Genomic DNA, 57,119 nt, shown 5'->3' with positions numbered 1-57,119 from the left:
GGTTCATGAACCAGTCGTCGTCACGATAAACGTTGGTGACGATAGCCGGATTATTGTGCACCACGCCAAACAGATCGGCGGCAATATCGCGATCCAGGTTGTGGGTGAAGATCAGGTTGCCGTCGGTATCATGCACGCGCGCACCGTTGGAGGTGATCATGTACGATTTGATCTCAAGATTATCGCGGATCTGCCCCACGTCGACGTGGTGGCGGCCGGTGGCAAACACAAAGTTCACGCCCCGTGCCGTCAGCAGCTTTAGGGTCTCTTTCGCGTAAGGCGACAGGGTGTGGTCAGGGGAAAGCAGCGTGCCATCTAAATCAGATGCAACAACCTGGTACATAGGGATTTCAACCTCTGGTGGAAAACAATAATCAATTATGCCTGTTGAAAAATTCAACAATGGCGTTGAGCGCGACTGAGCGCATAGCGTCCTTTTCAAAAAGGATCTCATGGTACGCGCCGTTAATGACCAGCGGTTTTCCCCCTTCACAAGGGTGACCGGCGGCCGCGCGCAGTTCACAATAGCGGTCATGCATGCGGTTATCCACCACACGCTCTTCTTCCGCCTGAATCAGGAGTGTTGGTGTATCGTCATTGCCGACACCTGCCAGAACCTGCTCACCGGCAAGGATACCTTCCCGCACCCAGTGGTAGGTCGGTCCACCCACGCGCAGGCGCGGCTCATCGGCATAAAAACGCAGGTTACGACGATACCGCTGGCGACTGTGGGTCAGCACGTTCATCGCAAACGGCAGTGCCCGCCAGCGTCCCGTCCCGATGGCATAGCCTTCCCGAATGCGCTGATGGCCCTCAGCCCAGTCAAGAATATGACGTACCATCCAGTCAGGAAAACGCATGACGATGCCATACATCGGCGCGGTGAGCGCAATGGCATCGCACTGGTGAGCGTGGCGCTGTAAAAACAGCGTTGAAATCGCACCGCCCATCGAGTGCGCCAGAATATAGCGCTTCCGCCAGGGGCCGGGCTCGACCTCCTGCTGCCAGAACGCGGCGAGATCGTCGACGTAATCGCTGAAGTTATCCACGTGGCCGCGATGCGTATCAGATAGCAGGCGGCCAGAAAGCCCCTGCCCGCGGTGATCGATAATCAACACATCGAAGCCCAGATGGAACAGGTCATAGGCCAGTTCGGCGTATTTGATGTAGCTCTCGATACGCCCGGGGCAGACCACAATGACCCGGTCATTTTTCTTATCGTGAAAACGCACAAAGCGTACCGGTATATCACCGACGCCCGTAAACTCATCTTCCTCACGCTGGCGCCAGAAATCGGTCAGCGGCCCCATGGAGAAAGCAGCAAATGCGTTTTCTCGTGTTTCCCAGTCCTTTTTCTGCTGAAACATCGGGTTTCTACTCACCTAAGCCAAGGAATATCGTTTTTTCGTAACCGGTCACAAAATGACTCAACAATAGCGTATTGTGGCATAAAAACAGACGATTCGGGAGTTTCAAATGACCTTCGAGTGGTGGTTCGCTTACCTGCTGACATCCATCATCCTTAGCCTTTCACCGGGCTCGGGTGCCATTAACACCATGACCACCTCCATCAACCACGGCTATCGCGGTGCGGCAGCGTCAATTGCCGGTTTGCAAACCGGGCTGGGCATTCATATCGTGCTGGTTGGGATTGGTCTGGGGACCCTGTTCTCCCGCTCGGTACTGGCCTTTGAGGTGCTGAAATGGGCCGGGGCGGCGTATCTGATATGGCTCGGCATCCAGCAGTGGCGCGCGGCAGGCTCCATCAACCTGAATACGCTCGCGCAGACGCAAAACCGCGGCCATCTGTTTAAGCGCGCGGTGTTCGTCAACCTGACCAACCCGAAGAGCATCGTATTCCTCGCCGCGCTGTTCCCGCAGTTTATCGTGCCGCATCAACCCCAGGTGATGCAGTACGTGGTGCTGGGCGCGACCACCATTATCGTCGATATCATCGTGATGATTGGTTACGCGACGCTGGCGCAGCGGATTGCGGCGTGGATTAAAGGGCCCAAGCAGATGAAGGCCCTGAATAAAGTCTTTGGCTCGCTGTTTATGCTGGTTGGCGCGCTGCTTGCGTCAGCGCGTCATGCTTAGCGAGAAATGATGAGATGAATGCCGAAGCCGGCGAACAGCGCGCCGGCGAAGCCATCAATCCACTTCGCGATACGCTGGTAGCCGCGGCGCATCGCCGGTAAGGCGAACAGGCTGGCCACGATGGTAAACCAGGCAAAGGTTTCAACAACGATCAGCAGGAAGATGCCCCAGCGTGCGCCCGCACCGACGCTATCGCCGACAAACAGCGAGAACACCGAGCCGAAATAGATAATCGCTTTTGGGTTCGCCAGATTGGTCAGCAGCCCTTTTACAAAGCTGCGGCCGCCCGTTGCCAGCTCCACCTTGGGCTCTTCCGGTTTTTTCTGCTCTTTCTTCAGCGCCCCGCGCAGCATCTGGTAGCCCATCCAGCACAGGTACAGCCCGCCGCCGACCATAATGATGTTATGCAGCCAGGCCATTTTCGCCAGAATCAGGTTCAGACCGAGCAGCGCAACGGCCGCCCAGACCATAACGCCCATGGTGATACCGAGCACGCCCATCATCGCCTCTTTGCGGGAGCGACTGACGGCCGTTTGCGACACGAAGAAAAAGTCCGGTCCCGGGCTCATCAGCGCAACGATGTGCACTAACGCCACGGTGAGAAATAGCATCAACATAATTAACTCGCGGGGAAATAATTCAGTGAGTCATCATCCTGGCACTTTTTCGCCCGGCTGACTACTCCTCATCATCACCATCGGCGTGAGAGCGGATGAGCGCCATAAACTCTTTACCGAAGCGCTCCAGCTTGCGCGTCCCCACGCCGTTGACGCTGAGCATCTCGCTGGCGCTGAGCGGCATCTGCTCGGCCATCTCGATCAGGGTCGCGTCGTTGAACACCACGTAAGGCGGGATGTTCTCTTCATCGGCGATGGCTTTACGCAGCTTGCGCAGTTTGGCAAACAGCTTGCGGTCGTAGTTGCCGCCGTAGGATTTCTGCATCACGCGTGGCTTCAGGGCGATGACGCGCGGCACGGCGAGCTTGAGCTCAACGTCACCGCGCAATACCGGACGCGCCGCTTCGGTCAGCTGAAGCGCGGAGTGCTGGGCAATGTTTTGCGTGGCAAAGCCGAGATGGATCAGCTGACGAATGATGCTCACCCAGTGCTCGTGGCTCTGGTCTTTACCGATCCCGTAGACCGGCAGCTTGTCGTGGCCCATGTCGCGGATACGCTGATTGTTGGCACCGCGCAGCACTTCCACCACGTAGCCCATCCCGAAGCGCTGGTTCACGCGGTAAATGGTCGAGAGCGCCTTACGCGCGTCCATCAGGCCATCGTACTGTTTTGGGGGATCCAGGCAGATATCGCAGTTACCGCACGGCTCCTGCCGCCCTTCACCAAAGTAGTTGAGCAGCACCAGACGACGGCAGGTTTGCGCTTCGGCAAACGCGCCCATCGCGTTGAGCTTGTGGCGCTCGATATCCTGCAGCTGCCCCTGCGGCTTCTCTTCCAGACAGCGACGCAGCCACGCCATATCGGCCGGATCGTAAAACAGCATCGCTTCTGCAGGCAGACCGTCACGCCCGGCGCGACCGGTTTCCTGATAGTAGGATTCGATATTGCGCGGAATGTCGAAGTGCACCACAAAGCGCACGTTGGGCTTGTTGATCCCCATCCCGAACGCCACCGTCGCGACGACGATTTGCAGGTCGTCGCGCTGGAATTTTTCCTGGACGTCGGCGCGGATGTGGTTCTCCAGTCCGGCGTGATACGCGGCGGCGCTAAAGCCGCGGTTTTGCAGACGCGCGGCGGTGTCTTCGACCTTCGCACGGCTGTTGCAGTAGATGATGCCGGACTTGCCGCGCTGCTCCTGGACGTAGCGCAGGAGCTGATCCAGCGGCTTGAATTTTTCCATCAGCATGTAGCGGATGTTCGGGCGGTCAAAGCTGCTGACCTGAATATACGGGTCGTTCAGCCCCAGCAGGCGAACGATATCCAGGCGCGTGGTGTCATCCGCCGTGGCGGTAAGCGCCATAAACGGCAGCTCGGGGAAGCGCTGACGCAGCTGGCCGAGGGCGGCGTATTCCGGGCGGAAATCGTGTCCCCACTGGGAGATACAGTGCGCTTCATCCACCGCCAGCAGAACCGGATTCCAGTGCGCGAGATGGTCGAGGAAGTTATCCAGCATCAGGCGTTCCGGCGCGATATACAGCAGGCGGATCTGCCCGGTGCGGCACCCGGCCATCACCTCTTGCTGCTGCTCCCGGGTTTGCGTCGAGTTCAGACAGGCCGCCGCGACGCCGTTGGCGAGCAGCTGGTCAACCTGGTCTTTCATTAGCGAAATGAGCGGGGATACCACGACCGTCAGGCCGTTCAGCACCAGCGCGGGCACCTGATAACAGAGGGACTTACCGCCGCCGGTCGGCATCACCACCAGGCAGTCACGGCCTTGCAGCACCGTTTCAATGATGGTTTCCTGGCCAGGGCGGAACTGCTGGTAGCCAAAGGTTTCATGCAAAACCTGTTTAGCCAGCGACTCCTGATTCAATACTTCCGCCTGCGCCACATTAACCCCATATGCGAAAAATAAAACAGGCGCTATTTTCAGCGCCTGAGAGAGAAACTTCAACGTTTAACGCAAAAACATTCGAGCAACCTAGAGAATATCGTTCAGCATCACGCCCACGCCGACGCGGGTCTGGTTGAAGTTGTAATCGATAAGCGACTCGCCGTAACCGCTGTAGACCTGCGTATAGATGCGAACGTGCTTCGTCATAGGATAGCTTAAGCCCACTTCCGCGCCGCCGTAACCGGTATTCCAGTTATACTGCCCCTTCGCGCTCAGTACGGCATCGCCCAGCTGATAGCCGACTTTGAGCTGGTAGTAGCCCATGTATTTGGTGATGTCCGGGTTGTCATCAGTGCTGCCGACCACATACCACGGCTTCACCTCCACCATCCAGTTACCGTTCTGCGCCATCAGGCGCGTATAGGCGCGGTTCCAGCTACGGGATGTCGGATCGGAACGTCCGTTAGAATCATGGTTAAAGCCCACTTCGACGTCACGCAGCGTCCAGCCGGCGAATTCATAATCCGTTGCGAAGCCGAGGAACAGCTGCGGCTCGTAGTTGGTTTCGCGGAACGGCGAGGATTCCCCGCTGTTAGAGAGCTGCCACCAGGACTTCTGCGTGTAAGACGCACCGAGCACCGAGTTCGGCCCCAGAATGCCGCGCCAGAACGGGAACGCGAGGCTGAGCTGGAACTTCACCTCATCTTTACGCGCATTATCAGACCAGTTATAGGAGCTTATCGCCTCTTTGTTGAGGTCGCTGGTCTGGGTGTAAATCACGTAGTTGGTGTCGTACGGATAGAGCGTGAACGGATTGTCATGCTCCTGAAGAAGGTTCGCGATAATGCTACCGTGCACGGCAGGCTTATCATGCACCTCTTTAATTGTCGCTTCCTGCGCATAGGCTGTGAGGGGCAGCGAAATCGCCGCCAGTAACCAGGCCAGATACGTCCGCATCGGTGGTGTTCTCCTGCAAAAGAGTAAAATTACCTGAATAGTTATGTGGCGAACATTCTACAGACTTCTGAGACAACTGCTGCATCCTCGTTTCTGAAAGTAGCATTCCTTGTTGCTGAGGCATAAAATCAACATTTCGTTAACAATAAGGATGTGATGCCTCATGTCAGCCATGCTTACCGCCGAAGAAGTGTTAAAACTCGTGGGCGAGATATTTGTTTACCATATGCCGTTTAACCGTGCGCTGGGACTGGAGCTGGAGCGTTACGAGAAAGACTTTGCCCAGTTGAGCTTCAACAACCAGCCGATGATGGTGGGTAACTGGGCGCAAAGTATTTTGCACGGCGGTGTGATTGCCTCCGCGCTGGACGTGGCGGCAGGTCTGGTCTGCGTGGGAAGTACGCTGACCCGCCATGACACCATCAACGAAGACGAACTTCGCCAGCGTCTGGCGCGCATGGGCACCATTGATTTGCGCGTCGACTATCTTCGCCCGGGGCGCGGAAACCGCTTCACCTGTACCAGCAGCCTGCTGCGCGCCGGGAATAAAGTTGCCGTGGCGCGCGTGGAATTACACAACGAAGAACAGGTTTATATCGCCAGCGCAACCGCCACTTATATGGTGGGTTGAGGCGGCAAAATCGGGTAAAATTGATTCACTTTTTTGTAACGGATTTTCCCGATGGATGCTAAACAGACGCGGCAGGGCGTTTTACTCGCCCTTGCCGCTTATTTTATTTGGGGTATCGCCCCGGCGTACTTCAAGCTAATCGCCTACGTTCCGGCTGATGAGATCCTCACTCACCGCGTCATCTGGTCGTTTTTCTTTATGATTGCGCTGATGAGCCTCAGCCGTCAGTGGTCGGGCGTCAAAACGCTGCTGCAGACCCCGAAGAAGATCTTCCTGCTGGCGCTCTCTGCCGTGCTGATTGGCGGTAACTGGCTGCTGTTTATCTGGGCAGTGAATAACCATCACATGCTCGAAGCGAGCCTGGGGTACTTCATTAACCCGCTGGTGAACATCGTGCTGGGGATGATTTTCCTCGGTGAGCGCTTCCGCCGGATGCAGTGGGTGGCGGTGATTCTGGCCTTCTGCGGCGTGCTGGTGCAGCTGTGGACGTTCGGCTCGCTGCCAATTATCGCCCTCGGTCTGGCGTTCAGCTTTGCCTTCTACGGCCTGGTGCGTAAGAAGATTGCGGTGGAAGCGCAGACGGGGATGCTGTTTGAAACCCTGTGGCTGCTGCCGGTGGCGGCGATTTATCTCTTCGGCATCGCCGACAGCCCAACCAGCCACATGGGCAGCAATCCGTGGTCGCTGAACCTGATGCTGATGGCGGCGGGCGTGGTAACCACCATTCCACTGCTGTGCTTCACCGGTGCAGCGACGCGCCTGCGTCTCTCCACGCTGGGCTTCTTCCAGTACATTGGCCCGACGCTGATGTTCCTGCTGGCAGTGGTGTTTTACGGCGAAGTGCCGGGTGCGGATAAGATGGTGACGTTCGCCTTTATCTGGGTGGCATTGGCGATCTTTGTTGCGGATGCGATTTATACCCAGCGCAGGGGGCGCAAAGGGCTGTGATGTTGCCCTCACCCTAACCCTCTCCCACAGGGAGAGGGAATTCGATCGTAGGGCGGGTAAGCGCAGCGCCACCCGCCAGTTTTTTACAGCCAGTTCCGGCGTTTGAAATAGAGATACGGCGCCAGCCCCGCGAGGATCATAAAGATAATCGCCCCCGGGTAACCAAAGCTCCACTTCAGCTCCGGCATAAACTCGAAGTTCATCCCGTAGCTGGATGCCACCAGCGTCGGCGGCAGGAACACCACGGAAACCACCGAGAAGATCTTGATGATGCGGTTCTGCTCGATGTTGATAAAGCCCATTGCCGCCTGCATCAGGAAGTTGACCTTCTGGAACAGGGATTCGTTGTGCGGCAGCAGGGATTCGATATCTCGTAAGATCTCACGCGCCTGCTCCAGCTGACCGCCCGGCAGACGCGCCTTGCGCACCAGGAAGTTCAGCGCGCGCTGGGTATCCATCAGACACAAGCGCACCTTCCAGCCGATATCTTCCAGCTCTGCCAGCGTGGACAACGCTTCGTCATATTCGTCGCCCTGATGGCCTTCCATGATCACGCGGCTCAGCTTTTCCAGATCGCTGTAGATGTTTTCAATTTCGTCCGCCAGCTGTTCAATTTTGGTCTCGAACAGATCGAGCAGCAGTTCGTACGCGTTGCCGTCTACCATCGCCTGGCTGCGGGCGCGCATGCGGTAGAGACGGAATGCCGGTAGCTCACGCTCGCGCAGGGTAAACAGACGGCCGTCGCGAATGGTAAACGCCACGGTGGAGTTACCCGCGTGGTCTTCCGCATCTTCAAAGAAGAAGAAGGAGTGAATGTGCAGACCGTCTTCATCTTCAAAAAAACGGGCGGATGCTTCGATGTCTTCCAGTTCCGGGCGGGTTGCCAGGCTTTGCCCCAGCTCAGATTGTACGCGAAGGCGCTCATCGTCGTCCGGCTCGACCAGATCCACCCATACGGCATCAATGAGGGGCTGTGACTCTTCGGCTTCAAGCCGAGTCAGTCGGTTATTTTCGAGTTGAAATGCGCTCAACATGACCGGGACTCCCAATGCAAAAAATATCGGACAGTTCGGTGGGCACACAGAAACAAATTGGGTTTCAGACCATTAAACAGCCTGACTCAGCGCGACGGGAATAGAGCAGTCGCTGACAACCACTAAGGCCATCAGCAAGAGGAGATAGCCTTAGGAGTTGTTCCTGGATGACAGGGAATTGAGCCAGTATCTACTGGGTGTGTCCAAGGCGAATGTCCTCTTAGCGTAATCGTGCGCGCATGTTACGCCAGCTATAACTGCGGCGTCAACACGCAACGGAACGCTGAAGGGCATTAATTGACCTTCACTGTATAAGGCTAGCAGATTATTGCAAAATAATGATATTTTTCTGAATGTTAGACTGTTTCCAGCTTCGCGTAGGCCGCCACCAGCCATTTGATCCCCTGCCCCTGGAACGCCACCTGCAGGCGGCTATGCTCGCCGCTGCCTTCCAGATTCACAATGGTACCTTCGCCAAACTTCGAATGGCGCACGCGCTGGCCCAGCTTGTAGCCGGTATCGGTTTCCGCAATCGGCGAGCCCATGCGCTGATGGCTGACCGGACGGCTGATGCTTGCCCGCAGACGCACCTCCTCCACGCACTCTTCCGGCAGTTCACCGATAAAGCGCGACGGACGGTGGTAGACCTCTTTACCGTACAGACGGCGGGTTTCGGCGTAGGTCAGCGTTAGCTTTTGCATCGCGCGCGTCACACCCACGTAGGCCAGACGACGCTCCTCTTCCAGACGCCCGCCCTCATCCAGCGACATCTGGCTCGGGAACATCCCCTCTTCCATGCCAACGATGAACACCTGCGGGAACTCCAGACCTTTGGCGGAGTGCAGGGTCATCAGCTGAACCGCATCCTGCCAGGTGTCCGCCTGCCCTTCGCCCGCTTCCAGCGCGGCGTGTGAGAGGAACGCCTGCAGCGGCATCAGGTCTTCGTCTTCTTCGTTGTAGCTGAACTGGCGCGTTGCCGTGACCAGTTCCTCTAAGTTCTCAATACGGGTCTGGCCCTTCTCGCCTTTTTCCTGCTCGTACATGGTGCGCAGGCCGGAGTCTTTAATCACCCGGTCGGTCTGCACGTGCAGCGGCATGTCGGCGGTTTCCTGCGCCAGGGCGTCAATCAGCTCAAGGAAGCGCTGTAGAGCGCTGGCCGCGCGTCCGGCAAGGGCCTTTTCCTGCAGCAGCTCGCGGCACGCCTGCCACAGCGTCAGCTGGCGGTCGCGCGAGGCCTGACGCACCACGTCCAGCGTACGGTCGCCAATCCCGCGGGTTGGTGTGTTCACCACGCGTTCAAACGCCGCGTCGTCGTTACGGTTGGCAATCAGACGCAGATACGAGAGCGCATCTTTAATTTCCTGACGTTCGAAGAAGCGCATGCCGCCGTAAATGCGGTACGGCATGCTCACCTGCAGCAGCGCCTCTTCCAGCACGCGCGACTGGGCGTTGCTGCGGTAAAGAATGGCGCACTGCTCCAGCGCGCCGCCGTTGTCCTGCCAGGTTTTGATGCGGTTGACCACGAAGCGCGCTTCGTCGAGTTCGTTAAACGCGCAGTAAATCGAAATCGGTTCGCCGTCGACGCCGTCGGTCCACAGCTTTTTACCCAGACGCCCGTTGTTGTTCTCAATCAGGGCGTTGGCCGCGCTCAGAATGTTGCTGGTTGAGCGGTAGTTCTGCTCCAGACGGATAGTTTCCGCGCCGGGGAAATCGTTGAGGAAGCGCTGGATGTTCTCCACCTGCGCCCCGCGCCAGCCGTAGATCGACTGGTCATCATCGCCCACGATCATCACCTTGCCAGTATCACCGGCCAGCAGGCGGATCCACGCGTACTGGATGTTGTTGGTATCCTGGAATTCATCCACCAGGATATTGGTGAAGCGTTCACGGTAGTGCTGCAGGATGTGCGGCTTGTTGAGCCACAGCTCGTGGGCGCGCAGCAGCAGCTCGGCAAAATCCACCAGGCCGGCGCGATCGCACGCTTCCTGATAGGCCTTGTAGACGTTCTGCCAGGTCTGCTCGACCGGGTTGCCGAAGCTCTGAATGTGGTGCGGGCGCAGCCCCTCGTCTTTCTGACCGTTGATGTACCACATCGCCTGACGCGGCGGCCACTGCTTCTCGTCGAGGTTCATCGCCTTGATCAGGCGCTTCAGCAGACGGAGCTGGTCTTCGCTGTCGAGGATCTGAAAATCCTGCGGCAGGTTGGCGTCCATGTGGTGCGCACGCAGCAGGCGGTGCGCCAGGCCGTGGAAGGTACCGACCCACATGCCGCCCTGGCTGGTGCCCATCAGCTGGGCGATACGGTGGCGCATCTCCGCCGCCGCCTTGTTGGTGAACGTCACCGCCATGATGGAGTACGGCGAGCAGTTCTCCACGCTCTGCAGCCAGGCGATACGGTGAACCAGCACGCGCGTCTTACCACTGCCCGCCCCAGCCAGCACCAGCAGGTTGGTGCGCGAGGCGGCAACCGCGTCACGCTGTTTGTCATTAAGGCTGTCGAGCAGGTAAGAAACGTCCATTGGCACCGTCACGTCATGTCGGGCAGGCGAATAGCATTCGCCAAAACCCTGTTAATTTATACAGAACAATTGATGATTATATCAGCGTCGTGAGGGATGCCAACCGCGAAATTTCCACGTGCGGCAGAAGACGGCTATCGGAGGCGATCATCAGGTCAGCGTTTTCCGGCTTGATCCAGCAGGCCTGCATGCCGCAGCGGATAGCGCCAGCCACGTCTGTGGTCAGGTCATCCCCCACGTGCAGGATCTCACCCAGCGGCAGCTTAAGCTTATCTGCCGCCAGATGGTACATGTCACTGAACGGCTTCGCGCGCCCGTGAGGACCCGCACGCAGCACGAACTCAAAATAATCACTCAGGCCAAACAGCTCCGGCTGGGCATTGCCGTTGGTGATGGCCACCAGCGGCCACTTTTCGGCAAGCTTCGCCAGCGTGTCGTGGGTTTCCTGCGGCACGTCGATACGGCTGCGCCATTTGGCGAAGTTTTCCATGGCCGCTTCCGCCCCAATGGCGGCGTCCTGCGCGCTCAGACCCACGTTAAGCATCGCCTGCTCAACCGCGCGACGACGCCATTCGGTCACGTCGTGGTAAATGTCCGGCTCGGTCTCCCGCAGGGACTGGCGCAGCTTCTGGAAATCCTTGTTCTGTATCGCCTTCAGCGCGGGATGGTAGTTCTGCACGAACGCCAGCGACTCCTGCTCGGTACGCAGGATCACCTCGCGGTTGTCATAAAGGGTGTCATCAAGGTCAAACGTCAGAGCTGAGATCTGACCGAGTGGGCGGTAAAAACGCATTATTTCCCCCGTTTGGCGCGTGGATGCGCCGCGTCATACACCGAGGCAAGGTGCTGGAAGTCTAAGTGGGTATAGATTTGAGTGGTAGACAGATTTGCGTGCCCGAGGAGCTCCTGCACGCCGCGCAGATCGCCGCTCGACTCAAGCATATGTGTTGCAAAGGAGTGGCGCAGCTTGTGCGGATGCACGTGGCTGTTTAGACCCTGCTTAATGCCCCACTCCGCAAAGCGCTTCTGCACGTTACGCGCCGAGATCCGCTTGCCGAGTTTCGACAGGAACAGCGCATCTTCGTCGGAGCCAAACAGCCCGCGCAGGTCAAGCCAGTGCTCAATCCAGGAGACCGCATTGCGGCCAATCGGCAGGCGGCGCTCTTTGCTGCCCTTACCCATTACCCACACTTCACCCGATTCCAGATCGAGATGCTTGAGATCAAGGTTGACGAGTTCAGACAGACGCAGCCCGGCACCGTACATCACCTCCAGCATCGCGCGGTCGCGCACGGCCAGCGGATCGTTCAGATCGATATCCAGCAGGCGGTTTACGTCGTCAACGTCAATATTTTTAGGCAGATGGCGCGGCGCCTTCGGCGTGGCGATCCCTTTTGCCGGGTTGGCTTTTAAGCCCCCCTGGCTGACCAGCCAGTCGAAGAAGCTGCGCAGCGCTGAGAGCCTGAGCGCCAGGCTCGCCGGGCTGAGGTTTTTTTTACGGCTACGCACAACAAACCCGCGTACCGTCGCAGCATCACATTGTTGCCAGCTTTTCAGGCCGATTTCGTCGGCGATCTGCATGATGGCATCAAGCTGACGCTGATAGTTAAGCAGCGTAATGGGGCTAAGCTGACGCTCCACGCCGAGATAGCGCAGAAAGCGCGAGACGTCAGTGGCGAGCAGTCCGTCCGTCATACGCGCTCAATCCAGCGCTCCAGCAGCTCAGGCAGCATCAGGGCGATCTCCTGCAGCAGGTGCGTGGCTTGCCCCTGCTCATAGTGATGCGCGTCGCGGCTGGTAAATAACATGACCCCCAGATCGCCGTCGCGCCCCATCAGCGACATCGCCACCGAGCCAATCGCTTTGGCCTCCGGCAACACCACCAGCAGCTCAGGTCCATTAAGCGGCCCCAGATAGTGGTGCTCATGGCCCAGACGCTGAATGCGCAGCGGTTCAAACGCCTGACGGCTCAGTGCCAGATGAGTAAACCCCGACGGCGCGCCAATGCGCCAGCGGTCAGGGAACAGGCGAATCGTTGCGCCTGCTAGCCCCAGCTCCCGAGCCCAGCGGTGGAAGCGGCTGAGGAACTCGTCAAGACTGTGCGCCGACGCCAGACGCGCCTGCAGATGCAGCAGACGATAGAACAGGCTTTCGTTGGTGCTGGCCTGCTCCATCAGCAGCGTCATGTTCTCTTCAAGCTGGTTGATATGGTTGCGCGCGCGCGCCATATGCCATTCCACCAGCGACACGGTCCCGCGAACCGGATGCGGCACGCGCATCTCTTCGACAACGCGTGCATTGCGAATAAAAAACTCAGGATTGCGCAGCAGATAATCAACAACAGCTCTGTCGTCCAGTTCCGTCACTGTTTCCTGCAGTTCTTCCCCTGGTTGTTTCATAGATGGATAAACCCGTCATAGACATGTGCCGCCGGGCCAGTCATATACAGTGGATGACCCGGTCCTTTCCAGGCGATATCAAGCCGACCGCCCGGTAATTCCACGCGAACCTCTTCTGCCAGTAACCCCTGGGAGATGCCCACGGCCACCGCCGCACAGGCACCGCTTCCGCAGGCCTGAGTCTCACCCGCGCCGCGCTCGTAAACCCGCAGGCGAATGTGCTCGCGCTTCACCACCTGCATAAAACCGATGTTCGCGCGCTCCGGGAAACGTTCGTGGCTTTCCAGCACCGGGCCGAGCGTTTCGACCGCGGCGGTTTGCACATCATCAACCTGAATCACGCAGTGTGGGTTACCCATTGAGACGACGCCGCACAATACTGTCTGCTCGGCCGCACGCATAATATAGGTCTTTTCCGCTTTGTTTGCGCGAAACGGCACGACGGAGGGCTCGAAGTTAGGCTCGCCCATGTTCACGCGCACCAGTTCATCATCGGTGACGCTGAGCACCATGCGACCATTGGCCGTGCTGACGCGAATATCACGCTTGTTGGTCAGCCCTTTCAGACGGACAAAGCGGGCAAAACAGCGCGCGCCGTTGCCGCACTGGTTAACTTCGCTGCCGTCCGCGTTAAAAATACGGTAGTGGAAATCGAGGTCGGGGTCGTACGGCGGCTCAACCACCAGCAGCTGATCGAACCCCACGCCCAGATGCCGATCCGCCAGGCGACGGATCAGTTCCGGGGAGAAAAACACATTCTGCGTTACCGCGTCGACGACCATAAAATCGTTGCCAAGGCCATGCATTTTAGAGAACTGCATCATTTGCTCCATTGCGCGGGTACAGAACGTTGTCGTCAGAGATTAACCTGAGTCGGGCCACCGTTGTCGCCACGGTCGTTAGTATTTGGCGTGGTAGACTCAATGCCGCTGTTAACCGGTTTCGTCGGCGGCGGTGCGGTTTTATCCGCAGGTGGGAAGTACAGTGGTCCCTTCAGTCCGCAGCCAGTCAGGCTAAACAGCGTGATGAGAACGGCAAGCGTTCGGAAAGCGTTTTTCATTATAAAGTTGCCCGTAAGTTCAAATCTGTTTCTATCATCGCAGGAGAAGACACAAAAGCAAGAGTTTGCCGCTTTCCTGCAACGGGAATTATTTAGGGTTATACTGCCGGCATCACGAAAAACAGGAACAAAACCATGAACGACAGTGAATTCCATCGCCTTGCCGACAACCTGTGGATGACCATCGAAGAGCGTATTGACGACTGGGACGGCGACAGCGATATCGATTGTGAAATTAACGGCGGTATTCTGACCCTGAGCTTCGAAAATGGCAGCAAAATTATTATTAACCGCCAGGAGCCGCTTCACCAGGTCTGGCTGGCCGCGAAACAGGGCGGCTATCATTTCGATCTGAAAGACGGGGAATGGGTTTGCGACCGTAGCGGTGTAACGTTCTGGGATCTGCTGGAACAGGCGGCGACCGCGCAGGCGGGTGAGGCAGTGAGTTTCAGGTAGTTTCTGTGCCGGGTGGCGCTAACGCTTACCCGGCGAAAAGACTCAGGAGAAATACTGCTGCAACAGCGGCGCGGTGTCCTGATTGGCAGGCGCGGCAGGCGTTACGGCCTGGGTACGGAACGGGATCACCTGCGTACGACCGTCTACGTTCACAATCTGGTAGAACTGCGGCAGGTTAAAGTTGATAAAGCTTGAGCCGTAGGTGAAACGGTCATGCGAAGAGGAGTAGAAGCGGCTGACGTCGCGCACCAGCTCCTCTTTACTGCCTTCACAATGGTGATACACCTCGGCGCGGTTGGTCTCATCCAGAATGTAGATGTTGAACCCGGCATCGTCGCCCGACTCTTCAAAGAAGAACTGAATAATCCCTTCGCTGGCAAAGCCGTCCACCACCTGCGGCAGCTTAACGTGGTTGGTTTCCACCTGCACCGACAGACCGTGCAGCTTGTTATGCGAAATCGCGCCGTAGAATTCGATGGCGTTTTCCAGCTTCTGTACCGACACGTTCAGGCGCTCGAAGAACAGACCCCAGGTCTGACCGGAGACGCGCAGCGCTTTAAAGCGCCCGGTTTCCTGACGGGTACTGGAGAGACGCAGTTCGATACACTCAGAAACCAGCTGCTGCACGCGGGTACGAATCAACCCACGCAGGTGCTGGCTGTAGCAGAACACTTCCACGCTGTCCGGCGGCGCGGCATCCTGGTGCATCTTGCCGAGGATGGTTTTCAGCGCCTCGATCATCGCCTGCTCGCCGTTGAAGTGCAGAGTACGCACTTCGTTCCACGAGTTGCGATAGAGCAGGTCCACGCTGCCGACCAGGCAGTTTTGCTGCTCGCCAAAGCTAAAGACGTCCAGCTTGCGGAAGTCAAAATGGACCACCTGATTGCGGAAGGCCGCCGTCGGGTCATATTCCAGGTTGACGATGATCGCCAGATGGCGAATCTCGCACGGGCTGTAGAGTGCTTTCGGCGTTGGGGCAGGCAGACGCAGCGGGAAGTGGTGCGACACATCCGCGACCATCTCCTGCAGTTTAGCGAGATCGACCACCTCGTTGCCTTTGATAAACAGGCGCGTACGCGAGGTCAGCAGGCCGTTAAACCAGGCCCAGGCCACCAGCTTGTTCAGATAGCGGTTATATTCCAGCGGCTGATGGCTGATGATTGAATCCATGCTTGGCGCACGGTTGTACAGATACCACCCGGTGCGGTTCGCGCGGCCCGGCGGTACATAGATAAAGGTCAGGTTCGGTTCTGACAGGTCAGGCGAAATTTGCGGGTTAACCAGGGTGACTTTGCCCGGCAGCGCTTCAAACGCGGCGTACAGCTTACGGGTCAATACCCCGATGTCCTGCGGGCTGGCGGAAACGCTGAGGTTGTTACGGCGCGCAAAGCGGATCAGATTACGGTAGCTTTGCATCATCGCATCGAGCAGTTCGTTGTGCGCTTCACGCACCTGATCGATTTTCCAGTTGGCCCGGTTGTCGAGCATGGACAGACGCGCTTCGTCCCATCCCCACTCTTTCACTAACTGACTGACCACTTCACGACGCCAGCCCACGCAGGCGCGCTCGCGGCTCAGTTTCTCACAGACTTTGAGATAGAAACATCGACGCACCAGGTCAAGACGCGTGGTGTCATCAATGGCTTTCAGGTATTCGGTCACGCGCTCCAGCATCATGCAGTAGGCGTCCAGCCCGAAGGAGACGATTTCCCCGTCGTGCAGACGCTGCTTGATATCTTTCGCCAGCAGGCGCGGCGTAGGGTATTCCCAGGAATAGGCTTCAAGCAGCAGCGTTTTCAGCACCGCTTTGTACGGTGAGTCGATACTCTTATAGAGCTGCCAGAGGCTTGCGCCGAAATACTCTTCTGCTGACAGGGAACTCAGGCCGCCGAGATCCAGCCATTCGTTTGGCGTCAGTACGCCCTGCGCGTAAAGCGACATGACGTAATCATCGTAATGCTCTTCTTCTTCGCACGGGACCATATTCCACAGAATACGCTTCCCGGCCAGGCGCACAGCAGTACGGTAAAATTCATCCAGCAATAAGATGTGCTGAGTCGAGCCGCAGTCTTCACCACCCAGACTGCCGCTTTCGTTATGGCGGAAACGGTTTTCATCAATCAGGAAGAAGCTCACTTCCACACCGAGCGATGCCGCCCAGCTCTCCAGCAGGCTGCATTTACGCTGCAGCAGCTGACGCTCGTCGTTATCGAGCCAGGACTGATGGCAGACCCAGATATCCAGGTCCGAAGAACAGCTTTGCCCTACCGATGAGGTGCTCCCCATTGAGTAAACGCCGGTAATCGGCAGTTCACCTTTCGGGGACTCCTGTGGCGGCATGCCGCGGTAGAGTTCCAGCTCGTTCAAATAATGCTGTTGGGTTTCATCAGGCGTGAAAAGGCAAATGCCCTGGGGAACGTTACCATCAAGGTAGCCAGGCATCAGCGGGTGGTGATAGTGCAATAATGTCGGCAGCAGACTGTATACCTGCTGGAAAGCAGGGCCCATAGCAGCAAGCGCGCGATCCACACGCAGTTGATTTATGGCATCCAGTCTCTGTTTCAGAGTCTCAATATAGAGGTACAAGACGTATCGCCTGATGTTTCCGGGTGTCGCAGCTATTCAAAACACGAGTAACAGCGGACCCGCAGTATTTCAAAAAGATAACCGTTACCCTTTTTCGCCCTTATCATTTTTGGTGGTACCGACGAAAAAATGGTCTAAAACGTGATCAATTTAACACCTTGCCGGTTGACCGTAAAGAAAGATGCACTACATACAAGTGTAGCACCGTTCTGTACGTGTAAATTCCTGAATACGGCTATGGCTGGCGAATACGCCGCCTTGTCCCTCTCACGCTTCATCAACCGTAAAACTGCCATCCCAGAGTCAACAATGTTAGGATGGTTAGCGATTGATAATGACGGTAACAAGCATGTTAGACAATGTTTTGAGAATTGCCACACGCCAAAGCCCTCTCGCGCTCTGGCAGGCACATTATGTGAAGCAGCGCCTTGAGGCCTGCCACAGTGGATTGCGCGTCGAGCTGGTACCGATGGTCACGCGCGGTGACGTGATCCTCGATACGCCCCTGGCGAAAGTGGGCGGCAAAGGCCTGTTTGTCAAAGAACTGGAACTGGCATTGCTTGAGAACCGCGCCGATATCGCCGTACATTCGATGAAAGACGTACCCGTCGAGTTCCCGGAAGGGCTGGGGCTGGTGACTATCTGCGAGCGCGAAGATCCGCGCGATGCGTTTGTCTCTAACCACTATGACTCCCTCGACGCGCTGCCAGAAGGTAGCGTGGTTGGCACGTCCAGTTTACGCCGTCAGTGTCAGCTGGCGAAACGTCGTCCCGATCTGATCATTCGCTCGCTGCGCGGTAACGTCGGCACGCGTCTGGGCAAGCTGGATAACGGCGATTACGATGCCATTATCCTCGCCGTTGCCGGCCTGAAGCGTCTGGGGCTGGAGTCGCGCATTCGCGTGGCGTTGCCGCCAGAGCTGTCGCTGCCGGCCGTGGGCCAGGGTGCCGTCGGAATCGAGTGCCGTCTGGACGATGCGCGTACCCGCGAACTGCTCGCACCGCTGAACCATGACGATACCGCTACCCGCGTAAAAGCCGAGCGTGCGATGAATACCCGCCTCGAAGGGGGGTGCCAGGTTCCAATTGGCAGCTATGCTGAATTGACGAATGGCGAACTGTGGCTGCGCGCGCTGGTGGGCGCCCCTGACGGTTCGCAGATGGTGCGCGGCGAACGTCGCGGTAAAGCGCAAGATGCCGAGCAGCTTGGCGTTTCGCTGGCCGAAGAGCTACTGGATAACGGCGCCCGCGAGATTTTGGCTGACGTTTACAATGGAGAACCCCCTGCATGAGTATTCTCGTCACCCGCCCTTCTCCCGCAGGAGAGCAGTTAGTGAGCCGTCTGCGCGCACTGGGGCAGGTGGCCTGGAGTTTTCCGCTCATTGAATTCTCCCCCGGTCGCGAGCTCTCTGCGCTCGCCGACCAGATGAATACCCTTCAGGACGGCGACCTGCTGTTTGCGCTGTCGCAACATGCCGTGGAATTTGCCCACGCGCAGCTGCAACAGCAGGGTTTGACCTGGCCAACCGCCCCCCGCTATTTCGCGATTGGCCGCACAACGGCCCTGGCGCTGCATACCGTAAGCAGCGCGGACGTTCGTTACCCGTTAGATCGGGAAATCAGTGAAGTCTTGCTACAATTACCTGAATTACAAACTGTTGCCGGAAAGCGTGCGCTCATTTTGCGCGGTAATGGTGGCCGCGAACTGCTGGGCGAAACGCTGCGTGAACGTGGTGCAGACGTGACGTTCATTGAGTGCTATCAGCGCTGTGCAAAACACTACGATGGCGCGGAAGAGGCGATGCGCTGGCACGCGCGCGGCATTAATACGCTGGTGGTCACCAGCGGTGAAATGTTACAACAGCTTTGGTCGCTGATACCGCTTTGGTATCGCGAAAACTGGTTACTCCGCTGTCGGCTTCTGGTCGTCAGTGAGCGTCTGGCGAACCAGGCCCGGGAACTGGGCTGGCAGGATATTCGGATCGCTGATAACGCCGACAACGATGCGCTGCTGCGCGCATTACAATAACTCTCAAATGGGAAGCCATAATGACGGAACACGACAAATCCTCCGCCGTGGTTGAAGAGACCAGGGAGACTGTGGAGACGACGCCACAGCCAGAGACGACAGAGAAAACCGCTGAGAAGAAAAACGGCAGCAATAAAACGAGCCTCACGCTGAGCGCGATTGCCATCGCCATTGCGCTGGCAGCGGGGGTTGGCCTGTACGGTCTGGTGAAGCAACAGGGTGCTAATCAAACGTCCACCAGCGATGCGCTGGTGAATCAGCTCACCGCCCTGCAAAAAGCGCAGGAGACGCAGAAAACCGAGCTGGAAGCGGTGATTAAGCAGCAGGCCGCCGCGCTTGCCGAAGCGAACAGCAAACAGGAAGAGCTGACCAAACAGCTGGGCGACGTACAGCAGAAAGTCGCCACGATTTCCGGCACCGATGCCAAAACCTGGCTGCTCTCGCAGGCCGACTTCCTGGTGAAGCTCGCCGGACGTAAGCTCTGGAGCGATCAGGACGTCACCACTGCCGCGGCGCTGCTGAAAAGCGCCGATGCGAGCCTGGCAGACATGAACGATCCAAGCCTTATCACCGCCCGTCGCGCGATCACCGAAGACATCGCCAGCCTCTCCGCCGTCACACAGGTGGACTACGACGGCATTATCCTCAAGGTGAATCAGCTTTCGAATCAGATTGATAACCTGCAGCTGGCGGATAACAACGACGACGACTCCCCGATGGATTCCGACGGTACCGAACTTTCCAGCTCGCTGAGCGAATGGCGCATAAACCTGCAGAAAAGCTGGCAGAACTTTATGGACAGCTTTATCACTATCCGCCGTCGCGACGAAACCGCCGTGCCGCTGCTGGCACCGAACCAGGACATCTATCTGCGCGAGAACATTCGTTCCCGTCTGCTGGTGGCGGCGCAGGCCGTACCGCGTCATCAGGAAGAGACCTACAAGCAGGCGCTGGATAACGTCTCAACGTGGGTCCGCGCCTACTACAACACCGATGATGCGACGACCACCGCCTTCCTCGAAGACATTGATAAGCTGAGCCAGCAGAACATCACCATGAACGTGCCGGATAAGCTGGCCAGCCAGCCGATTCTCGAGAAGCTGATGCAAACGCGCGTGCGTAATCTGCTGGCACAGCCGGGCGTACCGGCAGAGCAGACGAGCGGAGCAGCACCTGCTCCGGCTCCTGCGCCTGAAAGCGCACCGCAAGGAGAGTAATGATGCTAAAAGTCCTCTTACTCTTCATCCTGCTGATCGCCGGGATCGTCCTCGGGCCTATGCTTGCGGGGCATCAGGGTTACGTCCTGATCCAGACCGATAACTACAACATTGAAACCAGCGTAACGGGTTTGGCGATCATTCTGATCCTCGGCGTGGTGGTGCTGTTTGCGATCGAGTGGATCCTGCGCCGTATTTTCCGTACCGGTGCCCATACGCGCGGCTGGTTCGTTGGCCGTAAGCGCCGCCGCGCCCGTAAACAGACCGAGCAGGCGCTGCTTAAGCTCGCAGAGGGTGATTATCAGCAGGTTGAAAAGCTGATGTCGAAAAACGCCGACCACGCCGAACAGCCGGTGGTGAACTATCTGCTGGCGGCCGAAGCAGCGCAGCAGCGCGGTGATGAAGCACGCGCCAATCAGCACCTGGAACGGGCGGCTGAGCTGGCTCACGGCGACCCGATTCCGGTGGAAATCACGCGCGTTCGTCTGCAGCTGGCACGTAATGAGAATCACGCGGCTCGCCACGGCATCGACCGCCTGCTGGAAGTCGCACCACGTCATCCGGAAGTGCTGCGCCTTGCCGAGCAGGCCTACATCCGTACCGGCGCCTGGGGCTCACTGCTGGACATCATTCCATCGATGGCGAAGGCCGAGGTGGGCGACGATGAACATCGTGACGAGCTTCAGCGTCTGGCGTGGATAGGCCTGATGGATCAGGCGCGCGCTGACCTGGGCAGCGACGGTCTGAAAACGTGGTGGAAGAATCAGAGCCGGAAAACGCGCCAGCAGGTTCCTCTGCAGGTTGCCATGGCAGAACATCTTATTGAATGTGACGACCATGACACGGCTCAGGAGATCCTCCTCGACGGTCTGAAGCGCCAGTACGACGATCGTCTGGTGATGGTGATCCCGCGCCTGAAAACCAACAATCCTGAGCAAATCGAAAAAGTGCTGCGTCAGCAGATTAAAACTGTTGGCGATCGTCCACTGCTGTGGAGCACGCTCGGCCAGTCGTTGATGAAGCACGGCGAATGGCAGGAGGCAAGCCTCGCCTTCCGTGCAGCGCTCAAGCAGCGTCCGGACGCGTTTGACTACGCATGGCTTGCCGATACGCTGGACAAGCAGCATAAGCCGGAAGAAGCGGCCGCCATGCGCCGTGATGGGTTGCTGTTGACGCTGCAAAATAACGGTACGCAGCAGTAATTAATCAGGAGGCCAGATGGCCTCCTTTTTTTATCGCCTTTCTCCTGCTACATTCTTACACCCGCATCCGCAAACGAACCCGCCAATGTAACGATGTCTTTTCATTAACTTTTTTTCACACACGCGCACATTCTGCAGCGTGGATTAAATCGTTTTTGAAAGGAAATCGTCATGAACTCGCTTTTATATACGCTTATTGAAGCGCTGCGCGGCCACCGCTGGCTGCGCCTGCTTGCCTGTGCTTTTATCTTTTCTTCGTTGGGGAATGGCTTAACCCAGGTTGTGGTCTTCGGCTTGCTGTTAGCGTGGTCGGCCTCGCCTGCTCTGCTAACCCTTGCTTTTCTTTTCGCTACGGTACCGGGATTTATCGGCAGTACGATCGGCGAAAAGCTGTGCTCACGCTGTTCTCCAATATCCCTGCTGATACTGACCGAAGGGCTGGGCCTGCTCGCCCTGCTCTTTCCCCTGCTTGGTGTGGGTTATCACAGCGTTGCCGCATTACTCGCCGTACAATCCACCGAGGCGCTGCTCAGCGGGATGAGCTGGCCCGCGCTGACGTTGCTCTTCAAGCGCGGCCTCAGTGAAGCAGAGCTGCCTGCTGCGACCTGTCTGGAAAATGTGATTTTTGCCTCGCAGGTATTGTTAGGGACCGGCCTGGGCGTGGTGCTGTTCCAGAAGACTTCCGTGTTTACCCTGCTGGCCATTGATGCCGCCAGCTTTCTCGGGTCACTGCTCATGCTATGGCTGGCTGGACGCCGGTTTTCTGCGCCATCACTCACGCCCCCCGAGGAAGAGGAAGCCCCTGCGGCATTACGATGGCGGACGTTGACCGTTCGGCAGAAACGCAGCCTGCTCATCCTGCCGTCGCTGGCGGCCGTCGGCTCACCGGCCATGGCGCTGCTTCCGGCGCTGGCACAGCAAATCCATCCTCAGGATGCGGCGGGGCTTGCTCTGCCGCTGCTTTTCGCAAGGAGCATGGGACAACTTTGCGGCCCCATGCTGATAAAAAAAGAGAGCCTGACGCGCTTTGCCGCGCACACGCCGCGCATCATCGTTTGTCTCGGTATCTTTCTGACCGGTTATGGTGTGCTGCCGTTTTTGTCCGGGTGGACGGCATGTGCGCTGAGCATGATCTTTATCGCGCATCTGGCCTCGAATATTCTCTTCGCAGCGGGCACGTTTGGCGTACTCAGTAGTTTTCATCTCACGCAAACCGCTTCAGTCAGTGGGAAAGCCTGGCGCTGGCAAACGCTCAGCGCCTCTCTTTTCACCGGTATTGCAGCGATGGTGGCTGTTGGGCTTGGCTCAGTGCTGGCGCTCTATACGGTCTCGTCAGTTGCCCTGCTGTTGGTCGCCCTGATCATGCGCAGGTATCGGGAATAAGGCATAAAAAAACGCCTGCTATAAAAGCAGGCGTTAAAACAGGTCTGTAAGACAACATATTTGGTGCTTCACTCAACGTTATGTCCATGGTGTCTGATGAGGCCGAAGCGACATCTGTCAGTGGACGATAAGCACCGTAAATGGCTCTGCGTCATTCCTGAGTTTATGAGGCACTAAGGCGAACATAAGAGATGGAATGAGCATCTACACGCATATTATTGCACGTAACGTGCCAACATGACACCCAGAACTTTTACATGACGCAACATTTTAAGATAAAAGGAAATTATGCTGTTAAGTAACGTCTTAAGCACTACAACGTATCGGGAAAAGGCGGGAAGATGTCGCCAGGAGGAGACAGCAAAACCCATAAACAGTTATTTACCTAACTTTCAATGAGTTATATGTCGCTGGATTGCGACAATGAAAAAGGACGTTGTGGGGGAATGACGACAGGGATGAAGAATTGCAGAAAACAAAAAACCCCGCCGAAGCGGGGTTCAAAATTGGTCGGCGAGAGAGGATTCGAACCTCCGACCCACTGGTCCCAAACCAGTTGCGCTACCAAGCTGCGCTACTCGCCGATGTACTGCTTTTTTGAATTTTTAGTTCAATTCATTTAAAAAGTCGTGGTGCGAGGGGGGGGACTCGAACCCCCACATCCAAAGGACACTAACACCTGAAGCTAGCGCGTCTACCAATTCCGCCACCTTCGCAATTCACAACTCTTTCAAATAATGGGGTGGCTAATGGGATTCGAACCCACGACAACTGGAATCACAATCCAGGGCTCTACCAACTGAGCTATAGCCACCACTGTATTCTTTCACGCGGTACTGACTACTTCTCAGACCACCGCAGCTCCAGCACCGGGTTAATGGTGCGCCCGACAGGATTCGAACCTGAGACCTCTGCCTCCGGAGGGCAGCGCTCTATCCAGCTGAGCTACGGGCGCTTAGCGCCGTTGCGGGGCTGGATATTACGTACCTCCGTCCCCGCTGTCTAGTGCTTTTTTGAAAAAAATGCGCGTTTGGTTATGGTTTGCACATTTTGCCGCTTATTCCTCCACTTTCTGCGTGGTGGCACGGCGACCAAGGCCAAAAAGCTTATATGCGGCCGTCACAGCCGCCAGGAAGATCACCCCGACAAACAGCGACATGCGGGTATCTTCATTAAAGTACATCCCGATTAATACGCAAATCAGGAACGCCATCGTCAAATAGTTCGCATACGGGAACAGAATTGAGCGGAACGGATGGCTTTCAATCGCCTTTTTGTGCGCATGACGGAAGCGCAGCTGGCTGATGAGGATAACAAACCACGGCACCATGCCCGGCAGTACGCTGGCGCTGTAGACGTAAACGAACACCCGCTGCGGGTTAGGAATGATGTAATTCAGGCAAGAGCCAATCAGCAGGATCGCAATGGAGACCGCCACCCCCGCCACCGGCACTCCGGCACGTGAGACTTTACTCATCGCCGCAGGCAGCTGGTTGTTCTTCGAGAGCGCATAGAGCATACGTCCGCAGCTGTACATCCCACTGTTACAGCCTGACAACGCTGCCGTCAGGACCACAAAGTTGATGATACCCGCCGCCGCCGTGATACCAATTTTGGCGAAGGTTAAAACAAACGGGCTGCCGGTCGTGCCAATTTCGTTCCACGGGAAGATGGTTACGATAACGAAGATTGCACCCACATAGAAAATCAGGATGCGCCACAGCACTTTGCCTACCGCGCTACGCAGTGTGACCTGCGGGTTTTTCGCTTCACCGGCGGTAATGCCGATCAGCTCCACGCCCTGATACGAGGCCACAACGATACACAGCGCCGTCAGGAAGCCCTTCCAGCCGCCAGCGAAGAAGCCGCCGTTTTCGGTCAGGTTGCCAAAGCCGATAGCGTGTCCACCGTTGCCAAAGCCGAAGAAAATAACGCCCAGGCCGACGACGATCATCACGATAATCGTGGTGACTTTGATCATTGCGAACCAGAACTCAATTTCACCGTAAAGGCGCACGGCGGCCAGGTTTGCCAGCGCCACCAGCCCCACGGCAATGAGCGCGGGTATCCACTGGACCATGTCCGGGAACCAGAACTGGACGTAGACCCCTATCGCGGTGATCTCTGAGATGCCCACCGCCATCCACATAAACCAGTATGACCAGGCCGTCAGGTAGCCAAAGAACGGGCTCATATAACGATGCGCGTAAACGGCGAACGAGCCGGTTACCGGCTCCAGGAAGAGCATTTCGCCCATGGAACGCATAATGAAGAAAACAAACAGCCCGGCGATAATATACGCCAGTAATACGGAAGGGCCTGCCCATTTGAGCGTACTTGCGGAGCCCATAAACAGGCCCACGCCGATAGTGCCGCCCAGCGCTATCAGTTCAATATGACGAGCTTCCAGCCCACGCTGTAGCTCCGGTTTTTTCTCTGCCATAGATCCTCGATTGTGTTTGCTGTTTCCCGGCTTAAGACCGGGTATTGTTTTTTAGGGGTACTAAAATACGGAGCGAATGGTTTCTTAAAATCGGCCAAATGGCAAACGATGCATTAAAAAAATGAATGCATTGCACAGATTGTCAGCAGTTTTGCAGGCGAGTTGCAGCGCGAATAGCATATCGCGCTACATTTTGATTACATTTTCCCGGTGTAATGCCAGGCGAGGTAGCGAAGCAGACGGATCTGTCGTTTAATGCGCGTCGGTTGCGATAGCAGGCGGTACAGCCACTCCAGCCCCAGATTTTGCCAGACCCTGGGCGCACGCTTAACGTGGCCGGTAAAGACGTCGTACGTACCGCCAACGCCCATGTAGAGGGCATCCGGACAGACCAGACGGCAGTCACGCATCAGGATCTCCTGGCGCGGGGAACCCATCGCCACGGTGACAATTTTCGCCCCGCTGTCACGAACCCGCTCAAACAGCGCCTGCCGATCTTCCGGTTTGAAGTAACCATCCTGGCTGCCGACGATATTAACATTCCATTGACGACGCAGTTTCTCCTCCGTCTGGGCCAGTATCTCCGGCTTACCGCCAATCAGGAACACGGGCGTGCCCTGCGCACCTGCGCGGGCCATAAGCTGCTCCCAGAGATCGGCCCCCGCCACGCGGGAAACATTAGCGTCAGGATACTTTTTACGGATAGAGCGGACCACGCTGATCCCATCAGCGTATTTAAATTCAGCCGCTTCAATCAGGCTTTTGACTTCCGCGTTATCCTCAACCGCCAGCATTTTTTCCGCGTTGATAGCCACCAGCGTACCGGATTTCATCTGGCCGTCGGCAAACAGAAAGTCCAGCGCGTGCTGCATGTCGCGCCAGCCAATAAGCTGCAGGCCACGTAGCGCATAGCGCGGTGCAGAAATTTTATCAGTCATTACTATCCTTACTCAGACTTGCGACAGCGTTGTGCTGCCCTGCCGCTCGCGCTTGTGCACAAGCCCTGCGCTGTCAAACAGCCAGTACAGCAGTTTGGCCAGTAACAGGCAGACGCCGAAAACGACCATGAAGAACACCACGCGCGACACGAATGAATCCAACCCTTCGCGCGCCAGCACGATCATATTGAAAATGGCACCAAAGCAGAAACTGTGCAAAATGGCGGCTTTATAGCGGTTGGACTCTTCGTTGCCCCGCACGTAAAGCCAGTCAAACCACTTGATAATCAGCCCCACGGCAACCGCCCCGGGCAGAATGAACCACGCCCCGCCCATCACCACCAGGGAACCAATCAGCGTTGGCGAGATTGCCAGACCGGAATGGTTGTTCAGCACTTCCCAGGTAAAATAGTTCGCGGTATTGAGCACCACACCAGGCCGGTCCGGCCAAAGCCAGGAAGGGATAAAGACGTAGAAGTCGCGAACAATTGGCGCCAGCCCCTGGAAATCAATCTTGTCGTAGTTTTGCAGCAGCAATGCCAGGTTTTCCCACGGCGAGAACGTATCGCGCGTCAGGTAGAGGAACGTGTAAAACGCCTCATCTCCCGCCACGTTCATCCCGTAGCGCTTCAGCGCGAGCCAGAACATCCCCACTATGCCAAACACCCCTGCCGCAACCAGCATCCACAGCGAGATCCAGCCGCGAATGATGCCGATAAACAGGAAAATGGCGAAGGCGATAATAATGTTCGCGCGCGTACCGCCCACAATCATGTAGGTCAGGATGCCAAACGCGACGGTGCTGACCAGGAAGAACAGCCACGCTTTGCTGTCCTGACGCAGGAAAAAGATCACCAGCATCGCCGGAATGAAGAAGTAGAAGAAACGCTTAAGCGCCACGCCCGAGACTTCGGCCGAAAAAATCTGGCTGTAGGAGTGGAGCTTAAACAGCAGGAAGCCGTTATGCATGAAGAAGATACCGACGCTGACCAGGGCGATGGTCATCAGCATCACCCACGTCAGGTGGGTCTCCACCCGATTCATGGTAAAAAGCGCCCGACGCGGGGCTGTAGCCTGCGCTGAACGCAGACGCGTTTTATAGGTAACGTAGTAGACCGCATAGAAACAGGTCGCCGCCAGAAGCGCCTGGAGCAGGATTTCCGGCGGCGCGACGCTCACGTCAAAACGGAAGACCAGAATGCTGGTGAGCGGGAAGCCGAAAAAGAAGGTCAGCAGAAACAGTAACGAGAAGAAGACGTTAAAGTTGAAGCGTACCCGGCGAAATTCAAACCAGGTAAGCGTGGCGATAAACAGGGTGCTCAGAAGCCAGACAACCAGTAAGCCGCTGAATTGCAACTGACTCATGCTTTGTCTCCTGACGCGATACGCAGCGCTCGGTGCCACGGCGTGAGGTAATTCGGGCTGAAAAAATCGATGCTATTTTTATCCACCAGCGTGAGCTGGCGCTGAGCTTCACGTACCACCTCGACATTCAGCGTGTCTGAGGTAAACAGCACCGGAATATGCTGCTCGGCCATGTCCTGCCAGAACGGGTTGTCGCGGTTGAGCACGCACGGTACCCCCGCCTGAATCAGCAGACACAGCGTGCCGATTCCCTGCTGTCGGGCAAAGATGAAATAGCCAAGATCGCATTTTCTCAGCAGCGCAAGATATTCATCAAATTCCAGCTTATCGCTAAGGATGTGCAGATTTTCTGCGCTAAACAGCGCAAGTCCCTGTTGCCGAACCTCATCAATATAGGCGTCGTTGTTGGCGGGATAGCCCATCGGCACCACCACGTTCACCGTGTCGCCAAACTGCTGATGCACCGCCCTGAGCGCCGCGGTGTGTTCGTTACTGCGATCGCCGGAATTCCCCACCAGGATCGTTAGCTTGCCTTCACGCACCGTGTCATTCGCCAGGGCGTTCAGCGCCGGATCCATGCGGGTGGGGAAATAGAGGAGTTCTCCGCGCACGCTCGGGTGCTGTTTAGCAAAATAGTTGAGATCGCCACGGGTGGCAAACACGCAGCCTACGCGCCCCTGCGCCATGCGGCGTAAGGGATAGAAAAGACGGAATTTCCAGCCGCGGGAGACTTCGTAGAGATCGGCTCCCCAGATATGCCAGCTGCACTGGGAGGGTTTAATCCCTCCGCTGAGAAGCGCCAGCCACAGGCCGGTATTAAACTGCCCGTGGAAAAAGAAACGTTGCTTACGATCCGCTTTGGCTCTGGCAACAACCGCCTTCGCCAGCGAGGCCTTATCCGGCCAGAAGCGAATAGCGAGCGCCGGAAATGCTGCGCTCAGGCCCTTATCCTGACCTGCAACCATAAACTCACGCGCATCGGGATTACCCGATGCCAGCTCGTCGTTGAAGAACCGCAAAACGGTCTGGTTATGGTGTGGGATATCCGATCCCAGGATGTGAATCAGTGCAGTCATGCGCGTTTACGCCACAATAAAAATACGCCGCAACAGGCGGCGAAATAAACGATATAGGTTGCCATGTAGGCCTGAGCCGCCCCCAGCGCACCGTGCGCGGGTATCAGCCAGTGTGAAAATGCTGTCAGTAACGCAAACTGGCTAATTTCCGCCAGGATATACAGCCGCAGGGACGCTTTTGCAATCACCAGATAGCCGAAAACGTAAGCACCCACTTTCAGCACATCGCCCACCAGCTGCCAGGCAAACAGATCGCGCATGGCGGTGAACTTCGCCGAGAACAGCAGCCAGATGGCGACATCACGCAATAACCAGACGGTAAAGCTGGCAGCTGCAACCGCCGGCAACACGAAGCGCAGCGATCGGAAAATCTCACGGGTAATATCCTGCCTGGACGTCAGACGCGATAATGTTGGCAGCAAATAAACGCTAAAGGAAGCCGTAATAAACTGGAGGTAGGCGTCGGAAATGCTGCTTACGCCCTGCCAGATCCCCACTTCATCCCAGCTATAATGCGCCGCCAGCAGGTTTCGCATCATCACGTAGGCCACCGGCAGCGTGACGGAGGTGATGAGCGCCATCAGGGTAAATTTACCCAGCTGACTGGCAAGCACTTTATCCCATTGCGGTTTCAGGTAGCTCAGCGGGATGACGCCCCGACGCATCAGCATAAGCGCCGCAGGCACAACAACCAGAGCCGGGACCAGTGCCAGCCCAAGCAGCGCGCCTTCATAGCCTCCCAGGCGATAGCAGAAATAGTAGGCAATCACGCCGATGACGCTGCCCAGGATTAAGGCAAGCGCGTTCCCGGCAGCATCACGAAACCCTTTCATCAGCGCCAGCAGCAGGTTAGCCCAGGCAATGCCCATCTGAACCAACGCCACCAGACGCACCAGCCCCTGATAGTGGGTGTGCCCGAACAAGCCCTGGCTGATAGGGGCCGCCGCCAGCAGAAAGATAATCGCCATCAGGGTCGAAAAACCCGTCACCATCGCCGAAGAGGTGCCCACGACTCTGCGAAGCTGAGCCGCATCATCATGGTACTGCGCAACGTATTTGGTCACGCCGTTAAAAATACCGGCACCGGCCAGCACCCCAAGGACGGTGACTAGCTGGCGGAAATTACCCGCTAGTCCCACACCAGAGGGGCCAAATGAGACGGCCAGCAGCTTGACGACCAGCAGCCCGGCGCCAATTTTTACAAGCGTGGACGCGGCGGTCCACACCGATGCTTTTGCCAGAGACATATCAGCCGAAATAACTCAGAAGGGTATTAATCACCGTACGCTGGTTAACTGGCGCGAGGTTGTAGAACAGTGGCAGACGAAGCAAACGCTCACTTTCTTTGGTGGTGTAACGGTCTTCACCCGCGAACACCCCAAACGTTTCGCCCGCCGGGCTGGAGTGCAGCGGGATATAGTGGAATACCGCCATTATTTCGGCCTCTTTTAGCCAGGCAATGAGCTGGCTGCGGTCGTCGTTATCGCGCAGCTTGATGTAGAACATGTGCGCGTTGTGGACGCAATCAGCCGGAATGGTTGGCAGCTCAATACGCCCGGCTTTGGCCAGAGGCTCAAGGGCATCGTAATAGGTTTGCCACAGGGAGAGACGCTGCAGGTTGATACGTTCCGCCGCTTCCAGCTGCGCCCACAGGTACGCCGCCTGCAGATCCGCCATCAGATAGCTTGAACCAATATCGCGCCAGGTGTATTTGTCCACCTGCCCGCGGAAGAACTGGCTGCGGTTGGTGCCTTTTTCGCGGATCACTTCCGCACGCTCCACGAGCGCCCGGTCGTTAATCAGCGTCGCGCCACCTTCTCCGCCTGCCGTGTAGTTTTTGGTTTCGTGGAAGCTAAAGCAGCCGATGTGGCCGATGGTACCCAGCGCGCGTCCCTTGTAGGTAGACATCACGCCCTGCGCGGCATCTTCCACCACAAACAGATCATGTTTTTTGGCGATGGCCATGATGGTGTCCATTTCACAGGCCACGCCCGCGTAGTGAACCGGCACGATCGCGCGTGTTTTATCGGTGATCGCCGCTTCAATCAGCGTCTCATCAATGTTCATGGTATCCGGTCGGATATCCACAAAGACGATTTTCGCCCCGCGCAGAACAAACGCGTTCGCGGTGGAAACGAAGGTATAGCTCGGCATGATCACTTCATCGCCGGGCTGGATATCCAGCAGCAGCGCCGCCATTTCCAGCGATGCCGTACAGGACGGGGTCAGCAGCACTTTGGCGCTGCGAAAACGCTGTTCCATCCACTGCTGACAGCGACGGGTAAAACCACCGTCACCGCAGAGTTTGCCGCTGCCCATGGCAGACTGCATATAGTCGAGTTCAGTTCCGACGACGGGTGGTGCGTTAAATGGAATCATCTTGTCACCTGTATAACCAGTAGGCGGTGGCGTCGATGTTGGCACCACTCGCAATATAACGTTTAAGCGCGGCGGTGTTGCCCAGTTGGGTCGCAACCCGCAGCGTCACAAGCTGTTGCTGCTGCGCCCAGTGCAGCGCCGCCTGCATGAGTTTCTCACCCATGCCGCGCCCGGCTAATAAGCCGATACGCGCCTCGCGCTCGTTGAGCTTACGCAGCGAGACGAACCCCTGGATTTGACCGTCCCCTGCACGGAAAACCAGGCAGACGTGGTCAAAGGTGCCTTTGACGGCATTCTCTATCCACTGGGCATAGAAACGCCCGCTATCGTCAGGTGCATACCAGGGCGCACGAAAGCGGCTCTGCGCAAACGCCCGGGCCGCCATCCGACGCAGCACGGGGATATCCTGTTCCGTTGCAATTTCCGCGCCGGACGCATCGTGCCGGGTGAGGGTAATGGAAAGATCGACCTCACCTTCAACCAGCTGAAAGCCGTGCTGCTGGAGCGCGTCAAGCAGATCGACGCGCTCCGACGGGATCTTCGCCTGCACTCGTTGCCAGGCGATAAAATCCGATTCAGCCAGTACCGGCGCGTCATCGCGCAGACGCACGATGGCCGACGGCAGGCCGAAAAAAGCACTCTCCCACTGCAGGGACTCGAGTACCCCATTCAGGCTTTTCAACGCCAGACACCTTTGGTATCCACAATATACTGCTGACGAACGGCATCGCCGGACGTCGCTTTAAACTCTTTATGATCTACCAGCAGCACCAGCACGTCCGCCGCCGTCAGCGCGTCGTCCAGCGCCGTCAGCGTGCAGTGCCCCGCCAGTTTTGCCGGTAATTCATGGATATTCGGCTCAACCACCAGCGTTTCGCCCTTGTGCCATTCGGCAATCATCTCGGCAATTTCCATCGCCGGGCTTTCACGCAGATCGTCAATATTGGGTTTAAATGCCAGACCAAAGCAGGCAATTTTCAGCTCACTGGCGCGCTTGCCGCTCTCTGCCAGACAATCCGCTACCGTCGCTTTAACCTGATTGAGCACCCAGTGAGGCTTGCTGTCGTTCACTTCGCGCGCGGTGCGAATCAGGCGCGCCTGCGCCGGATTCTGCGCCACGATAAACCACGGATCGACGGCGATACAGTGTCCGCCTACTCCCGGGCCTGGCTGGAGAATGTTGACGCGCGGATGGCGATTCGCCAGGCTAATCAGCTCCCAGACGTTAATCCCCTGATCGGCGCAGATCAGCGACAGTTCGTTCGCAAAAGCGATATTGACGTCGCGGAAGCTGTTTTCCGTCAGCTTGCACATCTCGGCGGTGCGGGAGTTGGTCACCACACATTCACCTTCAAGGAAAATCTTGTACAGCGCGCTGGCGCGTTCGGAACAGACGGGCGTCATACCGCCAATGACGCGGTCGTTTTTAATCAGTTCGACCATGACCTGGCCCGGCAGCACGCGCTCCGGACAGTAGGCGATGTTGATATCCGCCTGCTCCCCCACCTGCTGCGGGAAGCTTAAATCAGGGCGCGCGTCGGCCAGCCACTGTGCCATCTGCTCGGTAGCACCAACCGGAGAGGTCGATTCCAGGATCACCAGTGCCCCTTTCTTCAGCACAGGTGCGATGGATTTTGCCGCCGCCTCGACAAAAGCCATGTCGGGCTCGTGGTCACCTTTAAAGGGTGTTGGAACGGCAATCAGGTAGGCATCTGCTTCCACTGGGGTCGTGCTGGCACGCAGGAAGCCTCCGTCCACAGCCTCTTTCACCACGCGGTCAAGTTCGGGCTCGACAATATGAATTTCGCCACGGTTAATGGTTTCCACCGCGCGTGCGTTGATATCCACACCGACAACCTGTTTTTGACGAGAGGCAAACGCCGCCGCGGTGGGCAAGCCAATGTAGCCAAGACCAATGACAGAGATGGTAGTAAAACTCATAGCGATACCCGATTGTGTTTAAGTGCATGCAAAATACGACCACAAGCCTGCCCGTCGCCATACGGATTATGGGCCCGGCTCATTGCCTGATACGCTTCATCGTCGTGCAGCAGGCGCGTGACCTCTTCGACGATCAGCTGTGCGTTGGTGCCGACCAGACGCACCGTACCGGCTTTAACGGCTTCCGGACGTTCGGTCGTTTCACGCATCACCAGAACCGGTTTGCCGAGGGATGGCGCTTCTTCCTGAATTCCGCCGGAATCGGTGAGGATCAGCCAGGCATGGTTCATCAGCCAGACAAACGGCATGTAGTCCTGCGGTTCGATCAGCAGAACGTTTTCGACGTGGCCCAGAATACGATTGACCGGCTCGCTGACGTTAGGGTTAAGGTGTACTGGATAGACAATTTGCACATCGTCGTTCTGCGCGGCGATTTCAGCCAGCGCATGGCAGATTTGCTCAAAACCCCGGCCAAAGCTTTCGCGTCGATGACCAGTGACCAGAATGGTTTTTTTGCCGTTGTGGAGGAACGGATAGCGGGCTGCGAGCTCTTTCTGAAGATCGCTATTTGCCAGGACGCGGTCACGTACCCAAATTAACGCGTCAATGACCGTATTGCCGGTCACAAAGATTTTATTATCGGCGATATTTTCACGCAGCAGGTTTTGACGAGAGTTTTCCGTTGGCGCAAAGTGGTACATCGCCAGATGGCCCGTTAACGTGCGGTTGGCCTCTTCCGGCCACGGTGAATAAAGATTGCCGGTACGCAGCCCCGCCTCAACATGTCCCACGGGAATTCGCTGGTAGAACGCGGCCAGGCTTGTCGCCACGGTAGTGGTGGTATCACCGTGTACCAGCACCACGTCAGGCTTAAATGACTCCAGGATCGGCTTAAGTTCTTGCAGAATGCGACAGGTTATCTCCGTTAACCCTTGCCCCGGTTTCATAATATTGAGGTCGTAATCCGGGACGATGGAGAAGAGGGTTAAAACCTGATCGAGCATCTCCCGGTGCTGGGCCGTGACGCACACTTTCGCTTCAATATCAGGATCGCAGGCCAGCGCATGAACCAGAGGTGCCATCTTAATGGCCTCCGGCCTGGTGCCAAATACGGTTAGTACTTTCACATCGATTCTCTTCGATTAGGCGATGAAGGCCGCAGCCTTCATCGTAGACGGCGTTCTTAGTTTTTGCGACGACGCGTTAACGCCACGCCAGCGCCCGTCAGTGCGCCTACAATCCCCCACATGATCATCAGGAATGCACGACGCGGACTATCGCGTTTTACAGGTTCTTCAGGCGTTCGCAAATAACGATAGGTCTGAAAACGCGGGTCCAGGGATGGACCGACATTAAGCGTATTGAGCATCGCGCGATTTTGATCGTAATCGAGGTCAAAATCAGGCCCAACGGCCTTCAGGTTTTCCAGACGCGCCTGCAGCATGGGGCGACCAAGGAGGAACATCTCTGAATCAGGCAGCTCATCAGCCGGTACATCCGTTTCAGTACGGGAAATATTGTGCTGTTCCGCAATTTTCAGCGCCTGCTCAATATTGTGTACACGACGAGCAAAAATGGCTTTAGCCACCTCTTCCTGACGTTTCACCTGCGCTTTCATCTGGATGGTACGAGCCGCCCAGGCGCCTTTAAGCTCTTCGTTAAGATGGCTTGCTGCACGCTGACTGGCAAACGCAACATACTGACGCAACAGGTTGTTGGCATCCGGCGCAGTTTCTGCAATTAGCTTGACGCTGTCATTCACGTTACGCAACGCATCGCCCGGCATAAACTGGATATTGTTAATCAGATCGTCCAGCAGGGCGGCATCGGCTTTGGTGTTATCAACCCGACGCTGCTTGTAGTAATCCGTCTGGGACCAGAAATCGCGGCGGGTATCCCATGAAGCCAGCTGCATCACAAACTCTTTATAGGCTTCATCCATAACGGAGGCCTGGTCTGGCGTTGCAAGACTGGCTTTGATATCCAGATTTCGCAGGAATTGCTGCTGGGAATAGTATCCCCCGAGCATATTAACCGTTGGTTTGTCCGTGATTGCCGTGGCGCTCCACTCTTGTTTTGCAAAGAATGTATAGGCCAGCGCTAACAGTGCAAACCCCAGCGCGATCCCGGCAATCCAAAGTTTGCCTGCCCATAACACGCGAAACAAACCCCGAATATCCAGTTCATTCTCAGTTACCACTGATTTCGCTCCCGCCAACGGTTGAGTCATCATAGTCCCGGTTTTACTTAGTTAATGTTGTATTTTTGCCACTGTTACGACGCATCCTGCGTTTAAGACGTTTAATAAATCGCGCCACTTTCCATGCGCGCTTAATGCAGTAGCCGTACAGGAAAAATGCCAGCAAGAATAATGCCAACATAACCCACTCAGGAATAATATGGGAATATTCTGCAGCTACACCAATCGCGGCTAAAATAGCGGCGGCCAGCGTAATCAGTACAAACGCCTGACGAGATGTAAAACCCGCACGCATGATGAGATGATGAATGTGTTGGCGGTCGGGAGAGAAAGGACTCATTCCTTTGCGCAGGCGGCGGTACATAATCGCCACCATATCCATTAATGGAATGGCAATAATCCACAGCGCTGTTACAGGGCTTATCGGATGGGTCTGGCCCTGAGTGGTTTCAAGCAGGATCCAGATAACCGTAAAACCAATCAGCGTACTGCCCGCGTCTCCCATAAAGACTTTATAGCGACGGCCCAGCACACCGAGGTTTAAGAGGATATAAGGCAGAATGGCGGCAATCATGGCGAAACACCACATTGCCAGACTGTACTGGCCATCAAACCATAAAATAATGCCGATAGCGGCGAACGAGACGGATGACAACCCACCGAGCAGGCCGTCAATGCCATCCACCATGTTGAAAGCATTGATTGCCGCCCAGACGGCAAAGAGTGTCAGGAAGAAGCCAAATGGGCCCAGAACTAACTCCCAGGGGCCAAACACATAGCCGAGGCTTCGCAGATACAGTCCGCCCACAACCATCATCACCACGCCAATGCCCGCCTGAACGGTGGCGCGTATTTTCACCGCGATATCAAACCGGTCATCAAGAGCCCCGACTAACACCAGGACACCGGCGCAGGCAATGTAGAGGGCGGCATGCGGTATATAATAATCGGCAATACCAAACGTGAAGCAAATTCCTGCGTAAACAGATATCCCGCCGACTAAAGGAATAAGTCCCTGATGGCGTTTACGAAAATTAGGCTTATCCACCAACCCTATTCGTTTTGCCACCTTACGCGCAATGAACAAAAAACAGGTTGTGAATAAAAAAATACTGATCAGTTCAGTAACGGCGGTGAATAGATTCACAATGGATTGCTCTCAACAAATGTTAGTCCCGGAAGTATAACCATGAAGCCACAGCCTCAGAAGTAATAAAGATGGCTTCTTACAACTCCCTTTGTATATTTTTCAATCAATTATTTCTTTTGCTGCATAAACGGCCCTATTGTCGCACTGACCGGTCAAAATTGGGAGTAGGTGGTACTAGCGTATAGTCCATAAAAGAAAAACGCCACGTAAAAACGTGGCGTTCGCTGGCTTTATTTGCGTTACGAGCGTTTCATCATGTCGAAGAAATCGTCGTTGGTTTTGGTCATCGCCAGTTTGTTAATGAGGAATTCCATCGCGTCGATTTCACCCATTGGATGGATGATTTTGCGCAGGATCCACATTTTCTGCAGCTCTTCCTGAGTGGTGAGCAGCTCTTCTTTACGGGTACCGGAACGGTTGTAGTCGATAGCCGGGAAGACGCGTTTTTCAGCGATCTTACGAGAGAGGTGCAGTTCCATGTTGCCTGTACCTTTAAACTCTTCGTAAATCACTTCGTCCATTTTGGAACCGGTATCGATCAGCGCCGTCGCGATGATGGTCAGGCTGCCGCCCTCTTCCACGTTACGTGCAGCACCGAAGAAGCGTTTCGGACGATGCAGGGCGTTAGCATCCACACCACCGGTCAGCACTTTACCAGACGCTGGCACCACGGTGTTATAGGCACGCGCCAGACGGGTGATGGAGTCGAGCAGGATGATCACGTCTTTCTTGTGCTCAACCAGGCGTTTTGCCTTCTCGATAACCATTTCCGCAACCTGAACGTGGCGAGAGGCTGGCTCATCGAAGGTTGAAGCAACCACTTCACCTTTAACCAGACGCTGCATCTCGGTCACTTCTTCCGGACGTTCGTCAATCAGCAGCACCATCAGCACACAGTCTGGGTGGTTATAGGCGATGCTCTGCGCGATGTTCTGCAGCAGCATGGTTTTACCCGCTTTTGGCGGCGCCACAATCAGACCACGCTGGCCGCGACCAATAGGTGATGCCAGATCCAGAACACGTGCGGTTAAGTCTTCGGTAGAACCGTTACCACGCTCCATGCGCAGGCGAGAGTTCGCGTGCAGCGGCGTTAAGTTCTCAAAGAGGATCTTATTACGCGAGTTTTCTGGTTTGTCGAAGTTAACTTCATTGACTTTCAACAGCGCAAAGTAGCGTTCACCCTCTTTAGGAGGACGAATCTTACCTGAAATGGTGTCACCAGTGCGGAGGTTGAAACGGCGGATTTGGCTGGGGGATACGTAGATGTCGTCAGGGCCGGCGAGGTAGGAGCTGTCTGCAGAGCGGAGGAAACCAAATCCGTCTTGCAATATCTCCAGCACACCGTCGCCAAAGATATCTTCGCCACTCTTAGCGTGCTGCTTCAGGATGGCGAAAATGATGTCCTGCTTGCGCATACGAGCCTGGTTTTCCAGCCCCATATTTTCGCCGAGAGTGATCAGCTCAGAAACCGGCGTATTCTTTAATTCGGTAAGATTCATAATGGTGTGGGTTCTTAAACTCGGGGTGATTCTCGAACTTAATGTTGTGAATGGTATGGCAGGGTCATCCATGCCTGTTTAGCGGCCATCAACTCATGTCTGTTCGCTGTCTGGTCACAGGGAAAGAACGCAGAACTGAAACGACAAGACGGATTGAGTGACAAGCCCGGAATTTAGCCACTTCACGCACTGTTCATGTCAACAACGGGAAGTATCGGGTAAAACAAGATTCAAACAACAAGATATGTTTAAAACGAAGTCATAGCTAACTTAGCACGACTTCAGCCGGGCGTCCAGAGTTCCACATCATTTAGCCGGGAGCTCTGAACGCACAGCGGAGAAACCTTACGCCAGGTTAGCGTCCAGGAACTCTTTCAGTTGACCTTTGGACAGCGCGCCCACTTTGGTCGCCGCCACTTCGCCGTTTTTGAACAGCAGCAGGGTCGGAATGCCACGGATACCGTATTTTGGTGCGGTGCCCGGGTTCTGGTCGATGTTCAGCTTGGCAACGGTCAGTTTGCCCTGATATTCGTCGGCGATCTCATCCAGAATCGGGGCGATCATTTTGCAAGGACCACACCATTCAGCCCAGAAATCGACGAGGATCAGCCCGTCAGCCTTAAGTACGTCCGTGTCAAAACTGTCGTCAGTCAGGTGAATAATTTTATCGCTCATATATAACTCCACAGGAATAAGCCTGGTACGTTGGTTTTGTCTCCACCAACGACGTGTTGATGTCGCATTAACCAACTAAAGGTTGACTTTATTTCACCGGATACGCTTTCGTAAAGCAATAGTAAGCTGATATTCTACCACACTATGAGCAAAACACATTTAACAGAACAGAAGTTTTCCGACTTCGCGCTGCACCCGAAGGTGATTGAAGCCCTTGAAAATAAAGGGTTTCATAACTGCACGCCCATTCAGGCCCTCGCGCTGCCGCTGACGCTGGCCGGTCGCGATGTTGCCGGGCAGGCGCAAACCGGTACCGGCAAAACGATGGCGTTTTTAACGTCAACGTTTCATTATTTACTTTCTCACCCAGCGATTGCAGACCGCAAAGTTAACCAGCCGCGCGCGCTAATTATGGCCCCGACGCGAGAACTGGCGGTACAGATCCATGCAGACGCTGAACCCCTGGCGCAGGCTACCGGCCTTAAGCTTGGACTGGCCTATGGCGGCGACGGCTACGATAAACAGCTGAAAGTGCTGGAAAGCGGTGTGGATATCCTGATCGGTACCACCGGCCGTCTTATCGACTACGCTAAACAGAACCACATTAACCTCGGTGCAATCCAGGTTGTGGTGCTCGATGAAGCTGACCGCATGTACGATCTGGGCTTCATTAAAGATATCCGCTGGCTGTTCCGCCGTATGCCTCCAGCTAACCAGCGCCTGAATATGCTGTTCTCTGCAACCCTCTCCTACCGTGTGCGCGAACTGGCGTTCGAACAGATGAACAACGCCGAATACGTGGAAGTGGAACCGGAGCAGAAAACGGGTCACCGCATTAAAGAAGAGCTCTTCTATCCTTCCAATGAAGAGAAAATGCGTCTGCTGCAAACTCTGATCGAAGAAGAATGGCCCGATCGCGCCATTATCTTCGCGAACACCAAACACCGTTGTGAAGACATCTGGGGCCATCTGGCTGCAGACGGTCACCGTGTTGGCCTGCTGACCGGCGACGTGGCGCAGAAAAAACGCCTGCGCATTCTTGAAGAATTTACCCGTGGCGATCTCGATATTCTGGTCGCAACCGACGTGGCGGCACGTGGTTTACACATTCCGGCCGTGACGCACGTCTTTAACTACGATCTGCCAGACGACTGCGAAGACTACGTACACCGTATCGGTCGAACCGGTCGTGCGGGCGCAAGCGGTCACTCGATTAGCCTTGCGTGTGAAGAGTATGCGCTGAATCTTCCAGCCATTGAGACTTATATCGGTCACTCTATTCCGCAGAGCAAATACAATCCGGAAGCGCTGTTAAGCGAACTGCCGCCGCCTAAGCGTCTAACCCGCCCACGCTCCGGCAATGGTCCGCGTCGTTCAGGCGGCGCACCGCGTAATCGTCGTCGTTCAGGTTAAAAAATATGCTCAGCTCCACCTCGCTTTATGCGGCAATTGATCTCGGTTCGAATAGTTTTCATATGCTGGTTGTGCGCGAGGTGGCGGGAAGCATACAAACGCTGACGCGCATTAAGCGCAAGGTCCGCCTCGCGGCGGGCCTGAGCAGCGACAATCACCTCTCACCTGAAGCCATGGAACGTGGCTGGCAGTGTCTGCGGCTCTTTGCCGAGCGTCTGCAGGATATCCCGCATGCCCAAATCACCGTGGTCGCCACTGCGACACTCCGCCTGGCGGTTAACGCCGTGGATTTTATTGCCAGAGCGCAGGAAATTCTCGGTTGTCCGGTTCAGGTTATCAGCGGTGAAGAAGAAGCTCGCCTGATTTATCAGGGTGTTGCACACACCACGGGGGGTGACGATCGTCGCCTGGTAGTGGATATCGGCGGTGCCAGTACCGAGCTTGTGACCGGCACCGGCGCGCAGGCAACGTCGCTGTTCAGCCTGTCGATGGGCTGCGTGACCTGGCTTGAGCGCTACTTTACCGATCGTAATCTGGGTAAAGAGAACTTCGACGAGGCAGAGAACGCTGCGCGCGAAGTGTTACGCCCGGTGATGGACGAGCTGCGCTATCACGGCTGGAAAGTCTGCGTGGGTGCGTCGGGTACCGTGCAGGCTCTGCAGGAAATCATGATGGCGCAGGGAATGGACGAACGGATTACGCTTGCCAAACTTCAGCAGCTGAAACAACGCGCCATTCAGTGCGGACGCCTGGAAGAGCTGGAAATTGAAGGCCTGACGCTGGAGCGCGCGCTGGTCTTCCCGAGCGGACTGGCCATTCTTATCGCTATTTTCACCGAGCTGAACATCCAGTGTATGACCCTGGCCGGCGGCGCGTTGCGCGAAGGTCTGGTCTACGGGATGCTGCATCTGTCGGTCGATCAGGATATCCGCAGCCGTACCCTGCGCAACGTGCAGCGTCGTTTTCTGGTTGATATCGATCAGGCAGGACGCGTATCGCAGCTGGCGTCACGCTTCGCCGATCAGGTCGCTAACGTCTGGGATCTTGATCCTCTGAGCCGGGATTTATTGCTAAGCGCCTGTGCGCTACATGAAGTGGGGCTGAGCATTGATTTTAAGCAGGCACCGGCTCATGCAGCGTATCTGGTGCGCAACCTGGATTTACCGGGCTATACGCCCGCGCAGAAAAAATTGCTGGCAACGCTGCTGCTGAACCAGACCAATGCCGTTGATCTCTCGTCTTTGCATCAGCAAAACGCCGTACCGCCGCGCGTGGCCGAGCATCTGTGCCGCCTGCTGCGTCTGGCGATCCTGTTTGCCAGCCGCCGCCGCGATGATTTGCTGCCCGCCATTAGTCTGGTGGCCGATGACGAGAAGCTTTCGCTGACGTTACCGGAGAACTGGATTGATCGTCACCCGCTTGGGGCAGAGATGATCGAGCAGGAGTGCCAGTGGCAGAGCTATGTGCACTGGGTGCTGGAAGTGAAGTAATACGCTGAACATTGCCGGGTGGCGGCTTCGCCTTACCCGGCCTACTCATCATTATCCTTTCTCTTTGGCTTTTGCCAGCATGGCGCGGATGTTTGCCACGTTAGCCTGCCCCTTGTGCATCCGCTCTTCTGCGGTAATCACTTTGCGCTCCTGTTCCCAGATCACGTCATCCTGCGGCAGCTCCAGCAGAAAACGGCTCGGCTCCGGGCGGACAAGTTCGCCATACTGACGGCGCTCTTTACACAGCGTGAACGTCAGCTCTTTCTGCGCGCGGGTGATCCCCACGTAGGCCAGGCGGCGCTCCTCGTCGACGTTGTCTTCATCAATGCTGCTCTGATGCGGTAACAACCCCTCTTCCATACCGACCAGATAGACATACGGGAACTCCAGACCTTTTGACGCATGCAGCGTCATCAGCTGAACCTGATCGGCCTCTTCTTCGCTCTCGCCCCGCTCCATCATGTCGCGCAGGGTAAAGCGGGTGACCACCTGCGTCAGGGTCATCGGCTCGTCGATTTCGGAGCCCTCCAGCATTTCGGTCATCCAGCTGAAGAGCTGGTTAACGTTCTTCATGCGCATCTCAGCCGCTTTCGGGCTGGCCGACGTTTCGTACAGCCAGGACTCATAGTCGATGCCGTGAATAAGATCGCGCACCGCCGCCACCGGCTCGCGCTCCGCGAGACGTTGCACTTCGCCAAGCCAGTGGGTGAATCGCGTTAATGAATCATACCCGCGTCCGGTTAACGTCTGGCTCAGCCCCATGTCGAAGCTGGCGGTAAACATACTTTTGTTGCGGGTCATCGCCCACTCGCCGAGCTTTTGCAGCGTCGCCGGGCCAATCTCGCGTTTTGGCGTATTCACGATGCGCAGAAACGCGCTGTCGTCATCCGGGTTCGTGAGTACGCGCAGGTAGGCCAGCAGATCTTTGATTTCTGGTCGTGAGAAGAACGACGTGCCGCCCGAGATTTTGTACGGAATGCGGTTCTGCATCAGCATCTTTTCAAAGACGCGCGACTGGTGATTGCCGCGATAGAGGATCGCGTAATCCTTATATTCAGTTTTGTTGACGAAGTGGTGGGCGATGAGTTCGCCCGTCACGCGCTCCGCTTCATGATCCTCATTGTTGGCGCTGAGCACTTTCAGCTCCGTACCGTAGCCCAGTTCGGAGAAGAGACGCTTCTCAAACACGTGCGGGTTATTGGCAATCAGGATGTTAGCTGCTTTCAGGATACGCCCGGAGGAGCGATAGTTCTGTTCCAGCTTAATCACCTGCAGCGCCGGGAAATCTTTGCTCAGCAGCACCAGGTTTTGCGGGCGCGCGCCGCGCCAGGAGTAAATTGACTGGTCGTCGTCGCCTACCACGGTAAAACGCGCGCGCTGCCCCACCAGCAGCTTCACCAGCTCGTACTGGCTGGTGTTGGTGTCCTGATACTCATCCACCAGCAGGTAACGGATTTTGTTCTGCCAGCGCTCGCGCACCTCTTCATTACGCTGCAGCAGCAGCGTCGGCAGCAGGATCAGGTCGTCGAAGTCCAGCACGTTGCACGCTTTCATATGTGCATCGTACAGACCGTAGCAGTGGGCGAAGATGCGATCCCGTTCGCCTTTGGCGATCGCCGCGGCCTGGGCCGGCGTCATCAGATCGTTTTTCCAGTTCGAGATCGTCGAGATCAGCTGCTGCAACAGCACTTTATCATCTTCGATCAGCCCCTCGGTGAGCTCTTTGAGCAGCGCCACCTGATCGGTGTCATCGAAGAGCGAGAAGTTGGACTTCATTCCCAGCGCCGCATACTCGCGTTTGATGATATCCAGCCCCAGCGTGTGGAAGGTGGAGATCATCAGGCCGCGCGCCTCTTTACGGCCCAGCGTCTGACCGACACGCTCTTTCATCTCGCGCGCCGCTTTATTGGTAAAGGTGACCGCCGCAATGTGTCGCGCCTGATACCCGCAGTTGTGGATCAGATGGGCGATTTTGTTGGTGATCACGCGGGTTTTACCCGAACCGGCCCCTGCCAGCACCAGGCATGGTCCAGTAACGAATTCGACCGCTTGTTGTTGTCCAGGGTTTAAACGCATGGGAGTATTGCTCAATCTTCGAACGGGGTGTGGATTGTAGCAGAAAGCCGGTCGCAGATTTACCGGCTAATGATAAAGTGGAGAAATCGCGTTTAAACCTTAGAGCAGAACCATGAAAAAGACCGCAGCAGCCCTGCATATTCTGGTAAAAGAAGAGAAACTGGCTCAGGAGATCCTGGCCAAGCTGGAGCGCGGCATCAGCTTTGATCATCTGGCGAAGCGTTACTCTAAATGCCCGTCCGGGCGCAATGGCGGCGATCTTGGGGAGTTTCAACAAGGTGCGATGGTCGGCCCGTTCGATCAGGCGGTCTTTAGCTGCCCGCTTCTGAAGCCCTACGGCCCGGTAAAAACCAAATTTGGCTACCATATCATTAAGGTGCTTTATCGCCGCTGACGCGTGGTATATTGCGCCCCGATTTATCTCAACCTATTCAAGGCACGATCATGGCAAAAACAGCAGCAGCACTGCATATTCTTGTTAAAGAAGAGAAACTGGCTCTGGATCTTCTGGAGCAGATCAAAAACGGCGCCGACTTCGGCAAACTGGCGAAGAAGCACTCTATCTGTCCGTCAGGCAAACGCGGCGGCGATCTGGGTGAATTCCGCCAGGGTCAGATGGTACCGGCGTTCGATAAAGTGGTCTTCTCCTGCCCGGTGCTGGAGCCAACCGGCCCGCTGCACACGCAGTTCGGCTACCACGTGATTAAAGTGCTGTATCGCAAATAAAAAAGCCGGGTGGCGGCTGCGCCTTACCCGGCCTACATCTTACGGTTTTGTAGGTCGGGTAAGCGAAGCGCCACCCGACAAGATTGTTAGCCCGCTACCGCGATACGCTTCATATCGGTCATGTAGCCACGCAGTTTGTGACCCACTTTCTCGATCTGGTGGCTGCGAATCGCTTCGTTCACGTCGCGCAGCTGCGCGTTGTCCACGGCACCTTCAGCAATCGCTTTGCCCAGATCGCCCGTCTGCAGAGTGGTCATAAACTCTTTCAGCAGCGGTACGCAGGCGTAAGAGAACAGGTAGTTACCGTATTCTGCGGTATCAGAGATCACCACGTTCATTTCGTACAGACGCTTACGGGCGATGGTGTTCGCAATCAGCGGCAGCTCGTGCAGTGATTCGTAGTACGCAGACTCTTCGATGATGCCGGAATCCACCATGGTTTCGAACGCCAGCTCAACGCCTGCTTTCACCATCGCGATCATCAGGACGCCTTTATCGAAGTACTCCTGCTCGCCGATTTTACCTTCATACTGCGGCGCGGTTTCGAACGCAGTCTTACCGGTCTCTTCACGCCAGGTCAGCAGTTTCTTATCGTCGTTCGCCCAGTCCGCCATCATACCGGAAGAGAACTCGCCGGAGATGATGTCGTCCATGTGTTTCTGGAACAGCGGCGCCATGATGTTTTTCAGCTGTTCAGACAGCGCGTAAGCACGCAGTTTTGCCGGGTTGGACAGACGGTCCATCATCAGCGTAATACCGCCCTGCTTCAGCGCTTCGGTGATGGTTTCCCAGCCGAACTGAATCAGTTTTTCCGCGTAGGCCGGGTCGGTACCCTCTTCCACCAGCTTGTCGAAGCACAGCAGAGAACCGGCCTGCAGCATGCCGCACAGAATGGTCTGCTCGCCCATCAGGTCAGATTTCACTTCGGCAACGAAGGACGATTCCAGCACGCCCGCACGGTGGCCGCCGGTCGCCGCTGCCCATGCTTTGGCAATCGCCATGCCTTCGCCTTTCGGATCGTTTTCCGGGTGAACTGCGATAAGCGTCGGCACGCCGAAGCCACGCTTGTACTCTTCGCGTACTTCCGTACCCGGACACTTCGGTGCCACCATCACTACGGTGATGTCTTTACGGATCTGCTCGCCCACTTCAACGATGTTGAAGCCGTGGGAGTAACCCAGCGCGGCACCGTCTTTCATCAGCGGCTGTACGGAACGCACAACGTCTGAGTGCTGTTTGTCCGGGGTCAGGTTAACCACCAGATCCGCCTGCGGGATCAGCTCTTCGTAGGTACCCACTTTGAAGCCGTTTTCGGTCGCTTTACGCCAGGAAGCACGCTTCTCGGCAATCGCTTCTTTACGCAGGGCGTAGGAGATATCCAGACCGGAGTCACGCATGTTCAGGCCCTGGTTCAGACCCTGTGCGCCACAGCCGACGATGACCACTTTTTTACCCTGAAGGTAGCTCGCGCCATCGGCAAATTCGTCGCGCGCCATGAAGCGGCATTTGCCCAGCTGCGCCAGCTGTTGGCGCAAGTTCAGTGTATTAAAGTAGTTAGCCATGGGTGATACCTCGTGATGTTGTGTGTCTTATTGTTCGGTTCGCGTTTCAGCGAGAATGTACCCACATTACAACAGGAAATTTATTGCGGAAATTGATATATTCACAACGTCACGTTGCAATTTTTGCAATATAAAAAGAGGGAGTGGAATCAGTGGATTTACGCGATCTGAAAATGTTCCTGCACCTGGCGGAAAGCCGTCACTTTGGCCGCAGCGCGCGGGCGATGCACGTTAGCCCCTCCACGCTTTCGCGCCAGATCCAGCGCCTTGAGGAAGACCTCGGCCAGCCGCTGTTCGTGCGCGACAACCGCACCGTCACCCTCACGGAAGCGGGCGAAGAGTTGCGCATTTTTGCCCAGCAGACGCTGTTGCAGTACCAGCAGCTGCGTCACTCGATTGACCAGCAGGGGCCGTCACTTTCCGGTGAGCTGCATATTTTCTGCTCCGTGACCGCCGCCTATAGCCATCTGCCGCCCATTCTCGACCGCTTCCGCGCGGCGCATCCGTCGGTTGAAATTAAACTCACTACCGGCGACGCCTCCGACGCAATGGAGAAAGTGGTGACGGGCGAAGCGGATCTCGCCATTGCCGGGAAGCCGGAAACCCTGCCGGGCGCGGTGGCATTCTCGATGCTGGAGAATCTGGCAGTAGTACTGATTGCCCCCGCGCTGCCCTGCCCGGTGCGTAATCAGGTGTCGGTGGAAAAACCGGACTGGTCCACGGTGCCGTTTATCATGGCCGATCAGGGGCCGGTGCGTCGCCGCATCGAGCTGTGGTTCCGCCGTCAGAAAATCAGCAACCCGTCGATTTACGCTACCGTCAGCGGCCATGAAGCGATGGTGTCGATGGTGGCGCTGGGCTGCGGCGTGGCGCTGCTGCCGGAAGTGGTGCTGGAAAATAGCCCGGAACCGGTGCGCAATCGCGTAATGATTCTGGAGCGCAGCGACGAGAAGACGCCGTTTGAGCTTGGCGTGTGCGCACAAAAAAAGCGGCTGCATGAGCCGCTTATTGATGCGTTCTGGACGATATTGCCGAACCACTAAAGCCGGGTGGCGCTGCGCTTACCCGGCCAGACCTTAGCCCGCGAGGAAGAAGCGGAAGGCCGGGTTATGGGTTTCGTCGTGACACTCATAGCCCAGCTCGTTCAGCCGTGTTTCGAAATCCGGCTCGTGCTCGCCCAGTTCAAACGCCGCCAGCACGCGCCCGTAGTCGGTGCCGTGGCTGCGGTAGTGGAACAGAGAGATGTTCCAGTGCGTGCCCAGCGTGTGCAGGAACTTGAGCAGCGCGCCCGGCGATTCCGGGAACTCGAAGCTGAACAGACGTTCCCTGAGCGGCTTCGATGGACGCCCGCCAACCATGTAGCGCACGTGCAGCTTCGCCATCTCGTCGTCAGAGAGATCGACCACGCTGTAGCCGCCCTCATGCAGCAGGTTGAGGATCTCTTTGCGCTCCTCCACGCCACGGCTCAGACGCACGCCGACAAAAATACAGGCGTCTTTGGCATCGGCAAAACGGTAGTTAAATTCCGTCACAGAACGACCACCCAGCAGCTGACAGAACTTCAGGAAGCTGCCCTTCTCTTCCGGGATGGTCACCGCCAGCAGCGCTTCACGCTGTTCGCCCAGCTCGCAGCGCTCGGAAACGTAGCGCAGGCCGTGGAAGTTCACGTTGGCACCAGACAGCACGTGCGCCAGCCGCTCGCCGCGGATGTTGTGCTGCGCGATGTATTTTTTCATCCCCGCCAGCGCCAGCGCGCCGGAAGGTTCCGCCACCGCGCGCACATCCTCGAACAGATCTTTCATCGCCGCGCAGATAGCATCGCTATCAACCGTGACGATATCGTCGAGATATTCCTGGCACAGGCGGAAGGTTTCATCCCCAATGCGCTTCACCGCCACGCCCTCGGCAAACAGCCCGACGCGCGGCAGATCTACCGGGTGACCCGCATCCAGCGCCGCTTTCAGGCAGGCAGAGTCTTCCGCTTCAACGGCGATGACTTTGATCTGCGGCATCAGCTGTTTGATCAGCACCGCCACGCCCGCAGCCAGGCCGCCGCCGCCGACCGGCACAAACACGCGATCGAGATGGGCATCCTGCTGTAGCAGTTCAAGCGCCAGCGTGCCCTGCCCGGCAATCACCATCGGGTGGTCGAACGGCGGCACCCAGGTGAAACCCTGCTGCTGCGCCAGCTCGATCGCTTTGGCTTTGGCTTCGTCGAAGTTAGCCCCGTGGAGCAGCACTTCGCCGCCGAAACCTCGCACCGCATCGACTTTGATGTCCGCGGTTGCGACCGGCATCACGATCAGCGCTTTCAGCCCCAGACGGGCAGACGAGAACGCAACGCCCTGGGCGTGGTTGCCCGCCGAGGCGGTAATCACGCCGCGCGCTTTCTGCTCGTCGGTCAGCCCGGCCATCATCGCGTAGGCGCCGCGCAGCTTGAAGCTGTGCACCGGCTGACGGTCTTCGCGCTTGACCAGGATCACGTTGTCGAGGCGCGAAGAGAGTTTTTCCATTTTCTGCAGGGGCGTAACCTGCACGGCTTCATAGACCGGCGCGCGCAGCACCGCTCTCAGGTATTCCGCCCCCTCGGGGGCGGCGGATAAGGGTTGTGACTCGGCCATCATTAGCCCCCAAGTTTCGATTTATCGCGCACCGCGCCTTTATCTGCACTGGTGGCAAGGCTCGCGTAGGCGCGCAGGGCGAAGGAGACTTCGCGCTGGCGATCTTTCGGCGTCCAGGCTTTGTCGCCGCGGGCCTCCTGGGCTTCACGACGGGCCGCGATCTCCTGGTCGGTAAGCTTGAGCTGAATGCCACGATTCGGAATGTCGATTTCGATCAGGTCGCCGTCTTCGATGATGGCAATGTTGCCGCCGCTTGCTGCTTCCGGTGAAACGTGGCCGATGGAGAGACCAGAGGTGCCGCCGGAGAAACGCCCGTCGGTGATCAGCGCGCAGGCTTTACCGAGGCCCATCGATTTCAGGAAGGTGGTTGGGTAGAGCATCTCCTGCATGCCCGGGCCGCCTTTCGGCCCTTCATAACGGATGACAACCACGTCGCCTTCCACCACTTTACCGCCCAGGATAGCGTCTACCGCTTCATCCTGGCTTTCGTACACTTTCGCCGGACCGGTGAATTTCAGGATGCTGTCGTCCACGCCAGCGGTCTTCACGATGCAGCCATTTTCCGCAAAGTTACCGTACAGCACGGCCAGGCCGCCGTCTTTGCTGTAGGCGTGTTCCAGCGAGCGGATGCAGCCTTCGGCGCGGTCATCGTCCAGGGTATCCCAGCGACAGTCCTGCGAGAACGCCTGGGTGGTGCGAATACCGGCAGGACCCGCGCGGAACATTTTTTTCACCGCGTCGTCTTTGGTCAGCATCACGTCGTATTGGTCCAGCGACTCAGGCAACGTCAGGCCGAGGACGTTTTTCACGTCACGGTTCAGCAGCCCGGCGCGATCCAGCTCGCCGAGGATACCGATGACGCCACCGGCACGGTGCACGTCTTCCATGTGGTACTTCTGCGTACTCGGCGCGACCTTACACAGCTGCGGCACTTTACGGGACAGCTTGTCGATATCGCTCATGGTGAAGTCGATTTCGGCTTCCTGCGCGGCGGCCAGCAGGTGCAGAACGGTATTGGTGGAACCGCCCATGGCGATATCCAGGGTCATGGCGTTCTCGAACGCCGCTTTGCTGGCGATGCTGCGCGGCAGCGCGCTGGCGTCGTCCTGCTCGTAGTAGCGTTTGGTCAGCTCAACGATACGTTTACCGGCATTGAGGAACAGCTGCTTACGGTCGGCGTGGGTCGCCAGCAGCGAGCCGTTGCCCGGCTGAGAAAGGCCCAGCGCTTCGGTCAGGCAGTTCATGGAGTTGGCGGTGAACATACCGGAACAGGAGCCGCAGGTCGGACACGCGGAGCGCTCAACCTGGTCGCTCTGCTCGTCAGAGACTTTCGGATCCGCACCCTGGATCATCGCATCAACCAGGTCGAGCTTGATGATTTTGTCGGAGAGCTTGGTTTTCCCCGCTTCCATTGGGCCACCGGAGACGAAGATCACCGGAATATTAAGGCGCAGGGAGGCCATCAGCATCCCCGGAGTGATTTTGTCGCAGTTGGAGATACAGACCATTGCATCGGCGCAGTGGGCGTTAACCATGTACTCCACCGAGTCGGCGATCAGTTCGCGCGACGGCAGTGAATAGAGCATGCCCCCGTGCCCCATCGCGATACCGTCATCCACCGCAATGGTGTTGAACTCTTTCGCCACGCCGCCGGAGGCCTCGATTTGCTCGGCAACCAGCTTACCCAGATCGCGCAGGTGCACGTGGCCCGGAACGAACTGGGTGAAGGAGTTCACCACGGCGATAATTGGCTTACCGAAATCGGCGTCGGTCATTCCGGTGGCGCGCCACAGTGCGCGGGCACCCGCCATGTTACGGCCGTGGGTGGTGGTGGCTGAACGATACTTAGGCATGCTTTATTTACTCCCGTCTGACTATGTAATGGGACGGTGCGTGCCGTCCCAAATTTATACTTAGTGATTAACCTGATCCAACCAGCCGTATTTATCTTCTGTTTCGCCGGTGAAGAGGCCAAAGAACGCTTGCTGAATGCGTTTGGTGACCGGGCCACAGCGGCCTTCGCCCACCTGGATACCGTCTACGCTGCGCACCGGCGTGATTTCAGCCGCGGTACCGGACATAAAGACTTCATCCGCCAGGTACAGGGATTCGCGAGACAGCACCTGCTCGCGCACTTCGATACCCAGATCTTTCGCCAGCTTGATGATGGCATCACGGGTGATGCCCGGCAGCGCGGACGAGGTGAACGGCGGCGTGAACAGGATGCCGTCTTTCACTTCAAACAGGTTTTCACCTGCGCCTTCGGAGATGTAGCCGTTTACGTCCAGGGCGATACCTTCCTGATAGCCGTGACGGCGCGCTTCGCTACCGACCAGCAGTGAAGAGAGGTAGTTACCGCCCGCTTTCGCGGCGGTCGGGATGGTGTTTGGCGCAACGCGGTTCCAGGAAGAGACCATTGCGTCGATCCCCTGCTCCAGGGCTTCTGCACCCAGGTAGGCACCCCATGGGAACGCGGCAATGATCACATCCGTGGTATAGCCAGCGGGCGGGTTCACTCCCATACCGACGTCGCCCACAAACACCAGCGGGCGAATATAGGCGCTGGTCAGGTTGTTCTTGCGAATCACGTCGCGACAGGCTTCCATCAGCTCGTCGACGCTCTGGGAAACCGGGAAACGATAAATTTTGGCTGAGTCATGCAGACGCTGCATGTGTTCGCGATGGCGGAACACCACTGGCCCTTTGTGAGAATCGTAGCAGCGGATGCCTTCAAACACGGAGGTACCGTAATGCAGCGCGTGGGACATCACGTGGACCTTCGCGTCCTCCCAGCGAACCATCTCACCGTTGAACCAAATGTAATCAGCTTTTTTTGTCGTCATTTTTTCGTCCTGTCACGCTTAAGCGCGGATTTGTTGTGATGTGGTTGTGCTCTGGCAGATGGCAACATGGGCAACGTCTACCAGCTTTGATAACTGACTAAACAGTAAGTCGACCGACCGCGGGCTGGCAACGGTTAATTCGATACTGATATTCCGGGCGTCAGTGGCCGTCTCCATATTCATAGAGCAAATCTGAAAACCACGATGACGCACCACGCGCAAAACGCGTTCTAAGGTTTCCGGGTTGAAGCGAGCCTGTACGGCGACCTGATGCTGCATCATGATAATTTCTCCATCATTTGTGAGTTACTGGCACCAGGCGGTACCAGCGGCCAGACGTTCTCGAGTTCATCGATTGAGACATGAAGCAGGTAAGGCCCCTCGCTGTTCAGCATGGTGTCGAGCGCCGCTTCAACCTGATCTTTACGGGTGATGTGCTGACCAGGGATGCCAAAGGCGCTGGCCAGGGTGAGGAAATCGGGGTTATCGGTGAGCGTCGTTTCGCTGTAGCGCTCCTGGAAGAACAGCTGTTGCCACTGACGAACCATCCCTAAACGCTGGTTGTCGAGCAACACGATCTTCAGCGGCAACTGCTTACGCTTAACGGTGCCGAGCTCCTGAACGTTCATCATGAAGGAGCCGTCACCGGAGATACAGATAACAGTATCGTTCGGGCGGGCAACCTGTGCGCCAACGGCAGCTGGCAGACCGAAGCCCATCGTCCCTAACCCGCTGGAAGTGATGAAGTTTTCCGGGCGGGTGTAGGTCATGTGCTGCGCGGACCACATCTGGTGCTGGCCTACGTCGGTGGTGACGACGCTGTCAGCCGGTTTACGGTCGGACAACTGCTTCAACAGCAGCGGCGCGTAGATGGCCTCGCCGGGGTGGTCGTAACGCCAGGCGTGCTCGGCGCGCATGTCTGCGGTGTGCTGACGCCATGCATTGATATCCAGCGGCTGCTGCAATGCCGGTAACAGCGCGTTGAGATCGCCCTGCAGGGCAACGTGCGCCTGACGCAGCTTGTTCATCTCCGCCGGGTCGATATCCATATGGATCACTTTGGCGTTCGGCGCAAAGGTATTCAGCTTGCCGGTGACGCGGTCGTCAAAACGGGCACCTACGGCGATGAGCAGATCGCACGCCTGCACCGCCAGGTTTGCCGCTTTGGTGCCGTGCATCCCCAGCATGCCCAGATAGTATGGGTAATCCGCGTCGACGGCACCGAGACCTTTCAGCGTACAGGTCGCTGGCATCTGCGTTGTTGCGATAAATTCGCGCAGGGCTGGGACGGCCTGCGCCATGCCGACGCCACCGCCGACGTACAGCATCGGCTGTTTCGCCTGCGCCAGCATCTGACGCGCCTCTTCAACTTCCGCATCCGGAAACGCATTGTCGCTTTCAACGGTTGAGAAGTGCGGTTCCAAATCGCCGAATGCCACCTGGATATCTTTCGGGATATCGACCAGAACCGGACCAGGACGACCTGAGTTTGCCACTTCGAACGCTTCTGCCATTACGCGCGGCAGCTCTTCCAGAGACTGGACGAGGAAGCTGTGTTTGGTGCAGGCCAGCGATAAACCGAGGACGTCGACTTCCTGGAAAGCGTCGGTACCGATGAACGGAGACGCCACCTGCCCGGTGATGGCGACAACGGGAACAGAATCCAGCAGCGCGTCAGCCAGGCCGGTGATCAGGTTAGTTGCGCCAGGGCCTGACGTCGCCATACACACGCCGGTTTTACCGGTCGCGCGGGCGTAACCAATGGCCGCCATCACTGCGCCCTGCTCGTGTCGGCACAAGAGATGTTCCACGCCGCCGTCATACAGTGCATCGTAAATCGGCATAATTGCGCCACCTGGATAACCGAATACTGTCTCGACTCCCTGCGCGCGCAACGCATGTACTACCCACTGTGCCCCATTCATAGTTAGTTCCCCGTCATAAATCGGGAGAAACAGAATTTTGTGCTAGTCGTCATTCTCTGCTCCTCATCTGCGTTTTTTAGTCATAAAAAAACCCCCGGACCTTTCGGTGCGGGGGTCTTAGTTCGTTAAGGCTTGATTTCTAAGCCTTTCCTCGTCCAAGTGCAGCCCCGCACGGTGGGATAATAATCACCACCACGCTAATCACGACCAGGCTAATCACTCGTAGAAGGGCTGTCATTTTTCAGTTCGTTTTGCATCTTGTTCGAAGGAATACCTAAAGAGTTATCACAGTTTTCAAATTAAACACAAGATTTATTTATGACGGATTTGGTTAGTCCGCGAATCACATTTCTTAAAAGCGTTGTTTTATATACGGAAATTAGAAAATGAATATTTTTCATTTTTTTACTGTGGCGCTAACCGTCAAAACAGGATTTTTTCGTTCTGCGAGGAGCTTTCCATGATTATGAAATTGTTGCAATGCGCCATTAAAATCCCTGAACAAGCGGCGTAAATTCGCGAAATGGCAATAAACAAACATAACGAGCACTGACATAGTCACACCAGGAGGTAGTGCAAATGTCACTGTCAGTTGTTTATACGCGTGCGGCTCTCGGGGTAAAGGCACCGCTTGTTTCCGTCGAGGTTCATTTGAGTAACGGGCTACCCGGACTCACGCTTGTCGGGTTACCTGAAACGACGGTTAAAGAGGCCAGGGATCGCGTCCGCAGCGCAATAATAAATAGCGGTTATGCCTTCCCCGCGAAGAAGATCACCATCAACCTTGCTCCTGCCGATCTGCCTAAAGAGGGGGGACGATACGATTTACCTATCGCAATTGCCCTTCTCGCGGCTTCTGAGCAGCTTAATACGACACGGCTAGGCTCGTATGAGTTCGTTGGCGAACTCGCGCTTACAGGCGCGTTAAGAGGCGTTCCCGGGGCGATATCGGGAGCGCTGGAAGCCATACGTGCAGGGCGGCAAATCATTGTAGCCAATGAAAACGCATCAGAAGTGAGTCTTATCGCGGAAAAAGGATGCCTCATCGCGGGGCATTTACAGGAAGTTTGTGCATGGCTGGAAGGGCGGCATGAACTGTCCGAGCCGGAGGAGTGTGATGATGTTATAGCGGATGCTCCAGAGGATCTCAGCGAGATTATGGGGCAGGAGCAAGGGAAACGGGCGCTGGAGATTACGGCTGCAGGGGGACACAATCTTCTGTTAATTGGTCCGCCGGGTACGGGTAAAACCATGTTGGCGAGCAGATTGAGTGGGTTGCTTCCACCGCTCAATAATCATGAAGCGCTGGAAAGTGCCGCCATATACAGCCTCATCAGTTCTGCATCGTTGCAAAAACAGTGGCGCCGTCGCCCTTTTCGTTCCCCACATCATAGCGCTTCACTGACGGCAATGGTCGGCGGTGGGTCTATCCCCGGGCCGGGTGAGATCTCGCTGGCACACAATGGCATTCTGTTTCTTGATGAATTGCCGGAGTTTGAGCGCCGCGTGCTGGATGCACTGCGGGAGCCCATTGAATCCGGCGAGATACATATCTCACGCACGCGGGCCAAAATAAGCTATCCCGCGCAGTTTCAGCTGGTCGCTGCGATGAATCCCAGCCCGACGGGCCACTACCAGGGCAACCATAACCGCTGTACGCCAGAGCAGACATTGCGCTATCTCGGTAAGTTATCCGGTCCGTTCCTCGACCGTTTCGATTTATCTCTCGAAATCCCGCTTCCTCCACCGGGCCTGCTCAGGCAAACGGGCATCACGGGTGAAAGCTCAGCAGAGGTACGCGAGCGGGTGATTACAGCCCAGAAGCGGCAGTACGCCCGTCAGAACAGGCTAAATGCGCGGCTGGATAATGCCGGGATCCGGCAGTTTTGTTCTCTTAACATTGAGGATGCGGGATGGCTGGAGGAGACGTTGACGCGGTTCGGGCTATCCATACGTGCGTGGCAGCGTTTGTTGAAAGTGGCCAGAACCATTGCTGACGTAGAGGGGTGCACTGACATTGAGAGGAAACATTTGCAGGAGGCGCTGAGCTATCGCGCTATCGATCGTTTGCTGCTGCATCTGCAGAAGTTGCTGGCATAAAAAAAGGGGCCGTAGCCCCTTCTTATCATCTTAGTCATCAGACTCGGTGTAGTCTTCTGCACCTTCCATCTGCGGCTTACCGCCAGACAGCGTATGGAAGCGCTTTGGACGCTTAATGCGCGCCATGTACTTGATCCACACACGTTCCGCTTCAGACTGCGGCTCACGCTCACCACGGCAAACAGAAACAAACTGTTTTTCGTCTTCGGTTGCAGGTTCACGCTTACCCAGATCCAGCTCGTTAAAGGCATAACCATGGCGCTCAAGCAGTTGAGCTTCTTTGATGGTGAAATCGCCGTGACGAGAGAACCCGCGCGGATAATGTTTATTGTCGAAAAAACGATTAGTCGTCGTAAAGCTTTCCGCCATCCTACACGCTCCTAATTCTTTGGCCGAGCTATTTATGGCGCGGAGTATTAGTTACGCTTGACAGAGTGTAAAACAAAACATTTAAATCATAACGACAAATAATTTTGCGGAGAAAGATGTGGATACGGAATTGCTTAAAACTTTCCTTGAAGTGAGCAGAACACGCCACTTTGGGCGAGCAGCTGAAGCCCTTTACCTGACGCAGTCAGCCGTCAGTTTTCGTATTCGACAGCTGGAAAATCAACTGGGTGTGAATCTTTTTACCCGCCATCGTAACAATATTCGCTTAACGCCTGCCGGCGAGAAACTGCTGCCGTACGCTGAAACACTCATGAATACCTGGCAGGCGGCACGCAAAGAGGTGGCACATACGTCGAGGCATAATGAGTTCTCGATAGGGGCCAGCGCTTCCCTGTGGGAATGTATGCTAAGTCAGTGGCTTACCCGGCTTTATCATTCACACAGTCACCTGCAATTCGAAGCCAGGATTGCGCAACGGCAGTCGCTGGTTAAGCAACTTCATGAGCGCCAGCTTGATCTTCTGATCACAACCGAAGCCCCCAAGATGGACGAATTTAGCAGCCAGATTGTGGGTCAGTTTGGACTGGCGCTTTATGCCTCTGAACCTTCAATGATGAAGGCAGACCTGACCTATTTGCGCCTGGAATGGGGGCCAGATTTCCAGCAGCATGAGACGGGATTGATCGCACCTGATGATGTTCCGCAGTTAACGACCAGCTCTGCAGAGATCGCCTGTCAGCAGCTGCCCTTGCTGAGAGGTTGTACCTGGTTACCTGTGCGCTGGGCAGATACTAAAGCGGGGCTGCATACGGTGCTGGATTCCACCACGCTTACCAGGCCGCTGTATGCGATTTGGCTGCAAAACAGTGATAAGCAATCACAGATAAAAGATCTGTTAAAAATCAATGTAATGGATTGATACATCAGCCAGCAGGAATGCTGGCTGAAAAATTAAGAAGAGCGTTTTCTGCAGCGTTTCAGGCAAAAAAAATCCTTTGCCGAAGCAAAGGATTCTATATGGCAGGGGCGGAGAGACTCGAACTCGCGACACCCGGTTTTGGAGACCGGTGCTCTACCAACTGAGCTACGCCCCTAAAGTTTTTGCCATTAAGCCTGCCGATAAGGCAGGCTTAATGTCTTAATAAGTGGCGGAACGGACGGGACTCGAACCCGCGACCCCCTGCGTGACAGGCAGGTATTCTAACCGACTGAACTACCGCTCCACCGAAGACTGCTTGTAACCACCGGATTTATGCACCGGCTTACTACTTAATTTGAT

General features: G+C 56.3%; 53 protein-coding genes and 6 tRNA genes (1 of these 59 running past the window's edge). 16 read left to right on the top strand and 43 right to left on the bottom strand.

What is annotated here, in order from left to right:
- Positions 1–343, bottom strand: the beginning of a protein-coding gene (gene yigL / locus AC0TNG_RS01960) for a sugar/pyridoxal phosphate phosphatase YigL (protein ID WP_024907991.1). 458 nt of this gene lie to the left of the window's left edge; the window shows 343 of its 801 coding nt (coding positions 1–343); its start codon is at positions 341–343; the stop codon falls past the left edge of the window.
- Positions 344–374: 31 nt separating this feature from the next.
- Complete coding sequence (gene pldB, locus AC0TNG_RS01955) at positions 375–1,367, bottom strand: lysophospholipase L2 (RefSeq protein ID WP_024907990.1); 993 nt, start codon at positions 1,365–1,367, stop codon at positions 375–377.
- 109 nt (positions 1,368–1,476) lie between these two features.
- On the opposite strand from pldB, the gene rhtB reads away from it, so the two are divergent.
- On the top strand, positions 1,477–2,097 hold the full coding sequence (gene rhtB, locus AC0TNG_RS01950; protein WP_008501533.1) for a homoserine/homoserine lactone efflux protein: 621 nt from the start codon (positions 1,477–1,479) through the stop codon (positions 2,095–2,097).
- Here rhtB and rhtC read toward each other — a convergent pair.
- The 3 genes from rhtC to pldA form a co-directional block, all read right to left on the bottom strand.
- Positions 2,094–2,714, bottom strand: a complete 621-nt coding sequence (gene rhtC / locus AC0TNG_RS01945) for a threonine export protein RhtC (protein WP_024907989.1) — start codon at positions 2,712–2,714, stop codon at positions 2,094–2,096. The genes rhtB and rhtC overlap by 4 nt on opposite strands.
- A gap of 61 nt (positions 2,715–2,775) precedes the next feature.
- On the bottom strand, positions 2,776–4,605 hold the full coding sequence (gene recQ, locus AC0TNG_RS01940) for an ATP-dependent DNA helicase RecQ (RefSeq protein ID WP_473712425.1): 1,830 nt from the start codon (positions 4,603–4,605) through the stop codon (positions 2,776–2,778).
- A 90-nt stretch (positions 4,606–4,695) separates the two neighbouring features.
- Positions 4,696–5,565: a phospholipase A gene (gene pldA / locus AC0TNG_RS01935; protein WP_008501537.1), complete on the bottom strand. Its 870-nt coding sequence runs from the start codon at positions 5,563–5,565 to the stop codon at positions 4,696–4,698.
- 163 nt (positions 5,566–5,728) lie between these two features.
- On the opposite strand from pldA, the gene yigI reads away from it, so the two are divergent.
- Together yigI and rarD are read left to right on the top strand one after the other, a co-directional pair.
- Complete coding sequence (yigI, locus tag AC0TNG_RS01930) at positions 5,729–6,196, top strand: acyl-CoA thioesterase YigI (RefSeq protein ID WP_008501538.1); 468 nt, start codon at positions 5,729–5,731, stop codon at positions 6,194–6,196.
- 51 nt (positions 6,197–6,247) lie between these two features.
- Entirely contained in the window at positions 6,248–7,144 is an 897-nt protein-coding gene (rarD, locus tag AC0TNG_RS01925; protein ID WP_008501539.1) for an EamA family transporter RarD, read from the top strand.
- Positions 7,145–7,227: 83 nt separating this feature from the next.
- On the opposite strand, the gene corA is transcribed toward rarD, so the two are convergent.
- The 8 genes from corA to lptM all read right to left on the bottom strand — a co-directional run bounded on the left by corA (position 7,228) and on the right by lptM (position 14,156).
- Positions 7,228–8,178 (bottom strand): magnesium/cobalt transporter CorA, encoded by a 951-nt coding sequence (gene corA, locus AC0TNG_RS01920; RefSeq protein WP_008501540.1) that lies wholly within the window; start codon positions 8,176–8,178, stop codon positions 7,228–7,230.
- Between the two features lie 150 nt (positions 8,179–8,328).
- Positions 8,329–8,385: a YsgD/CorL family protein gene (ysgD, locus tag AC0TNG_RS01915; protein WP_212743980.1), complete on the bottom strand. Its 57-nt coding sequence runs from the start codon at positions 8,383–8,385 to the stop codon at positions 8,329–8,331.
- A 149-nt stretch (positions 8,386–8,534) separates the two neighbouring features.
- Positions 8,535–10,697 (bottom strand): DNA helicase II, encoded by a 2,163-nt coding sequence (uvrD, locus tag AC0TNG_RS01910; RefSeq protein ID WP_032646073.1) that lies wholly within the window; start codon positions 10,695–10,697, stop codon positions 8,535–8,537.
- Between the two features lie 76 nt (positions 10,698–10,773).
- Positions 10,774–11,490, bottom strand: a complete 717-nt coding sequence (yigB, locus tag AC0TNG_RS01905) for a 5-amino-6-(5-phospho-D-ribitylamino)uracil phosphatase YigB (protein ID WP_473712424.1) — start codon at positions 11,488–11,490, stop codon at positions 10,774–10,776.
- Positions 11,490–12,392, bottom strand: coding sequence for a tyrosine recombinase XerC (gene xerC, locus AC0TNG_RS01900; RefSeq protein ID WP_024907983.1), 903 nt, complete (start codon positions 12,390–12,392; stop codon positions 11,490–11,492). The genes yigB and xerC overlap by 1 nt, the downstream gene beginning before the upstream one ends.
- Positions 12,389–13,096 carry a DUF484 domain-containing protein gene (locus AC0TNG_RS01895; protein WP_048989630.1) on the bottom strand — a complete coding sequence of 236 codons (708 nt, stop codon included), beginning with the start codon at positions 13,094–13,096 and terminating at the stop codon, positions 12,389–12,391. The genes xerC and AC0TNG_RS01895 overlap by 4 nt, the downstream gene beginning before the upstream one ends.
- Positions 13,093–13,917: a diaminopimelate epimerase gene (gene dapF, locus AC0TNG_RS01890; protein WP_024907981.1), complete on the bottom strand. Its 825-nt coding sequence runs from the start codon at positions 13,915–13,917 to the stop codon at positions 13,093–13,095. The genes AC0TNG_RS01895 and dapF overlap by 4 nt, the downstream gene beginning before the upstream one ends.
- A 35-nt stretch (positions 13,918–13,952) precedes the next feature.
- Complete coding sequence (gene lptM / locus AC0TNG_RS01885; RefSeq protein WP_024907980.1) at positions 13,953–14,156, bottom strand: LPS translocon maturation chaperone LptM; 204 nt, start codon at positions 14,154–14,156, stop codon at positions 13,953–13,955.
- 135 nt (positions 14,157–14,291) lie between these two features.
- Between lptM and cyaY the strand changes: the two genes are divergently transcribed.
- Complete coding sequence (gene cyaY / locus AC0TNG_RS01880) at positions 14,292–14,612, top strand: iron donor protein CyaY (RefSeq protein ID WP_048989629.1); 321 nt, start codon at positions 14,292–14,294, stop codon at positions 14,610–14,612.
- Positions 14,613–14,654: 42 nt separating this feature from the next.
- Here cyaY and cyaA read toward each other — a convergent pair whose 3' ends face one another.
- Positions 14,655–17,198, bottom strand: a complete 2,544-nt coding sequence (cyaA, locus tag AC0TNG_RS01875) for a class I adenylate cyclase (protein ID WP_023309629.1) — start codon at positions 17,196–17,198, stop codon at positions 14,655–14,657.
- A 349-nt stretch (positions 17,199–17,547) separates the two neighbouring features.
- Here cyaA and hemC point away from each other — a divergent pair, with 349 nt between their 5' ends.
- The 5 genes from hemC to AC0TNG_RS01850 all read left to right on the top strand — a co-directional run bounded on the left by hemC (position 17,548) and on the right by AC0TNG_RS01850 (position 23,028).
- Positions 17,548–18,489: a hydroxymethylbilane synthase gene (gene hemC, locus AC0TNG_RS01870; RefSeq protein ID WP_473712423.1), complete on the top strand. Its 942-nt coding sequence runs from the start codon at positions 17,548–17,550 to the stop codon at positions 18,487–18,489.
- Positions 18,486–19,226, top strand: coding sequence for a uroporphyrinogen-III synthase (gene hemD / locus AC0TNG_RS01865; RefSeq protein WP_048989627.1), 741 nt, complete (start codon positions 18,486–18,488; stop codon positions 19,224–19,226). Before hemC ends, hemD begins: the two co-directional genes overlap by 4 nt.
- Positions 19,227–19,246: 20 nt before the next feature.
- Positions 19,247–20,443, top strand: coding sequence for a uroporphyrinogen-III C-methyltransferase (gene hemX, locus AC0TNG_RS01860; protein ID WP_473712422.1), 1,197 nt, complete (start codon positions 19,247–19,249; stop codon positions 20,441–20,443).
- 2 nt (positions 20,444–20,445) lie between these two features.
- Positions 20,446–21,645: a protoheme IX biogenesis protein HemY gene (gene hemY, locus AC0TNG_RS01855; protein ID WP_024907974.1), complete on the top strand. Its 1,200-nt coding sequence runs from the start codon at positions 20,446–20,448 to the stop codon at positions 21,643–21,645.
- A gap of 171 nt (positions 21,646–21,816) precedes the next feature.
- A complete protein-coding gene (locus tag AC0TNG_RS01850) occupies positions 21,817–23,028 on the top strand; it encodes an MFS transporter (RefSeq protein ID WP_473712421.1) in 1,212 nt (403 codons plus the stop codon).
- A 507-nt stretch (positions 23,029–23,535) separates the two neighbouring features.
- Here the strand turns inward: AC0TNG_RS01850 and AC0TNG_RS01845 are convergent.
- The 17 genes from AC0TNG_RS01845 to trxA form a co-directional block, all read right to left on the bottom strand.
- Positions 23,536–23,612 (bottom strand) — tRNA-Pro (locus tag AC0TNG_RS01845).
- 46 nt (positions 23,613–23,658) lie between these two features.
- A tRNA-Leu gene (locus tag AC0TNG_RS01840) sits at positions 23,659–23,744 on the bottom strand.
- A gap of 22 nt (positions 23,745–23,766) precedes the next feature.
- Positions 23,767–23,842, bottom strand: a tRNA-His gene (locus tag AC0TNG_RS01835).
- A gap of 64 nt (positions 23,843–23,906) precedes the next feature.
- Positions 23,907–23,983 (bottom strand) — tRNA-Arg (locus AC0TNG_RS01830).
- A gap of 102 nt (positions 23,984–24,085) precedes the next feature.
- Positions 24,086–25,471 (bottom strand): bifunctional threonine/serine APC transporter ThrP, encoded by a 1,386-nt coding sequence (gene thrP, locus AC0TNG_RS01825; RefSeq protein ID WP_024907972.1) that lies wholly within the window; start codon positions 25,469–25,471, stop codon positions 24,086–24,088.
- Positions 25,472–25,668: 197 nt separating this feature from the next.
- Entirely contained in the window at positions 25,669–26,409 is a 741-nt protein-coding gene (gene wecG / locus AC0TNG_RS01820) for a lipopolysaccharide N-acetylmannosaminouronosyltransferase (RefSeq protein WP_061716311.1), read from the bottom strand.
- A 12-nt stretch (positions 26,410–26,421) separates the two neighbouring features.
- The gene (gene wzyE, locus AC0TNG_RS01815; RefSeq protein ID WP_463727444.1) at positions 26,422–27,774 is read right to left on the bottom strand and encodes an ECA oligosaccharide polymerase; all 1,353 of its coding nucleotides are present in this window, start codon (positions 27,772–27,774) and stop codon (positions 26,422–26,424) included.
- Positions 27,771–28,850: a TDP-N-acetylfucosamine:lipid II N-acetylfucosaminyltransferase gene (locus AC0TNG_RS01810; RefSeq protein ID WP_473712420.1), complete on the bottom strand. Its 1,080-nt coding sequence runs from the start codon at positions 28,848–28,850 to the stop codon at positions 27,771–27,773. Before AC0TNG_RS01810 ends, wzyE begins: the two co-directional genes overlap by 4 nt.
- Positions 28,847–30,097: a lipid III flippase WzxE gene (wzxE, locus tag AC0TNG_RS01805; protein WP_024907968.1), complete on the bottom strand. Its 1,251-nt coding sequence runs from the start codon at positions 30,095–30,097 to the stop codon at positions 28,847–28,849. The genes AC0TNG_RS01810 and wzxE overlap by 4 nt, the downstream gene beginning before the upstream one ends.
- A 1-nt stretch (position 30,098) precedes the next feature.
- Positions 30,099–31,229: a dTDP-4-amino-4,6-dideoxygalactose transaminase gene (gene rffA, locus AC0TNG_RS01800; protein WP_024907967.1), complete on the bottom strand. Its 1,131-nt coding sequence runs from the start codon at positions 31,227–31,229 to the stop codon at positions 30,099–30,101.
- 4 nt (positions 31,230–31,233) lie between these two features.
- On the bottom strand, positions 31,234–31,911 hold the full coding sequence (gene rffC / locus AC0TNG_RS01795) for a dTDP-4-amino-4,6-dideoxy-D-galactose acyltransferase (RefSeq protein WP_024907966.1): 678 nt from the start codon (positions 31,909–31,911) through the stop codon (positions 31,234–31,236).
- Positions 31,908–33,170, bottom strand: a complete 1,263-nt coding sequence (gene wecC, locus AC0TNG_RS01790; RefSeq protein ID WP_024907965.1) for a UDP-N-acetyl-D-mannosamine dehydrogenase — start codon at positions 33,168–33,170, stop codon at positions 31,908–31,910. Before wecC ends, rffC begins: the two co-directional genes overlap by 4 nt.
- On the bottom strand, positions 33,167–34,297 hold the full coding sequence (gene wecB, locus AC0TNG_RS01785; protein WP_024907964.1) for a non-hydrolyzing UDP-N-acetylglucosamine 2-epimerase: 1,131 nt from the start codon (positions 34,295–34,297) through the stop codon (positions 33,167–33,169). Before wecB ends, wecC begins: the two co-directional genes overlap by 4 nt.
- Before the next feature lie 56 nt (positions 34,298–34,353).
- A complete protein-coding gene (gene wzzE, locus AC0TNG_RS01780; protein ID WP_024907963.1) occupies positions 34,354–35,400 on the bottom strand; it encodes an ECA polysaccharide chain length modulation protein in 1,047 nt (348 codons plus the stop codon).
- Positions 35,401–35,413: 13 nt separating this feature from the next.
- Positions 35,414–36,517 (bottom strand): UDP-N-acetylglucosamine--undecaprenyl-phosphate N-acetylglucosaminephosphotransferase, encoded by a 1,104-nt coding sequence (gene wecA / locus AC0TNG_RS01775; RefSeq protein ID WP_024907962.1) that lies wholly within the window; start codon positions 36,515–36,517, stop codon positions 35,414–35,416.
- A gap of 242 nt (positions 36,518–36,759) precedes the next feature.
- Positions 36,760–38,019 carry a transcription termination factor Rho gene (gene rho, locus AC0TNG_RS01770; protein WP_008501566.1) on the bottom strand — a complete coding sequence of 420 codons (1,260 nt, stop codon included), beginning with the start codon at positions 38,017–38,019 and terminating at the stop codon, positions 36,760–36,762.
- A gap of 345 nt (positions 38,020–38,364) precedes the next feature.
- On the bottom strand, positions 38,365–38,694 hold the full coding sequence (trxA, locus tag AC0TNG_RS01765; protein WP_006179218.1) for a thioredoxin TrxA: 330 nt from the start codon (positions 38,692–38,694) through the stop codon (positions 38,365–38,367).
- Positions 38,695–38,838: 144 nt separating this feature from the next.
- Here trxA and rhlB point away from each other — a divergent pair, with 144 nt between their 5' ends.
- Together rhlB and gppA are read left to right on the top strand one after the other, a co-directional pair.
- On the top strand, positions 38,839–40,107 hold the full coding sequence (rhlB, locus tag AC0TNG_RS01760; protein WP_021242834.1) for an ATP-dependent RNA helicase RhlB: 1,269 nt from the start codon (positions 38,839–38,841) through the stop codon (positions 40,105–40,107).
- Between the two features lie 5 nt (positions 40,108–40,112).
- On the top strand, positions 40,113–41,597 hold the full coding sequence (gene gppA / locus AC0TNG_RS01755; RefSeq protein WP_024907961.1) for a guanosine-5'-triphosphate,3'-diphosphate diphosphatase: 1,485 nt from the start codon (positions 40,113–40,115) through the stop codon (positions 41,595–41,597).
- A gap of 51 nt (positions 41,598–41,648) precedes the next feature.
- Here gppA and rep read toward each other — a convergent pair whose 3' ends face one another.
- Positions 41,649–43,673 (bottom strand): DNA helicase Rep, encoded by a 2,025-nt coding sequence (gene rep, locus AC0TNG_RS01750; protein WP_032646096.1) that lies wholly within the window; start codon positions 43,671–43,673, stop codon positions 41,649–41,651.
- Positions 43,674–43,785: 112 nt separating this feature from the next.
- On the opposite strand from rep, the gene ppiC (AC0TNG_RS01745) reads away from it, so the two are divergent.
- Together ppiC (AC0TNG_RS01745) and ppiC (AC0TNG_RS01740) are read left to right on the top strand one after the other, a co-directional pair.
- Positions 43,786–44,067: a peptidylprolyl isomerase PpiC gene (ppiC, locus tag AC0TNG_RS01745; protein WP_004886860.1), complete on the top strand. Its 282-nt coding sequence runs from the start codon at positions 43,786–43,788 to the stop codon at positions 44,065–44,067.
- A 50-nt stretch (positions 44,068–44,117) separates the two neighbouring features.
- Positions 44,118–44,399 carry a peptidylprolyl isomerase PpiC gene (ppiC, locus tag AC0TNG_RS01740; protein WP_008501570.1) on the top strand — a complete coding sequence of 94 codons (282 nt, stop codon included), beginning with the start codon at positions 44,118–44,120 and terminating at the stop codon, positions 44,397–44,399.
- A gap of 86 nt (positions 44,400–44,485) precedes the next feature.
- On the opposite strand, the gene ilvC is transcribed toward ppiC (AC0TNG_RS01740), so the two are convergent.
- Positions 44,486–45,961, bottom strand: a complete 1,476-nt coding sequence (gene ilvC, locus AC0TNG_RS01735; RefSeq protein ID WP_090420900.1) for a ketol-acid reductoisomerase — start codon at positions 45,959–45,961, stop codon at positions 44,486–44,488.
- A 152-nt stretch (positions 45,962–46,113) separates the two neighbouring features.
- On the opposite strand from ilvC, the gene ilvY reads away from it, so the two are divergent.
- Positions 46,114–47,004, top strand: coding sequence for an HTH-type transcriptional activator IlvY (gene ilvY, locus AC0TNG_RS01730; protein WP_023333829.1), 891 nt, complete (start codon positions 46,114–46,116; stop codon positions 47,002–47,004).
- Between the two features lie 33 nt (positions 47,005–47,037).
- Here the strand turns inward: ilvY and ilvA are convergent, their stop codons facing one another.
- From ilvA to ilvL, 7 genes are all read right to left on the bottom strand, one after another.
- Positions 47,038–48,582 (bottom strand): threonine ammonia-lyase, biosynthetic, encoded by a 1,545-nt coding sequence (ilvA, locus tag AC0TNG_RS01725; protein ID WP_024907958.1) that lies wholly within the window; start codon positions 48,580–48,582, stop codon positions 47,038–47,040.
- 2 nt (positions 48,583–48,584) lie between these two features.
- The gene (ilvD, locus tag AC0TNG_RS01720; RefSeq protein ID WP_032646098.1) at positions 48,585–50,435 is read right to left on the bottom strand and encodes a dihydroxy-acid dehydratase; all 1,851 of its coding nucleotides are present in this window, start codon (positions 50,433–50,435) and stop codon (positions 48,585–48,587) included.
- 60 nt (positions 50,436–50,495) lie between these two features.
- On the bottom strand, positions 50,496–51,425 hold the full coding sequence (gene ilvE, locus AC0TNG_RS01715; protein ID WP_023309654.1) for a branched-chain-amino-acid transaminase: 930 nt from the start codon (positions 51,423–51,425) through the stop codon (positions 50,496–50,498).
- Between the two features lie 18 nt (positions 51,426–51,443).
- Entirely contained in the window at positions 51,444–51,707 is a 264-nt protein-coding gene (gene ilvM / locus AC0TNG_RS01710) for an acetolactate synthase 2 small subunit (protein ID WP_024907956.1), read from the bottom strand.
- Positions 51,704–53,350 carry an acetolactate synthase 2 catalytic subunit gene (gene ilvG / locus AC0TNG_RS01705; RefSeq protein WP_370884607.1) on the bottom strand — a complete coding sequence of 549 codons (1,647 nt, stop codon included), beginning with the start codon at positions 53,348–53,350 and terminating at the stop codon, positions 51,704–51,706. The genes ilvM and ilvG overlap by 4 nt, the downstream gene beginning before the upstream one ends.
- A gap of 2 nt (positions 53,351–53,352) precedes the next feature.
- A complete protein-coding gene (gene ilvX, locus AC0TNG_RS01700) occupies positions 53,353–53,403 on the bottom strand; it encodes a peptide IlvX (protein ID WP_166792073.1) in 51 nt (16 codons plus the stop codon).
- 86 nt (positions 53,404–53,489) lie between these two features.
- A complete protein-coding gene (gene ilvL / locus AC0TNG_RS01695; RefSeq protein ID WP_001311244.1) occupies positions 53,490–53,588 on the bottom strand; it encodes an ilv operon leader peptide in 99 nt (32 codons plus the stop codon).
- Between the two features lie 341 nt (positions 53,589–53,929).
- Between ilvL and AC0TNG_RS01690 the strand changes: the two genes are divergently transcribed.
- Positions 53,930–55,450: a YifB family Mg chelatase-like AAA ATPase gene (locus AC0TNG_RS01690; protein WP_267217773.1), complete on the top strand. Its 1,521-nt coding sequence runs from the start codon at positions 53,930–53,932 to the stop codon at positions 55,448–55,450.
- A gap of 30 nt (positions 55,451–55,480) precedes the next feature.
- Here the strand turns inward: AC0TNG_RS01690 and AC0TNG_RS01685 are convergent, their stop codons facing one another.
- On the bottom strand, positions 55,481–55,819 hold the full coding sequence (locus AC0TNG_RS01685; RefSeq protein ID WP_008501577.1) for a MaoP family protein: 339 nt from the start codon (positions 55,817–55,819) through the stop codon (positions 55,481–55,483).
- A 118-nt stretch (positions 55,820–55,937) separates the two neighbouring features.
- On the opposite strand from AC0TNG_RS01685, the gene hdfR reads away from it, so the two are divergent.
- A complete protein-coding gene (gene hdfR / locus AC0TNG_RS01680) occupies positions 55,938–56,759 on the top strand; it encodes an HTH-type transcriptional regulator HdfR (RefSeq protein ID WP_024907953.1) in 822 nt (273 codons plus the stop codon).
- Positions 56,760–56,858: 99 nt separating this feature from the next.
- Here hdfR and AC0TNG_RS01675 read toward each other — a convergent pair.
- Both AC0TNG_RS01675 and AC0TNG_RS01670 read right to left on the bottom strand, forming a co-directional pair.
- Positions 56,859–56,934, bottom strand: a tRNA-Trp gene (locus AC0TNG_RS01675).
- Between the two features lie 52 nt (positions 56,935–56,986).
- Positions 56,987–57,063 (bottom strand) — tRNA-Asp (locus AC0TNG_RS01670).
- Between the last annotated feature and the right edge of the window lie 56 nt (positions 57,064–57,119).

This window comes from Enterobacter sp. PL_is514 (assembly GCF_055816715.1).
Note: the sequence above shows the minus strand (reverse complement) of the source record. Positions and strands in the feature narration are given on the sequence as shown.

What these genes read in the sequence shown, in the direction of transcription:
- pldB (WP_024907990.1), bottom strand. Translation starts at nt 1,367, where the DNA reads ATGTTTCAGCAGAAAAAGGACTGGGAAACACGAGAAAACGCATTTGCT.
- rhtB (WP_008501533.1), top strand. Translation starts at nt 1,477, where the DNA reads ATGACCTTCGAGTGGTGGTTCGCTTACCTGCTGACATCCATCATCCTT.
- rhtC (WP_024907989.1), bottom strand. Translation starts at nt 2,714, where the DNA reads ATGTTGATGCTATTTCTCACCGTGGCGTTAGTGCACATCGTTGCGCTG.
- pldA (WP_008501537.1), bottom strand. Translation starts at nt 5,565, where the DNA reads ATGCGGACGTATCTGGCCTGGTTACTGGCGGCGATTTCGCTGCCCCTC.
- yigI (WP_008501538.1), top strand. Translation starts at nt 5,729, where the DNA reads ATGTCAGCCATGCTTACCGCCGAAGAAGTGTTAAAACTCGTGGGCGAG.
- rarD (WP_008501539.1), top strand. Translation starts at nt 6,248, where the DNA reads ATGGATGCTAAACAGACGCGGCAGGGCGTTTTACTCGCCCTTGCCGCT.
- corA (WP_008501540.1), bottom strand. Translation starts at nt 8,178, where the DNA reads ATGTTGAGCGCATTTCAACTCGAAAATAACCGACTGACTCGGCTTGAA.
- uvrD (WP_032646073.1), bottom strand. Translation starts at nt 10,697, where the DNA reads ATGGACGTTTCTTACCTGCTCGACAGCCTTAATGACAAACAGCGTGAC.
- yigB (WP_473712424.1), bottom strand. Translation starts at nt 11,490, where the DNA reads ATGCGTTTTTACCGCCCACTCGGTCAGATCTCAGCTCTGACGTTTGAC.
- xerC (WP_024907983.1), bottom strand. Translation starts at nt 12,392, where the DNA reads ATGACGGACGGACTGCTCGCCACTGACGTCTCGCGCTTTCTGCGCTAT.
- AC0TNG_RS01895 (WP_048989630.1), bottom strand. Translation starts at nt 13,096, where the DNA reads ATGAAACAACCAGGGGAAGAACTGCAGGAAACAGTGACGGAACTGGAC.
- dapF (WP_024907981.1), bottom strand. Translation starts at nt 13,917, where the DNA reads ATGCAGTTCTCTAAAATGCATGGCCTTGGCAACGATTTTATGGTCGTC.
- lptM (WP_024907980.1), bottom strand. Translation starts at nt 14,156, where the DNA reads ATGAAAAACGCTTTCCGAACGCTTGCCGTTCTCATCACGCTGTTTAGC.
- cyaY (WP_048989629.1), top strand. Translation starts at nt 14,292, where the DNA reads ATGAACGACAGTGAATTCCATCGCCTTGCCGACAACCTGTGGATGACC.
- hemC (WP_473712423.1), top strand. Translation starts at nt 17,548, where the DNA reads ATGTTAGACAATGTTTTGAGAATTGCCACACGCCAAAGCCCTCTCGCG.
- hemD (WP_048989627.1), top strand. Translation starts at nt 18,486, where the DNA reads ATGAGTATTCTCGTCACCCGCCCTTCTCCCGCAGGAGAGCAGTTAGTG.
- hemX (WP_473712422.1), top strand. Translation starts at nt 19,247, where the DNA reads ATGACGGAACACGACAAATCCTCCGCCGTGGTTGAAGAGACCAGGGAG.
- hemY (WP_024907974.1), top strand. Translation starts at nt 20,446, where the DNA reads ATGCTAAAAGTCCTCTTACTCTTCATCCTGCTGATCGCCGGGATCGTC.
- AC0TNG_RS01850 (WP_473712421.1), top strand. Translation starts at nt 21,817, where the DNA reads ATGAACTCGCTTTTATATACGCTTATTGAAGCGCTGCGCGGCCACCGC.
- thrP (WP_024907972.1), bottom strand. Translation starts at nt 25,471, where the DNA reads ATGGCAGAGAAAAAACCGGAGCTACAGCGTGGGCTGGAAGCTCGTCAT.
- wecG (WP_061716311.1), bottom strand. Translation starts at nt 26,409, where the DNA reads ATGACTGATAAAATTTCTGCACCGCGCTATGCGCTACGTGGCCTGCAG.
- wzyE (WP_463727444.1), bottom strand. Translation starts at nt 27,774, where the DNA reads ATGAGTCAGTTGCAATTCAGCGGCTTACTGGTTGTCTGGCTTCTGAGC.
- AC0TNG_RS01810 (WP_473712420.1), bottom strand. Translation starts at nt 28,850, where the DNA reads ATGACTGCACTGATTCACATCCTGGGATCGGATATCCCACACCATAAC.
- wzxE (WP_024907968.1), bottom strand. Translation starts at nt 30,097, where the DNA reads ATGTCTCTGGCAAAAGCATCGGTGTGGACCGCCGCGTCCACGCTTGTA.
- rffA (WP_024907967.1), bottom strand. Translation starts at nt 31,229, where the DNA reads ATGATTCCATTTAACGCACCACCCGTCGTCGGAACTGAACTCGACTAT.
- wecC (WP_024907965.1), bottom strand. Translation starts at nt 33,170, where the DNA reads ATGAGTTTTACTACCATCTCTGTCATTGGTCTTGGCTACATTGGCTTG.
- wzzE (WP_024907963.1), bottom strand. Translation starts at nt 35,400, where the DNA reads ATGACTCAACCGTTGGCGGGAGCGAAATCAGTGGTAACTGAGAATGAA.
- rho (WP_008501566.1), bottom strand. Translation starts at nt 38,019, where the DNA reads ATGAATCTTACCGAATTAAAGAATACGCCGGTTTCTGAGCTGATCACT.
- trxA (WP_006179218.1), bottom strand. Translation starts at nt 38,694, where the DNA reads ATGAGCGATAAAATTATTCACCTGACTGACGACAGTTTTGACACGGAC.
- rhlB (WP_021242834.1), top strand. Translation starts at nt 38,839, where the DNA reads ATGAGCAAAACACATTTAACAGAACAGAAGTTTTCCGACTTCGCGCTG.
- gppA (WP_024907961.1), top strand. Translation starts at nt 40,113, where the DNA reads ATGCTCAGCTCCACCTCGCTTTATGCGGCAATTGATCTCGGTTCGAAT.
- rep (WP_032646096.1), bottom strand. Translation starts at nt 43,673, where the DNA reads ATGCGTTTAAACCCTGGACAACAACAAGCGGTCGAATTCGTTACTGGA.
- ppiC (WP_004886860.1), top strand. Translation starts at nt 43,786, where the DNA reads ATGAAAAAGACCGCAGCAGCCCTGCATATTCTGGTAAAAGAAGAGAAA.
- ppiC (WP_008501570.1), top strand. Translation starts at nt 44,118, where the DNA reads ATGGCAAAAACAGCAGCAGCACTGCATATTCTTGTTAAAGAAGAGAAA.
- ilvC (WP_090420900.1), bottom strand. Translation starts at nt 45,961, where the DNA reads ATGGCTAACTACTTTAATACACTGAACTTGCGCCAACAGCTGGCGCAG.
- ilvA (WP_024907958.1), bottom strand. Translation starts at nt 48,582, where the DNA reads ATGGCCGAGTCACAACCCTTATCCGCCGCCCCCGAGGGGGCGGAATAC.
- ilvD (WP_032646098.1), bottom strand. Translation starts at nt 50,435, where the DNA reads ATGCCTAAGTATCGTTCAGCCACCACCACCCACGGCCGTAACATGGCG.
- ilvE (WP_023309654.1), bottom strand. Translation starts at nt 51,425, where the DNA reads ATGACGACAAAAAAAGCTGATTACATTTGGTTCAACGGTGAGATGGTT.
- ilvM (WP_024907956.1), bottom strand. Translation starts at nt 51,707, where the DNA reads ATGATGCAGCATCAGGTCGCCGTACAGGCTCGCTTCAACCCGGAAACC.
- ilvG (WP_370884607.1), bottom strand. Translation starts at nt 53,350, where the DNA reads ATGAATGGGGCACAGTGGGTAGTACATGCGTTGCGCGCGCAGGGAGTC.
- ilvL (WP_001311244.1), bottom strand. Translation starts at nt 53,588, where the DNA reads ATGACAGCCCTTCTACGAGTGATTAGCCTGGTCGTGATTAGCGTGGTG.
- AC0TNG_RS01690 (WP_267217773.1), top strand. Translation starts at nt 53,930, where the DNA reads ATGTCACTGTCAGTTGTTTATACGCGTGCGGCTCTCGGGGTAAAGGCA.
- AC0TNG_RS01685 (WP_008501577.1), bottom strand. Translation starts at nt 55,819, where the DNA reads ATGGCGGAAAGCTTTACGACGACTAATCGTTTTTTCGACAATAAACAT.